The 57021-nt window shown below is 70.2% G+C and carries 51 protein-coding genes and 1 pseudogene (1 of these 52 only partly in view); 30 read left to right on the top strand and 22 right to left on the bottom strand.

Going from position 1 to position 57021, the window contains the following annotated elements; translation table 11 throughout:
• On the top strand, nucleotides 1-1745 hold the 3' portion of the coding sequence (locus ABT130_RS17190) for a hypothetical protein (RefSeq protein ID WP_350956432.1). 97 nt of this gene lie to the left of the window's left edge; 1745 of the gene's 1842 nt are visible here — the last part of the coding sequence; the start codon falls outside the window, past its left edge; its stop codon occupies nucleotides 1743-1745.
• Here the strand turns inward: ABT130_RS17190 and ABT130_RS17185 are convergent.
• A complete protein-coding gene (locus ABT130_RS17185) occupies nucleotides 1726-2514 on the bottom strand; it encodes a class I SAM-dependent methyltransferase (RefSeq protein WP_451935324.1) in 789 nt (262 codons plus the stop codon). The two genes, ABT130_RS17190 and ABT130_RS17185, sit on opposite strands and share 20 nt — an antisense overlap.
• Before the next feature lie 76 nt (nucleotides 2515-2590).
• Between ABT130_RS17185 and ABT130_RS17180 the strand changes: the two genes are divergently transcribed.
• On the top strand, nucleotides 2591-4474 hold the full coding sequence (locus ABT130_RS17180) for a hypothetical protein (protein WP_350956430.1): 1884 nt from the start codon (nucleotides 2591-2593) through the stop codon (nucleotides 4472-4474).
• Here ABT130_RS17180 and ABT130_RS17175 read toward each other — a convergent pair.
• Nucleotides 4471-5634, bottom strand: coding sequence for an acyltransferase family protein (locus ABT130_RS17175; RefSeq protein WP_350956428.1), 1164 nt, complete (start codon nucleotides 5632-5634; stop codon nucleotides 4471-4473). The genes ABT130_RS17180 and ABT130_RS17175 overlap by 4 nt on opposite strands.
• 202 nt (nucleotides 5635-5836) lie before the next feature.
• On the opposite strand from ABT130_RS17175, the gene pgfA reads away from it, so the two are divergent.
• The 5 genes from pgfA to ABT130_RS17150 all read left to right on the top strand — a co-directional run bounded on the left by pgfA (nucleotide 5837) and on the right by ABT130_RS17150 (nucleotide 11218).
• On the top strand, nucleotides 5837-6754 hold the full coding sequence (pgfA, locus tag ABT130_RS17170; protein ID WP_350920986.1) for a cell envelope lipid trafficking protein PgfA: 918 nt from the start codon (nucleotides 5837-5839) through the stop codon (nucleotides 6752-6754).
• A 52-nt stretch (nucleotides 6755-6806) separates the two neighbouring features.
• The gene (locus ABT130_RS17165) at nucleotides 6807-7727 is read left to right on the top strand and encodes a decaprenyl-phosphate phosphoribosyltransferase (protein ID WP_451935325.1); all 921 of its coding nucleotides are present in this window, start codon (nucleotides 6807-6809) and stop codon (nucleotides 7725-7727) included.
• Between the two features lie 49 nt (nucleotides 7728-7776).
• Nucleotides 7777-9102 carry an FAD-binding oxidoreductase gene (dprE1, locus tag ABT130_RS17160; protein ID WP_350956426.1) on the top strand — a complete coding sequence of 442 codons (1326 nt, stop codon included), beginning with the start codon at nucleotides 7777-7779 and terminating at the stop codon, nucleotides 9100-9102.
• Between the two features lie 142 nt (nucleotides 9103-9244).
• Nucleotides 9245-9991: a decaprenylphospho-beta-D-erythro-pentofuranosid-2-ulose 2-reductase gene (gene dprE2, locus ABT130_RS17155; protein WP_350920991.1), complete on the top strand. Its 747-nt coding sequence runs from the start codon at nucleotides 9245-9247 to the stop codon at nucleotides 9989-9991.
• A 114-nt stretch (nucleotides 9992-10105) separates the two neighbouring features.
• Nucleotides 10106-11218, top strand: a complete 1113-nt coding sequence (locus ABT130_RS17150; protein ID WP_350956425.1) for an NAD(P)H-dependent flavin oxidoreductase — start codon at nucleotides 10106-10108, stop codon at nucleotides 11216-11218.
• A gap of 45 nt (nucleotides 11219-11263) precedes the next feature.
• Here ABT130_RS17150 and ABT130_RS17145 read toward each other — a convergent pair whose 3' ends face one another.
• The 3 genes from ABT130_RS17145 to ABT130_RS17135 form a co-directional block, all read right to left on the bottom strand.
• On the bottom strand, nucleotides 11264-12403 hold the full coding sequence (locus ABT130_RS17145; protein ID WP_350956423.1) for a PP2C family protein-serine/threonine phosphatase: 1140 nt from the start codon (nucleotides 12401-12403) through the stop codon (nucleotides 11264-11266).
• Between the two features lie 235 nt (nucleotides 12404-12638).
• Nucleotides 12639-13811, bottom strand: coding sequence for a sensor histidine kinase (locus tag ABT130_RS17140; RefSeq protein ID WP_350956421.1), 1173 nt, complete (start codon nucleotides 13809-13811; stop codon nucleotides 12639-12641).
• A complete protein-coding gene (locus tag ABT130_RS17135; RefSeq protein WP_350956419.1) occupies nucleotides 13808-14452 on the bottom strand; it encodes a response regulator transcription factor in 645 nt (214 codons plus the stop codon). Before ABT130_RS17135 ends, ABT130_RS17140 begins: the two co-directional genes overlap by 4 nt.
• A 104-nt stretch (nucleotides 14453-14556) precedes the next feature.
• Here ABT130_RS17135 and ABT130_RS17130 point away from each other — a divergent pair, with 104 nt between their 5' ends.
• The 4 genes from ABT130_RS17130 to ABT130_RS17115 all read left to right on the top strand — a co-directional run bounded on the left by ABT130_RS17130 (nucleotide 14557) and on the right by ABT130_RS17115 (nucleotide 18056).
• Nucleotides 14557-15066, top strand: a complete 510-nt coding sequence (locus tag ABT130_RS17130) for a hypothetical protein (protein WP_350956418.1) — start codon at nucleotides 14557-14559, stop codon at nucleotides 15064-15066.
• Between the two features lie 23 nt (nucleotides 15067-15089).
• Nucleotides 15090-16109 (top strand): peptidoglycan-binding protein, encoded by a 1020-nt coding sequence (locus tag ABT130_RS17125; RefSeq protein WP_350956416.1) that lies wholly within the window; start codon nucleotides 15090-15092, stop codon nucleotides 16107-16109.
• A gap of 2 nt (nucleotides 16110-16111) precedes the next feature.
• Nucleotides 16112-16765 (top strand): ABC transporter ATP-binding protein, encoded by a 654-nt coding sequence (locus tag ABT130_RS17120; RefSeq protein ID WP_451934977.1) that lies wholly within the window; start codon nucleotides 16112-16114, stop codon nucleotides 16763-16765.
• A 109-nt stretch (nucleotides 16766-16874) separates the two neighbouring features.
• On the top strand, nucleotides 16875-18056 hold the full coding sequence (locus ABT130_RS17115) for an ABC transporter permease (RefSeq protein WP_350956412.1): 1182 nt from the start codon (nucleotides 16875-16877) through the stop codon (nucleotides 18054-18056).
• Between the two features lie 492 nt (nucleotides 18057-18548).
• Here the strand turns inward: ABT130_RS17115 and ABT130_RS17110 are convergent, their stop codons facing one another.
• The 4 genes and pseudogenes from ABT130_RS17110 to ABT130_RS17095 all read right to left on the bottom strand — a co-directional run bounded on the left by ABT130_RS17110 (nucleotide 18549) and on the right by ABT130_RS17095 (nucleotide 21753).
• On the bottom strand, nucleotides 18549-18935 hold the full coding sequence (locus ABT130_RS17110; RefSeq protein ID WP_350956410.1) for a VOC family protein: 387 nt from the start codon (nucleotides 18933-18935) through the stop codon (nucleotides 18549-18551).
• Between the two features lie 430 nt (nucleotides 18936-19365).
• Nucleotides 19366-19932 carry a DUF1062 domain-containing protein gene (locus ABT130_RS17105; RefSeq protein WP_350956408.1) on the bottom strand — a complete coding sequence of 189 codons (567 nt, stop codon included), beginning with the start codon at nucleotides 19930-19932 and terminating at the stop codon, nucleotides 19366-19368.
• Between the two features lie 406 nt (nucleotides 19933-20338).
• Nucleotides 20339-20509: pseudogene (locus ABT130_RS17100) on the bottom strand (transposase); the annotation flags it as partial.
• Nucleotides 20510-20544: 35 nt separating this feature from the next.
• Nucleotides 20545-21753 carry a cysteine desulfurase-like protein gene (locus ABT130_RS17095; protein WP_350956407.1) on the bottom strand — a complete coding sequence of 403 codons (1209 nt, stop codon included), beginning with the start codon at nucleotides 21751-21753 and terminating at the stop codon, nucleotides 20545-20547.
• Nucleotides 21754-22095: 342 nt separating this feature from the next.
• Here ABT130_RS17095 and ABT130_RS17090 point away from each other — a divergent pair, with 342 nt between their 5' ends.
• From ABT130_RS17090 to ABT130_RS17080, 3 genes are all read left to right on the top strand, one after another.
• Complete coding sequence (locus ABT130_RS17090; protein ID WP_350956406.1) at nucleotides 22096-22899, top strand: class I SAM-dependent methyltransferase; 804 nt, start codon at nucleotides 22096-22098, stop codon at nucleotides 22897-22899.
• 317 nt (nucleotides 22900-23216) lie between these two features.
• Nucleotides 23217-24011 (top strand): thioesterase family protein, encoded by a 795-nt coding sequence (locus ABT130_RS17085; RefSeq protein WP_350956405.1) that lies wholly within the window; start codon nucleotides 23217-23219, stop codon nucleotides 24009-24011.
• A 102-nt stretch (nucleotides 24012-24113) separates the two neighbouring features.
• A complete protein-coding gene (locus ABT130_RS17080) occupies nucleotides 24114-24587 on the top strand; it encodes a winged helix-turn-helix transcriptional regulator (RefSeq protein WP_350956404.1) in 474 nt (157 codons plus the stop codon).
• A gap of 64 nt (nucleotides 24588-24651) precedes the next feature.
• Here ABT130_RS17080 and ABT130_RS17075 read toward each other — a convergent pair whose 3' ends face one another.
• The gene (locus tag ABT130_RS17075; RefSeq protein ID WP_350956402.1) at nucleotides 24652-25287 is read right to left on the bottom strand and encodes a DUF305 domain-containing protein; all 636 of its coding nucleotides are present in this window, start codon (nucleotides 25285-25287) and stop codon (nucleotides 24652-24654) included.
• A gap of 299 nt (nucleotides 25288-25586) precedes the next feature.
• Here ABT130_RS17075 and ABT130_RS17070 point away from each other — a divergent pair, with 299 nt between their 5' ends.
• Nucleotides 25587-27326 carry an LVIVD repeat-containing protein gene (locus tag ABT130_RS17070; RefSeq protein WP_350956400.1) on the top strand — a complete coding sequence of 580 codons (1740 nt, stop codon included), beginning with the start codon at nucleotides 25587-25589 and terminating at the stop codon, nucleotides 27324-27326.
• Nucleotides 27327-27455: 129 nt separating this feature from the next.
• Here ABT130_RS17070 and ABT130_RS17065 read toward each other — a convergent pair whose 3' ends face one another.
• Nucleotides 27456-28271 carry a crotonase/enoyl-CoA hydratase family protein gene (locus ABT130_RS17065; RefSeq protein WP_350956398.1) on the bottom strand — a complete coding sequence of 272 codons (816 nt, stop codon included), beginning with the start codon at nucleotides 28269-28271 and terminating at the stop codon, nucleotides 27456-27458.
• Between the two features lie 319 nt (nucleotides 28272-28590).
• Here ABT130_RS17065 and ABT130_RS17060 point away from each other — a divergent pair, with 319 nt between their 5' ends.
• From ABT130_RS17060 to ABT130_RS17015, 10 genes are all read left to right on the top strand, one after another.
• Nucleotides 28591-30141, top strand: a complete 1551-nt coding sequence (locus tag ABT130_RS17060) for an acyl-CoA synthetase (protein WP_350956396.1) — start codon at nucleotides 28591-28593, stop codon at nucleotides 30139-30141.
• Nucleotides 30131-31036, top strand: a complete 906-nt coding sequence (locus ABT130_RS17055; RefSeq protein ID WP_350956394.1) for a Zn-ribbon domain-containing OB-fold protein — start codon at nucleotides 30131-30133, stop codon at nucleotides 31034-31036. Before ABT130_RS17060 ends, ABT130_RS17055 begins: the two co-directional genes overlap by 11 nt.
• Nucleotides 31037-32056: a thiolase family protein gene (locus ABT130_RS17050; RefSeq protein ID WP_350921023.1), complete on the top strand. Its 1020-nt coding sequence runs from the start codon at nucleotides 31037-31039 to the stop codon at nucleotides 32054-32056.
• An 87-nt stretch (nucleotides 32057-32143) separates the two neighbouring features.
• Nucleotides 32144-33295 carry a thiolase family protein gene (locus ABT130_RS17045; RefSeq protein WP_350956392.1) on the top strand — a complete coding sequence of 384 codons (1152 nt, stop codon included), beginning with the start codon at nucleotides 32144-32146 and terminating at the stop codon, nucleotides 33293-33295.
• A gap of 16 nt (nucleotides 33296-33311) precedes the next feature.
• Nucleotides 33312-34898: an acyl-CoA synthetase gene (locus ABT130_RS17040; protein WP_350956390.1), complete on the top strand. Its 1587-nt coding sequence runs from the start codon at nucleotides 33312-33314 to the stop codon at nucleotides 34896-34898.
• 59 nt (nucleotides 34899-34957) lie between these two features.
• Nucleotides 34958-35710, top strand: coding sequence for a hypothetical protein (locus ABT130_RS17035; protein ID WP_350956388.1), 753 nt, complete (start codon nucleotides 34958-34960; stop codon nucleotides 35708-35710).
• A gap of 211 nt (nucleotides 35711-35921) precedes the next feature.
• A complete protein-coding gene (locus tag ABT130_RS17030) occupies nucleotides 35922-37379 on the top strand; it encodes an aldehyde dehydrogenase (NADP(+)) (RefSeq protein ID WP_451934975.1) in 1458 nt (485 codons plus the stop codon).
• 234 nt (nucleotides 37380-37613) lie between these two features.
• Entirely contained in the window at nucleotides 37614-37811 is a 198-nt protein-coding gene (locus tag ABT130_RS17025; protein WP_350956386.1) for a hypothetical protein, read from the top strand.
• Between the two features lie 24 nt (nucleotides 37812-37835).
• The gene (locus tag ABT130_RS17020) at nucleotides 37836-38948 is read left to right on the top strand and encodes an RNA-guided endonuclease InsQ/TnpB family protein (RefSeq protein ID WP_350956384.1); all 1113 of its coding nucleotides are present in this window, start codon (nucleotides 37836-37838) and stop codon (nucleotides 38946-38948) included.
• A 102-nt stretch (nucleotides 38949-39050) separates the two neighbouring features.
• On the top strand, nucleotides 39051-39359 hold the full coding sequence (locus tag ABT130_RS17015; RefSeq protein WP_350921042.1) for a 4a-hydroxytetrahydrobiopterin dehydratase: 309 nt from the start codon (nucleotides 39051-39053) through the stop codon (nucleotides 39357-39359).
• Nucleotides 39360-39466: 107 nt separating this feature from the next.
• Here ABT130_RS17015 and ABT130_RS17010 read toward each other — a convergent pair whose 3' ends face one another.
• Nucleotides 39467-39682: an RNA polymerase sigma factor gene (locus ABT130_RS17010; RefSeq protein ID WP_350956382.1), complete on the bottom strand. Its 216-nt coding sequence runs from the start codon at nucleotides 39680-39682 to the stop codon at nucleotides 39467-39469.
• Between the two features lie 339 nt (nucleotides 39683-40021).
• On the opposite strand from ABT130_RS17010, the gene ABT130_RS17005 reads away from it, so the two are divergent.
• Nucleotides 40022-40255: a substrate-binding domain-containing protein gene (locus ABT130_RS17005; protein WP_350956380.1), complete on the top strand. Its 234-nt coding sequence runs from the start codon at nucleotides 40022-40024 to the stop codon at nucleotides 40253-40255.
• Nucleotides 40256-40285: 30 nt separating this feature from the next.
• A complete protein-coding gene (locus tag ABT130_RS17000) occupies nucleotides 40286-41239 on the top strand; it encodes an aldose epimerase family protein (RefSeq protein ID WP_350956378.1) in 954 nt (317 codons plus the stop codon).
• Between the two features lie 32 nt (nucleotides 41240-41271).
• Here ABT130_RS17000 and ABT130_RS16995 read toward each other — a convergent pair whose 3' ends face one another.
• Both ABT130_RS16995 and ABT130_RS16990 read right to left on the bottom strand, forming a co-directional pair.
• Nucleotides 41272-41916 carry a LysE family translocator gene (locus ABT130_RS16995; protein ID WP_350921071.1) on the bottom strand — a complete coding sequence of 215 codons (645 nt, stop codon included), beginning with the start codon at nucleotides 41914-41916 and terminating at the stop codon, nucleotides 41272-41274.
• 93 nt (nucleotides 41917-42009) lie between these two features.
• Nucleotides 42010-42885, bottom strand: coding sequence for a LysR family transcriptional regulator (locus ABT130_RS16990; RefSeq protein ID WP_350921080.1), 876 nt, complete (start codon nucleotides 42883-42885; stop codon nucleotides 42010-42012).
• 75 nt (nucleotides 42886-42960) lie between these two features.
• On the opposite strand from ABT130_RS16990, the gene ABT130_RS16985 reads away from it, so the two are divergent.
• Entirely contained in the window at nucleotides 42961-43485 is a 525-nt protein-coding gene (locus ABT130_RS16985; protein ID WP_350921082.1) for a cysteine dioxygenase family protein, read from the top strand.
• A 112-nt stretch (nucleotides 43486-43597) separates the two neighbouring features.
• Here the strand turns inward: ABT130_RS16985 and ABT130_RS16980 are convergent, their stop codons facing one another.
• The 8 genes from ABT130_RS16980 to ABT130_RS16945 form a co-directional block, all read right to left on the bottom strand.
• Nucleotides 43598-44344, bottom strand: coding sequence for a PspA/IM30 family protein (locus ABT130_RS16980; RefSeq protein WP_350921084.1), 747 nt, complete (start codon nucleotides 44342-44344; stop codon nucleotides 43598-43600).
• A gap of 10 nt (nucleotides 44345-44354) precedes the next feature.
• Nucleotides 44355-45086: a hypothetical protein gene (locus ABT130_RS16975; protein WP_350956376.1), complete on the bottom strand. Its 732-nt coding sequence runs from the start codon at nucleotides 45084-45086 to the stop codon at nucleotides 44355-44357.
• Nucleotides 45086-46909 (bottom strand): substrate-binding and VWA domain-containing protein, encoded by a 1824-nt coding sequence (locus tag ABT130_RS16970; protein WP_350956374.1) that lies wholly within the window; start codon nucleotides 46907-46909, stop codon nucleotides 45086-45088. The genes ABT130_RS16975 and ABT130_RS16970 overlap by 1 nt, the downstream gene beginning before the upstream one ends.
• A 130-nt stretch (nucleotides 46910-47039) precedes the next feature.
• Nucleotides 47040-48833, bottom strand: a complete 1794-nt coding sequence (locus ABT130_RS16965) for a substrate-binding and VWA domain-containing protein (protein ID WP_350956372.1) — start codon at nucleotides 48831-48833, stop codon at nucleotides 47040-47042.
• Nucleotides 48834-48905: 72 nt separating this feature from the next.
• Complete coding sequence (locus ABT130_RS16960) at nucleotides 48906-49535, bottom strand: TetR/AcrR family transcriptional regulator (protein ID WP_350921094.1); 630 nt, start codon at nucleotides 49533-49535, stop codon at nucleotides 48906-48908.
• Between the two features lie 13 nt (nucleotides 49536-49548).
• On the bottom strand, nucleotides 49549-51825 hold the full coding sequence (locus tag ABT130_RS16955) for a YhgE/Pip family protein (RefSeq protein WP_350956370.1): 2277 nt from the start codon (nucleotides 51823-51825) through the stop codon (nucleotides 49549-49551).
• Complete coding sequence (locus ABT130_RS16950; protein ID WP_350956368.1) at nucleotides 51822-52598, bottom strand: ATP-binding cassette domain-containing protein; 777 nt, start codon at nucleotides 52596-52598, stop codon at nucleotides 51822-51824. The genes ABT130_RS16955 and ABT130_RS16950 overlap by 4 nt, the downstream gene beginning before the upstream one ends.
• A 134-nt stretch (nucleotides 52599-52732) precedes the next feature.
• Nucleotides 52733-54079, bottom strand: a complete 1347-nt coding sequence (locus ABT130_RS16945; RefSeq protein ID WP_350921101.1) for a M20/M25/M40 family metallo-hydrolase — start codon at nucleotides 54077-54079, stop codon at nucleotides 52733-52735.
• Nucleotides 54080-54375: 296 nt separating this feature from the next.
• Here ABT130_RS16945 and ABT130_RS16940 point away from each other — a divergent pair, with 296 nt between their 5' ends.
• Together ABT130_RS16940 and ald are read left to right on the top strand one after the other, a co-directional pair.
• Entirely contained in the window at nucleotides 54376-55770 is a 1395-nt protein-coding gene (locus ABT130_RS16940) for an aspartate aminotransferase family protein (RefSeq protein WP_350956366.1), read from the top strand.
• A 70-nt stretch (nucleotides 55771-55840) separates the two neighbouring features.
• Nucleotides 55841-56956: an alanine dehydrogenase gene (gene ald, locus ABT130_RS16935; RefSeq protein WP_350956364.1), complete on the top strand. Its 1116-nt coding sequence runs from the start codon at nucleotides 55841-55843 to the stop codon at nucleotides 56954-56956.
• Nucleotides 56957-57021: the final 65 nt, after the last annotated feature.

The raw sequence follows: 57021 nt of genomic DNA, 5'->3' as shown, positions 1-57021 counted from the left end.
TGCTGCTCGCGGGGCTCGCGGTCAAGGGGTGGCTGCTCAGCCGTTCCTATTTCGCCGAGGACGACATCGTCTTCGTCGGCAGGGCGCTGGCCGAGCCCCTCGGCTGGGACCACCTGTTCCGGGTGCACATCGGCCATCTGATGCCGGGCGCGCTCGCCCTGGTCCGGGCCCTGACGGCGATCTCCGCCTACGACTGGGGCCTGGTCTCGATCGTGATCATGGCGCTGTACGCGGGCGCGGCCCTGGCGCTCTACCGGTTGCTGCGCCTGATCTGCGGTGCCAGGCCGCTCATCCTCGTCCCGTTCACCCTCTTTCTGTTCACACCCGCCAACTTCCAGGCCGGCACCTGGTTCGCGGCGGCGCTCAACATCCTGCCGCTGCAGATCGCCATGATCATGGCGATCCGCTCCCAGCTGCTGCTGATCCGTACCGGCCGCGCCGGACACGCGCTCGCCGGGATCGCCTGGACGTGCGCCGGGCTGCTCTTCTTCGAGAAGGCGGTGCTCATCCCGCCGGTGCTGCTGCTGTTCACGGTGCTGCTGCTGGCAGGCGAGCACGGCGTGGTCGGGGCGGTGCGCAGGCACTGGGCACTCTGGTCGGTCTACCTGGTGGTGGGCGGCGCCTATCTGACCGGGTACCTGCTGGCCTCGGGACGGAGCGGTGGTCAGGGGTTCGCGCTCCCCGAGTTCTACACGGCCATGGAGTACATCGGGAACTTCCTCGGCGGCACGGTGCCGACACTGCTCGTGGGCGGCCCGCTGAGCTGGGGGGCGGAGACCACGGCGGGCCCGCTGGTCGCCCACCGGGCCGTCGAGGTCATCGTGGCCTGGCTGGTCCTGGCGGCCGTCGTCGCGGGCACCTGCCGCAGGCGCCCCGAGGCGGCCGGTGCCTGGGCACTGGCCGTGGGCTACCTGCTGGTCGCGGACGCACTGCTGATCATGTTCAGCCGGTCGGGGTCGGTGCAGCACGCCTTCGAGAGCCGCTACATCGCCGACGCGACGCCGGTGCTCGCCGTCTGCCTGGCCCTGGCCCTGATGCCGTGGCGGAAGATCGGGCCCCCCGGGCAGGACTCACCCGGGAACGGTGCGGTCTCGCCGTTCGTCCTCCCCGCCGCGTGCGCCTACGTGGCGCTCACCCTGGTGTCGGCCGCGGGGTTCGCCCAGGGGCTGCCTGGCGAGCGCAACCGCGCCTACTTCGACGCGGCCCGCGCGGACCTGGCCAGGCTCGGCCCCCAGACGGGCGTCTACCCCTCGCTGATACCCGACCGGATGCTCTTTCCCTGGCAGGCCGTCGAGGACCGGCTGACCTCCCGGGCGCTCAGCCCGCTCGCCGAGGGCGCCCTCGGCGAGCGGATCAGGTACCCGGGGGCGGCTCATCACGCGGTGACCTTCGACGATCGCGGCCATCTGGTGCCCGCCGCCGTGTTCGGCGCCCAGGTGGCGGCCTGGGACGGCGGCTGCCTCCCGCTGAGCGACCACATCGCCGTCGCCGACCTGCCCGCCGGGTACGAGGGGAACATCTTCCGCATCGACTACCGGGTGCCGAGGGACACGCGCGCTACGGTGCTCAGGGACGGGCGGCGGACCGAGGTCCCGCTCAGGGCCGGCCAGGACCGGGTCTACCTGCCGGCCGGGGCCGCCTCGGGGCCGGTACGGATCTCGGTCCAGGACGACGGGGTCTGCCTGCGCGCGGTGGTGCTCGGCATGGCGGTACCGGAGGAGGTGGTCAGTGGCGGCGCAGGATGAGCAGCAGGTTCCAGCTCACGATCTCGCGCAGCCCGGGAACGTGGATCACCGGGGTCGCCCAGCGCGGATGGTAGCGGGGCAGGGCGTCCAGGACCGTGGCGTCCGGCTGCCGCTTCGCCCAGCGCAGCGCCGCACCGATCGAGACCGGGTAGAGGCCGGCGCCGTAGCGGTTCTTGGGCGGCTTGCCGTACTTGCGGGTGTAGCGTTCGGCGGCGCGGTGGCCGCCGAGGTAGTGCCAGGGCGAGGTCTCGTGGCCGCCCCAGGGCGAGAGCCAGTTGGTGAAGGACAGGTAGATCACACCGCCGGGACGGGTCACCCTGACCATCTCGTCGGCCATCCGCCACGGTTGCGGCACGTGCTCCAGCACGTTGGAGGAGAAGCAGACGTCCACCGAGCCGGTCGCCAGCGGCAGGTCGAGCGCGCTGCCCAGCACGGCGCCCTCCGGGGCGGCGCCCTGGCGGGCCATCATCTCGCCCGCGTCGCAGTCCACGCAGACCGGCCGGGCGCCCACGGACCGCAGCACGTCCGTGAAGTAGCCGGGGCCGCCACCGACGTCGGCGACGAGCGCGCCGTCCAGCTCGGTGTAGGAGGCGAGCTGGGCCACCGTGTCCCTGGCCAGCATGCCGTAGAAGAAGTCCGGGTCGCTCTGCTCCTTGCGGAAGCCGCCGAGCAGGGCGACGGACCGGCCCAGGGTGGCACGGAACGATGCCGGGTGGGTCTCCAACGCTGCTCCTCTACGGAGTAGAACAAACCAGGTGGGGCGGAGCATAACACCGCATCGCCAGCGAACTTTTCACACTCGTAGGGTGTTCCGCCGGAACACGGGGATCAGCAGGGGAGGGCCAGTGGAGGCCACGGAGACAGAACGGCCGGAGCGGCCGGAGCCACCGGCGCTGCGGATCGTGCTGCCCGGCTGGCTGGCGGCCCTCCGCAGTCCGGTGCTGCTCGGCGCCGCCCTGCTCATCGTGGTGTCGCTGGTGCTGCGGCTGCTGATCCTGCGCGACTCCTACTTCGTCGAGGACGACCTGCTCTTCGTCGGCGACGCCTACCGGAGCGACCTCACCCTCGACTTCGTGACCCGGGTGCACAAGGGCCACTTCATGCCCGGCGCCCTCGCGCTGACCTGGGTGCTCTCGCGCATCGCGCCCTACGACTGGCTGCTGGTGGCCGGTGTCACGTTCGTCGCGCAGGCGCTGCTCAGCGTGCTGGCGCTCCGGCTGCTGCGGATGCTGTTCGGCACCCGGCCGGCGATCCTGCCGCTGCTGACCCTGTTCCTGTTCTCCCCGCTGACGATTCCGGCGTTCGGCTGGTGGGCGGCCGCCATCAACGCGGTGCCGCTCCAGCTCGTCCTGGTACTCGCGCTGACCGACCAGGTCCGCTTCGCCCGCGGCGAGGGCACCCGGTACGGCCGGCACGCGCTGGCGTGGTGCGTGGTCGGCATGGCCTTCAGCACCAAGGGGGTCTTCGTCACCTTCCTGCTCTTCGCCCTGACCACCGCCTTCCTGCGGGAGCGGGAGAAGGGCTGGATCACCTCGGCGCTCGGCGAGGTGCGGCGGCACTGGCGGCTCTGGTCGGCGCACGTGATGGTGCTCGCCACCTACACGATCCTCTATCTCGCCAGGATGAGCACGGCGCCGGGGGAGGGCGCCTCGGTACCCGATCCCGGCGTGACCGCCGACCTGCTCTCGCTTCTGCTGGGCCGGACGTTCCCCAGCGGGGCGATCGGGGGCCCGGTCGACTGGGCGCCGACCCCGACCGGCGGCCTGACCGCCCCCTCCGACGTCCTCGTCGCCGTCTCCTGGGCGGTCCTGGCGGTCCTGCTTGTGATCACCGTTTGCTACCGGCGCCGCGCGCTGCGGGCGTGGCTCGTCCTGGGCGGCTACCTGCTGCTCGCCGACGCGATCCCCACGGTGATCGCCCGGGGCAACTACACGTCGCTGGTGGGCCTGGAGAGCCGTTACGTCGCGGACGCGGTGGTCGTCCTGATGATCTGCCTGGGGCTCGCCCTGCTGCCGGTCAGCGGGGAGAGCGGTGCCTACCGCCGCGCGCTGCCCGCGCCGTCCTCGCTCGTCCTCGCCGCGGGGTTGACCTCGGGTGCCTACCTCATACTGTCGATGATCTCGATCGGGGCCTATCGGGACACCCTCACCGGCGGCCACGTCCGGACATATCTTGAAACGGTCGCCGGGCAGCTCGCCGCGGCGCCGGACAATGTGGTGATCTATCCGACCCCGGTCCCCGACGACATCGTGCTCCCGGTCAACGGCGAGCGGCGGCTCAGCAGCCATCTGCTCGCCCCGCTGGCCCGCCCGACCGTACGGGTCAGGATGGCGCACCCGGAACCCTCGGAGGACGCCAAGGTCTTCAACCGTGAAGGCAGGCTGGTGCGGATGAGCATCTTCGGCTTCCTGGCCACCCGGGGCGAGGGCGAGCAGTGCATACGGACCCTGGACGGCACCGCGTTCTTCCCCGACGCGGTCTCCTTCGGCGGGAAGGCCACGGCGGGCGCGCTGGTCTACATCTCCGACCGGCCGGTCTCGGTGACCGTGCAGGTCGGTGAGGAACGGATCGTGCTCAGCCTGCAGCAGACCTCCGGCGGCCTCGTCCACTTCCCGGTGACGGGGGTGGGCAAGGGGATGAAGATCGTGATGGACGACCCGACGGCCCCGCTCTGCATGACCGGCGTCGCCCTCGGGGCGCCGGTCGCCGAAGGCGAGCAGCCCTCCTAGCCCTCCGCCGGCGCGGGGCGGAGGGGCGGGCGCACGAGGCGGTTGAGGCGCTGGGCGGGCCGTTCCACGAACCGGTAGGTCAGGGTGGCCATCACGAGCGTCATGACGGTGATGGGTACCAGGTTGCCCAGGAAGTTGCCGGAGAACTGCTGCTGCTCGGTGAAGTCGTACCACAGGTAGATGGCCACGAACTGCCAGAGGAAGACGCCGTAGGAGATGCGGCCGAGGAAGCCCATCACCGGGTTGGCGAGCAGGACCTTCACCGGTGAGTCGCCCGGCGGTGGCAGCGTGGCCGGGACGAGCAGGCACAGGGCCACGATCGCGTAGAGGGCCAGCTCGAACAGGCCCGACCAGACGCCGTCGATGCCGAGGAAGCGGGTTCCGGTCACGGGGGAGGCGGCGACGGCGTACGCCAGGGCGGCGACCAGCCACCACGAGCCGGGGGAGGCCCACACCGCCCGTTCGAAACGCCGGGCGGGGGAGTCGGTGTCCGGGGTGGCGCGTATCCAGGCCAGCACCACGGCCAGCGCCATCCCCACGGCGAAGAAGATCATCGACCGGGGTGGCCAGCTGTTCAGGAAGGGCCGGTACTCCGGGTAGTAGGTCAGCAGTGTCCAGGCGAAGGAGAGCGCGATCAGCACGCCCAGGCCCATCAGCAGCCGCCGGGCCCGCCGGTGCGCGTCCGCCCCGCCGCGCCGGGCGAAGGCGGCCAGGCCCGCCGCGAGCAGGGGAAGCAGCAGGTAGAAGGCCACCTCGACGGAGAGGCTCCACATCTGGGCCAGGCCCTGGGGCCCCAGGCCGAACCACCAGGTCTCGGTGACGTAGTTCTGGTTGAGGGTCAGCAGCGTCAGCCAGCTCCAGGCGTCGGAGGTGTGGTCGCGTGACCAGATGAACATGGCCACCACGACCACCAGCCAGTAGGCGGGCAGGATGCGCACCGCCCGCTTCCACAGGTAGACGCGGGTGCGGACGGCGGGGGTCCGGCACAGCAGCGCGGCCGCGTAGGGGCGGTAGAGCAGCAGCCCGGAGAGCGCGAAGAAGATCGGCACCGCCACGTCGCCGCGGGAGAGCAGCGCGCCGGTGAAGCCTTCGCGGAGCGCGGCACCGGACTCGCTCGCGACGTGAAAGACGAGCACCGCGAGCGAGGCGACGGCGCGCACGCCGTCCAGAGTGTCCAGATGACCGACTATTTTGGATGGAACCTGCGGAGAGAGCTGTTCCGATCTAGAACTTGTTTCGGTCACTTTTCCGCATCCCCCGGTGACGTCGATCACTCTCTGCACCTAACATACTGGTCAGTAGCCTTGTCAATCCACATATTTCCCCCCAAACCCCCCATGCTGTAATCCCCCAGGAGGGTAGATGCGTCGGGTCGTCGGAGTAATCCTGTTAGCCGTCGGGGCGTTCCTCATTGTGCTCGCGCCGCTGGTGCGTTTCCAGATCGGCGGCAGCCTGATCGCGGCTCCGGCCGCCCAATACGGGATCAGCAAGCTGGAGGCCACCGGAGCGCAGTACTTCAGCGCCAAGGACCTCAAGGTGATGACCGGCGACCTCGCCATCACCGTCACCACCCGCGGGGACGTGTCCCAGTCCCAGGGCGACCGGGTCGTCTGGGACGAGTTCACCGCGGTCAACGACCCGACGAACGGTAACCCGGGCATCGCGCTCAACGAACGGCGCAGCGCCTTCAACAAGTACACCGGCGAGGGCATCAACTGCTGCGCGGTGAACATCGACAAGAAGCCCAGCAAGCTTGAAGGCCAGATCTACAAGTTCCCCTTCGACGTCGAGAAGAAGACCTACAAGGTCTTCAACTCCACCGCGGGCATGGCCTTCGACGCCACGTTCGTCGGTGAGGAGGACGTCAACGGCCTGCCGGCGTACAAGTTCGAGCAGGTGGCTCCGGAGACGAAGACCGAGACCCGCACCGTCCCCGCCTCGATCATGGGCGTGACGGACGTGACGGGCGACGTCCAGGTGGACCGGTTCTACGAGGGCAAGAACACCTACTGGATCGAGCCGGTGACCGGCTCGCCGGTCAAGCAGGAGCAGCAGCGTAACGACGTCCTGAGGACCCAGGACGGCGCCCACAGCATCATCGCCTTCGCGGCGACGGCCAAGATGACCCCGCAGACCGTCGACGAGCTGGTGCGCAACGCCACCGAGGGCAAGAGTCAGATCACCCTGCTCAAGGTGACGATCCCGGTGATCCTGCTGCTGGTGGGCCTCGCCCTGCTGGTCACCGGATTCCTCCTGGTCCGCAGGACCGGCCGGGGCTGACGATCGGAATGCGGTGAGCTCCGGTGACCGGATCCTGGCGAGCCAGGATCCGGTGAACGAGAAAGCGGTGGCCGCCCCGGCCGCGCCGGAGCTCCCCCTCCCGGGCGCCCGGCGCCTCTCGCCCGGCGCCCTTGTCCGGGCCTGCCGCCCGCGCCAGTGGCTGAAGAACGCCCTGGTGTTCGCGGCCCCGGCGGCGGCCGGCGTGCTGGGGACCGCCCAGGGCCTGCTGGGCGCGCTGATCGCCTTCGTGGCGTTCTGCCTGGCCGCCGGCGGCACCTACCTGCTCAACGACGCCGCCGACGTCGAGGCCGACCGCCGCCACCCGCGCAAGCGCCACCGCCCCATCGCGGCGGGTCTGGTCTCGGTACGGCTCGCCTGGATCGTCGGAGCCCTGCTCGTCGTGCTCGCCCCGGTGTTCGCCGCGCTGTCGGGTGACTGGCGGCTGCCGGCCGTCGTCGTCGGATACCTGGCGCTGACCTTCGCCTACACCTACTGGCTCAAGCACGAGGTGGTGGTGGACCTGGTCGCGGTCGCGGGCTGCCACGTGATCCGCGCCTTCGCCGGGGCGGTCGCCGTGGACGTGCCGGTGACGAGCTGGTTCCTTGTGGTGATCTCGCTCGGCTCGCTCCAGCTCGTGGCGGGCAAGCGGGAGGCCGAGCTGCGCGCCGCCGCCGGCGGCAACTCCACCCGGGCCATCCTGGCCGCCTACACTCCCGGCTACCTGGCCGGTGTCCGGATGATGTCGTCAGGCGCCATGATCGTGACCTACTGCCTGTGGGCGCTCAACGACCACCCCGGCCCGTTCTACGGGATCAGCATCGTGCCCTTCCTGCTCATCGTGCTGCGGCACAATCTGCTGGTGGACAGGGGCGTGGGGGAGGAGCCCGAGGAACTCGCCCTGCGCGACCGGCCCACGCAGGTGTTCGTCGCGCTCCTGCTCGTCTCGCTCGCCTTCGGGATCTACCTGCCGTGACCTCCTCTCCAGGGCCGAGGCCCGAGTTCTCCACGCTCAAGGAGGTTCGATGACCTTCCTGACCGGCTGGGGCCGTACCGCGCCGACCCCCGCGCGTCTGGCCAGGCCCCGCTCCGCCGAGGAGGTCGCCGAGCTGGTACGGCGGGCACCGGGCCGGGGCGTCGCGGTCCGGGGACTCGGCCGCTCCTACGGCGACGCCGCGCAGAACTCCGGCGGCCTGGTCCTCGACTGCACCGCGCTGACCTCGTGGTCCCTGGACGGGACAACCGGCCTGGTCACCGCCGCCGGTGGGCTGAGCCTGCACGATCTGATGGCCGCTCTGGTGCCCCTGGGCTGGTTCGTCCCGGTCACCCCGGGCACCAGGTACGTGACGGTCGGCGGGGCCGTGGCGGCCGACGTGCACGGCAAGAACCACCACGCCGACTCCTCCTTCGGCGCTCACCTGCGCTCCCTCACCCTCGTCACGGCCGACGGCGCCGGCCGTACGCTGGCGCCGGGCGACGAGCTGTTCTGGGCCACGGTCGGTGGGATGGGGCTCACCGGTGTGATCACCGAGGCGGTGTTCCAGTGCCTGCCGATCGAGACCTCCCGGGTACGGGTGGACGTCGAGCGCACCCGGGACCTGGACCACACGCTGGAGACGATGGCGGCCACCGATCACCGTTACCGCTACACGGTCGCCTGGATCGACCTGCTCGCCGCGGGCGCCCGGATGGGCCGCAGCGTGCTCACCAGGGGAGACCACGCGACCCGCGACGAGCTGCCGCGCGGCGCCGACCCGCTGGCGTTCGCTCCCGGTTTCGCGGTGAAGGCCCCCGCCTGGGCGCCGAACGGGCTGCTCAACCAGGTGACCGTACGGGCCTTCAACGAGGCCTGGTACCGGAAGTCACGCCCCGGCACCGGTCTCATCCAGGGACTCGCGCCGTTCTTCCACCCGCTGGACTCGGTGGACGGCTGGAACCGGGTCTACGGCTCGCACGGCTTCGTCCAGTACCAGTTCCTGGTGCCGTTCGGCGAGGAGGCGACGCTGCGGCGGATCGTCTCGCGGCTGTCGGCCGACGGGGTGGTCTCCTTCCTCACGGTGCTCAAGCGGTTCGGCCCCGGCACGCCGGGGATGCTGTCGTTCCCGGCCCCCGGCTGGACGCTCGCCCTGGACATCCCCGCCGGCCGGCGAGGGCTGGCCGGGCTGCTGCGCGAGTTCGACGGCTGGGTGGCGGGGGCGGGCGGGCGGATCTACCTGGCCAAGGACTCGCGGATGTCGGCCGAGACGATGGCCGCGATGTACCCCAGGCTGGCAGAGTGGCGAGGGATCCGTGACGAGGTGGATCCGGCCGGGGTGTTCCGCTCGGACCTGTCGAGAAGACTCTCCCTGTGAGCCGCGGCCGCGTGGCGTGCCGTGCGGCTCGGCCCCTGTGGCGGGCGAGCGGACAGGTCCCAGTCCCGGGACGCCGAGGAGGACCGCCCGTCGACTTCCTCCCCAAGGCTGCGGCCCGGGGGCTCCACGCTGGAGGTATTCGATGAGGAACGCCCTGGGCGCGGTGGACACCGTGCTGCTGCTGGGTGGGCGCAGCGAGATCGGGCTGGCGATCGTCGAGCGGCTGGTCCGCGACGGTGCCCGCCGGGTCGTGCTCGCCGCCCGTGACGCCACCGCCGGGCCGCCCCCGGTGATCGGGGCCGCCGAGGTGCACCTGCTGGACTTCGACGCCTCCCGGCCCGAGACGCACGGCGAGGTGATCGAGGCCGCCGCGAAGCTGGTCGGTGACCTGGACGTGGTCATCCCCGCCTTCGGCGTGCTGGGCAGCCAGCAGACCTACGACGCCGATCCGGTGGCCGCCGCCGAGGCGGTCGCGGTCAACTACGGCGGGCACGTGTCCGCCGGGCTCTTCGCCGCGCGGCGGCTGCGCGAGCAGGGCCACGGCACGCTGGTGGTGCTCTCCTCGGTGGCCGGGGTGCGGGTGCGCCGGGCCAACTTCGTGTACGGCTCGGCCAAGGCGGGCCTGGACGGGTTCGCGCAGGGGCTGGGTGACGCCCTGCACGGATCGGGTGCCCGGGTGATGGTGGTCCGGCCTGGTTTCGTGATCGGCAGGATGACCGAGGGGATGTCTCCCGCGCCGATGTCGTCCACTCCTGGCCAGGTCGCCGACGCGGTGATCGCCGGGTTGCGCTCGGACGCCGAGGTCGTCTGGGTTCCCGGCGGGCTGCGGGTGTTCTTCGCGGTGATGCGCGTGCTGCCGCGCGCGATCTGGCGCCGAATGCCTCGGTGAAACAGGTTCTTGTTGTAGTTTCCCGGCAATGTTTTGATTTCCCGACAATACCGACGAAATATTCTAGACTAGAACACGTTGCAGTTCGCCGGAGGCGGGTCGTACCGTGGGCGCATGCGGACACGTGTCACGGACATGCTCGGGATCGAACTTCCGATATTCGCTTTCAGCCACTGCCGGGACGTCGTCGTCGAGGTCAGTCGCGCCGGCGGGATGGGCGTGCTCGGCGCGCTCTACTTCACCCCGGAAGAGCTCGAGATGGAGCTCAAGTGGATCGACGACCACGTCGACGGTAAGCCGTACGGCGTCGACGTGGTCATGCCCGCCTCCTACGCGGGAGCCGACCTGGGCGTCGACTCGCCCGAGGATCTGCTGGGACGGCTCCAGGGGATGATCCCCGAGGGGCACCGCGCGTTCGTCGACGACCTGCTGACCTCGCACGGCGTCGGTCCGCTGTCCGGCGAGGAGGCCGGCCGGGCCCTGCTCGGCTGGACCGACGCCACCGCCCGGCCGCAGGTCGAGGTGGCGCTGCGGCACCCGATCGCGCTGCTGGCCAACGCCCTCGGCCCGCCGCCCGCCGACGTGGTCGAGCTGGCGCATGCCAAGGGCGTGAAGGTGGCGGCGCTGGCGTCCACCCCCCGGCACGCCGTCAAGCAGGTCGAGGTCGGCGTGGACATCGTCGTCGCGCAGGGCACCGAGGCGGGCGGGCACACCGGGGAGATCTCCACGATGGTGCTCATCCCACAGGTGGTGGACGCGGTGGACGTGCCCGTACTGGCCGCGGGAGGCATCGGCAACGGCCGCCAGATGGCGGCGGGCATGGCGCTCGGAGCCGAGGGGGTGTGGACCGGTTCCATCTGGCTCGCCGTCGAGGAGGCCGACACCCCCGCGATGGCCAAGCAGCGCATCCTGGAGGCCACCTCACGCGACACCGTGCGCTCCCGCTCGTGGACGGGCAAGCCCGCCCGGCTGCTCAGGAACGAGTGGACCGACGCCTGGGAGGCGCCCGACTCGCCCGGCACCCTGCCGATGCCGCTGCAGTTCATGCTGATCTCCGACGCGCTCCGCCGCATCGCCCGCTCCGACGCCGCCGAGCTGGCCACCTTCCCGGCGGGTCAGATCATCGGGACCATGAACCAGGTACGGTCGACCAAGGACGTGGTGTTCGGGCTGGTGGAGGAGTACATCGAGGCCACCGAGCGGCTGGGACGGCTGACCGGGGAGTAGCGCGGGTTCGTGGCCCGCCGCGCTCTCCGTTCCGGGTGCACATGATCAATGGGTGGTCATGGGCGTGCCGGGGGAGTTCCGGCGGATGGCCAGTACGGCGACGTCGTCGCGGAGGTTGCCCCGGGTGTGTCGGAGCAGTTCGGTCTGGAGGGTGCCGACCACCTGATCGGGGGAGGCGTCATGCCAGTGGGCCAGGCGGTCCTCCAGGGGGTAGAAGACGCCGGACGGGTCACGGGCCTCGGTGACGCCGTCCGTGCAGAGCAGCAGGGTCGCACCGGGAGGGAAGTCGAACCATTCGACGGCACGTGGTTGCGAGGTGAGGGAGCCCAGCCCCAGGGGGACGCCCGGATCACGGAAGAGAACCGGGCCGACCCGCTCGCCGTACAGGATGTACAGCGGAACATGGCCGCAGTTGACGGCCTGGGCCTTGTATCCGCTGTCTACGCTCAGTACGAGGGCGGTGACGAAGCGTTCGGGTTCGCCGGCCTGCTTCGCGAAGGCGTTGTGCCGCAGCACGGCATTTTCCAGTGCGTCCACCACCGCGGGGAGAGCCGGTTCCCGGAAGGCCGCCTCCCGGAAGGCGCCCAGCACCGCGAAGGCGGTGCCGATGGCGGGCAGGCCCTTGCCCTGGACATCGGCGATGAGCACCCGGCTGCCGTACGACGAGGCCACGATCTCGTAGACGTCGCCCCCGACCATGCTGTCCTCCTCCGCGGGCTCGTACAGCCCGTCGACCAGGAGCTGGTCGGTGAGCAACGGCAGCGGGCGCAGGATCTGCCGTTGCAGGGCCGCCGACGCCGAGCGCAGCCGGGCGATCTCCTCGTTCTTGCGGATCCGCCACCGGCCTCCCGCGACGCTCAACCCCCCGAGTACGACGGAGAAGACGATCAATGACAGATTGGCGGCCGGCTCCAACGGGTGGTAGAGCACCGAGCCGGTAACGACGAGGACGACCCATCCGGCGGTGAGGAAGGTCTGCCGCACCGTCCCCACCCCGGCGACGAAGGCGGGCAGGATGATGAGGAAGGGGGCCAGCCGGCTCTCTCTGTCGCTCAGGTAGCCGGACACCAGGACAAGCACGGTGAGGCCAAGGAGCCAGTACAGCAGAACGGTGGAACTGAGCGCGGAGGAGGTGATCCCGCTCCGTTTCCCGCCGCTCTCCGGCGGGCCGTCAGAAGTGCGCACCGTTGCTCCTGCTCTCCGTTGTCGAGGTTCGGCCGGAGGGACCTCGACACTTGCCCGGCCTTGGCGGAACGGCACGCGCCATCTCGTGGTGCGCGGGGGGGCGGCGTTCCACCTCTCTTCTCGCATCGTAGAACGGACTCCGGTGACTCTCGCGTTCACGTGCGCTCCTCGGCGCGGTTCCGCCGTACCCGGCTCGCCGGGGTTTCTCCCGGAACCGGGGCGCGCGGAGTGTCTGTCAGCCGGTTCGGGCGGGGATCCGGGTGTTGCCGGAACCGGCTACCGGGGCCGGGGGAGAGGGCAGAGTGATCGCGACGCGCAGGCCGCCCTCGGGGCGTGAGGTGGCGGTGACCGTACCGCCGTGGGCGTCCACGATGGCGCGGACTATCGACAACCCGAGCCCCGCGCCGCGCGCCGAGCGGACACGGTCGCCCTGCAGCCGCCTGAAGGGCTCGAAGAGATCCTCCACCTCGTACGGCGGGACCGGCTGCCCGGTGTTCTCCACGACCAGGCCGCCCTGGTCACAGGAGATCCAGACCTGCCCGTCCCGCACGTTGTACTTGATCGCGTTCTCCACCAGGTTGCAGACGGCGCGTTCGAGGAAGAGCGGATCGCCCTCGACGGTCACCGGGCTCAGGTCCCGGTGGATGGTGACGGGCCGGTTGCGGGGCAGCGGGTCGAGCTGGTCCAGGGCGGCGCGTACCACCTGGTCGAGTTCGAGGGGCCTGCGCGAGGTGAGTTCCTGCTCGGACTGGGCCAGCAGGAGCAGTCCCTCGATCAGCCGTTCGTGGCGGGCGTTGGTACCGAGCAGCGCGCGGGCCAGCGTCTTGAGATCCGGCGAGGCCCCGGGCTCCTCCAGCGACACCTCCAGGACCGTGCGGTTGATCGCCAGCGGGGTACGCAGCTCGTGCGAGGCGTTGGCGATGAATCGGCGCTGGGCGTCGAACACCCGGTGCAGCCGGTCGAGCATCGCGTCGAAGGTGTCGGCCAGCCGTTTGATCTCGTCCTGGGGCCGCCCGCGTAGGGCGATCCGCTCGTGCAGGTTGCCCTCCGACAGCCGCTGCGCGGTCTCGGTGACCCGGTCGAGGGGACGGAGCGCGCGGTCGGCGATCAGGTAGCCGACCACTGTCGCGGCGATCCCGACGAGGACCATGATCAGGAGCGAGGAGCGCAGCATCTCGTCGAGGACGCTGGTCGCCCGCTGCCCCACGTCCCCTATCAGCACCTCCCCGATGGGCTTCTCGGAGGGCAGATCTGCTCCCGCCTCGCTTATCTTCGAGTAGGCCACGGTGAACTGCTGGTTCAGCGCCTTGGCGGTCAGCAGGTAGGTGGACCAGACCAGCGTCGACCCGGCCGCGAAGAACAGCGCGCCGTACAACAGGGTGAGTCGCGTGCGCAGGCCGAGCCTCACAGCCGGTACCCCTTTCCCGGCACGTTCTGCAGCACCGAGGGAGTGCCGAGCTTCTTGCGCAGCGAGGTGATCGCGACGCGCAGCACGCCCGTACCCCCCTCCGCGTGCTCGTCCCACACCTTTCTGCGCAGCTCGGCGGAGGTGACGAGGTCACCGTCCGCGGCCAGGAGCTCCCGCAGCAGGTCGAACTCCTTGCGGTTCAGCCCGATCCGCCGTCCGTCCCTGGTGACCGTACGGCGGGCGGGGTCGAGCCTGATCCCCGCCCGTTCCAGGGCCGGCGGGGCGGTACGGAAGGAGCGGCGGGCCAGCGTCCTGATCCTGGCGACCAGCTCGGCGAATGCGAACGGCTTGACCAGGTAGTCGTCCGCGCCCAGGGTCAGCCCGTCGATCCTGTCGTGGACCTGCCCCGCCGCGGTCAGCATGAGGATGCGGCTTCGCTGCCTGAGCTCGCCGCACACGTCGTCGCCGTGCACCTCGGGCAGGTCACGGTCCAGTACGACGACGTCGTATTCGACGTATCCGGCCCGCTCCAGCGCCTCCCGGCCGTCGTAGACCACGTCCACGGCCATCGCGTGCAGCCGCAGGCCCCGTGCGACGGCGTCGGCCAGCTGTTCTTCGTCCTCCACGATCAGCACTCGCATGATGACGAGGGTGACGCACCGGGTGTTAGCGCCGGGTAAGCGCTTATCCGGGTCTAACACCTTCTCCGGTGAAGTTGGCCCTCAACCAACCCAGGGAGATCGTTGTGAAAGCTCGACTGTTGCTGCTCGCCGTACCGCTGCTGCTGGCGGGGTGTGGCGCGGCTCCGACCACCTCAGGCGTCGCCAGCGCGGGAGACGGCACCGCCAAGCCCACCGCCTCGGCCTCGGCCTCGGCCGATCGGCGGCAGGCGATGCTGAAGTTCGCCCAGTGCATGCGTGAGAACGGCGTCGACATGGCCGATCCGGACCCCAACGGGTCGATCAACTACCAGACCAAGAAGGACGAGCAGGCCAAGACGGATAAGGCGGCGAAGGTGTGCCAGCCCTTGTTGGACGCCGCGCTCGGCGACAAGAGCACGGCCGGCGACTCGAAGCGGCGCGACGAGATGGTCAAGTACGTGCAGTGCATGCGCGAGCAGGGCATCGACATGGAGGATCCGGACCCCAACGGCGGGGTCAAGTTCCAGTTCCCCGCGGGAGCGGAGGCGAAGGTGAAGGCGGCCGAGGAGGCCTGCAAGGAGTTCTCGCCCGGCATGGAAGCGAGCGGGCAGTGAGGAGGGGGCTCGTCCTGTCGGGGGTGACCCTCCTGGCAGTCGTGGCCGCGGGGGCGGTGATCGCCGTGCTGGCCGATGGCGGCGCCGGGGTGGCCACGCCCGTCAGGGCCCAGGTCGCCGACACGGCGGTGATCACCAGGCAGGACCTGCTGGACACCAAGACCGTGACCGGCGCGCTGACCTACTCGGGGCAGCGCCGGCTCACCACCGGCGCGGCCGGAACGGTGACGTCGGTGCCCGCCGAGGGCTCGGTGGTACGGCGGGGCCGCTCCCTGCTCAAGGTCGATCGCAGGCCGGTCACCCTGATGTACGGCACGTTGCCCCTTTACCGGCCGCTACGCCGGGGCGTCTCCGACGGGCCCGACGTCAGGCAGCTCGAACGCAACCTCAGGGCGCTGGGCTACGGCAAGGACCTCACCGTGGACGACCACTTCAGCTACGCCACCTACCTCGCGGTACGCGAGTGGCAGCAGGACCGGGGGCTGCCCAAGACCGGTCAGGTGGACGACACGCAGGTGCTGTTCCTGCCCTCGGCGGTCAGGGTGACCGAGGTGAAGACCGTGGTCGGCGGCAGGATCGCGCCGGGACAGCAGGTCCTCACGGTCAGTGACCTGAACCGGCTGGTCCACGTCGAACTCGACAGCGGTGACCAGACGCTCGCCAAGAAGGGGGTGAAGGTCACCGTGGAGCTGCCGGGCGGCGAGAAGGCGGCAGGGAAGATCACCGAAGTGGGCACGGTGGCCAGGCGGAGCAGGGACAGGACGGTCATCGACGTCGAGATCACGCTCACCAGGAAACCGAAGACCAAGCTCGACCGGGCCCCCGTCGAGGTGGAGATGGTGAGCGGGCGGCGGAAGAACGTGCTCGCCGTACCGGTGGAGGCGCTGCTCGCGCTGCGCGAGGGCGGGTTCGGTATCGAGATCGTCGAGGGTTCCCTCATCCGGCTGGTGCCGGTGAAGGTCGGCGCGTTCGGCAGCGGCATGGCCGAGATCACCGGGGACGGGCTCAGCGAAGGTATGAAGGTCGGGGTGCCGTCGGAGTGAGCATCATCGAGCTACACGGGGTGACCAAGACCTACAACGGTGATGTCCAGGTGCTACGCGGGGTGGACCTGCTGGTCGAGAAGGGCGAACTGCTGGCCATCGTCGGTCCGTCGGGCTCGGGCAAGTCCACCATGCTCCACCTGATCGGGACCCTGGACCGGCCCACCTCGGGGACCGTCCGCATCGCGGGTCACGACATCGCGACCCTGTCGGACCGCGAGCTGTCGGCGCTGCGCGCCCGCCACCTGGGGTTCGTCTTCCAGCAGTTCCACCTGGCGCCGGGGGTGAGCGCCCTGGACAACGTGGCCGACGGACTGCTCTACACCGGAACGCCGCTGCGGGTTAGACGCACACGGGCCGCGGCGGCCCTGGAGCGGGTGGGCCTCGGGCATCGGCTCGACCATCGGCCCAACCAGCTCTCCGGTGGTGAGCAGCAGCGGGTGGCCGTGGCCAGGGCCGTCGTCGGCGACCCGCCACTGCTGCTGGCCGACGAGCCGACCGGCAACCTCGACTCCGCCTCGGGGGCCGAGGTGCTCAAGATCCTGCGCGAGCTCCACGAGGGCGGGACCACGATCGCGATCATCACGCACGACAACGAGATCGCCGCCTGGTGCCCCCGGCAGGTACGGGTCCGCGACGGGGAGGTGCTGACGTGAAGCCCATCAGGTTCACTCCCTCCGAGGTGCCCGGGGGTTGTGACGGGGGGAGATCCGCCAGGATCGACCTCTCCGAGGTGCCGGGGGCTCGTGGCGGGGAGGCGCTGAGATGAAGCCCGCCAGGCTCGGCCTCTCCGACGTGCTCCGGGTCGGCGCGGCGGGGCTCAGGAGCCGCCCGACGAGGGTGATCCTCTCCGCGCTCGGCATCGCCATCGGTATCGCCACCATGATCGCGGTGATCGGGATCTCCTCCTCCTCCCGGGAGGAGCTGCTGCGCCGGCTCGACCGGTTGGGCACCAACCTGCTGACCGTGGCCCCGGGTCAGACGATCTTCGGGGAGCCGGCCAAGCTGCCGAAGGAGTCGGTCGCCATGGTCAGGCGCATCGGCCCGGTGAGCACGGCCTCGGCCACCGGAATCGTCGAGGCGTCGGTGCGGAGGACCGGCTACATCCCCGAGACGGTCACCGGGGGCATCGCCGTACAGGCCGCCACCGTCGAACTGCTCCGCACGCTGGAGGGCACGGTCCAGCACGGCACCTGGCTGAACGCCGCCACCGAACGGCAACCGGTGGTGGTCCTGGGTTCCAAATCCGCGGAGCGACTGGGTATCACCAGGACCGGTGTGCGGGTGTGGGTGGGCAACCGGTGGTTCACGGTCATCGGCATCCTGGAATCGATGCCGCTCGCGCCCGAGATCGAACGGTCGGCGCTCATCGGGTTTCCAGCGGCTGAGGAACTGCTGGGTTTCGACGGGCACCCCACCACCATCTACGAGCGGTCCGCCGAGGAGGCGGTGACGGACGTACGCTCCGTGCTGCCTCGTACGGTGAATCCGGAGAAGCCGGGGGAGGTGAACGTCAGCAGGCCCTCCGACGCGCTGGCCGCCAGGGCCGCCGCGGCCGGGGCCTTCACCAACCTGCTGCTCGGCCTCGGCACGGTCGCCCTGCTGGTCGGCGGGGTCGGCGTGGCGAACACCATGGTGATCTCGGTGCTGGAACGCCGCCGGGAGATCGGCCTGCGCCGCTCCCTGGGGGCCACCCGTGGCCAGGTCCGCGTTCAGTTCCTGGCGGAGTCCCTGTTGCTGTCCGCTCTGGGCGGCGTCGTCGGGACCGCCTTGGGCACCCTGGCCACCGTCGGCTATGCCCTGTCCCGTGACTGGCCTCCCGTCTTGCCGCCCTGGGCGGTCGGCGGCGCGGTCGGCGCCACCCTGGTCATCGGCACTCTCGCCGGCATCTACCCCGCGATGCGGGCCGCTCGCCTGTCCCCGACGGTCGCACTGTCCACGACCTGACAGCGATCGGACCGCTGCGGTGTTTCATGGCTGGTCGGGGGTGTGCTGCGGCACCTCACGGCTGGTCGGGTGCGCGCTCCGGTGGGTGGGTGTTCTCAGGCCTCCGGCCTGGCGGGCGCGGTGGTTTCGGGACTTTATACGCCGCCCGGAACACCCACCCACCTCCGCGCCATATCGTCTCGCCGTACGGGGAGCGGACCGTAGCCGCTTTCTTCCGGGCCGCCCGGTGCTCTCCACACGGCTGAAGCAATCCGCTGGAGGCCGGTGCGGGGGCGGCCGCCGTAGCTGAAGCCTCTCTTTCGAAAGGAGCGCAGGGGCACCCGCCATAGAGAGGTGAGGGAGGGGCCGCTCCCCTCTATCGGAGGGGTTCAGGTCAGGGTCTGGAAGGGGGCAGGTCAGGATCACTCGCCGTGGAGGGGGGTGGGGACAGCCCGATGGATGGATGATCCTGTCAGGGGTCAGGGGTCAGGGGTCAGGGGTCAGGGGGCCGCGTCATCCGCCGCTGCCGTAGGGGCGGGTGATGATCTCCAGGTTGTGGTGGTTCGGGTCCTCGAAGTAGAGGCCACGGCCGCCGTCGTGGTGGTTGATCTGCCCGACCTGCCGGTGGAAGGGGTCGGCGTAGTAGGTGATGCCGGCCTGCTGGATCCGTCCGAAGATGGCGTCGAACTCCTTCTCGGAAACCAGGAAGGCGTAGTGCTGGGTGGTGATCTGTTCCTCGTGGCTGTCGGCGAAGTCCAGGGTGACGCCGTTACCGGTCGCCACCGGGATGAAGGGCCCGTAGGGGGCCCCGACCTCAAGGCCCAGGACGCCTGCCAGGAACTCGGCGGACGCCTTCTTGTCGTGGGCCGCCACGATGGTGTGGTTCAACTCAACTGGCATGGTGAAATCCTTCCCCGAAACGGACGAGATGGTCGGCCTCTGAGGCTCCTACCCGGCAGATGGTGTGGCGAGTCACCTTCATGGCCCGTCCCTCACCGCCGGGCCGAACCCGCCTGCCGCTTGGGGCGTGACCAGGTCATTTGCGGTGCGGGTCGTTGCTTGTGGACATCGGACCCGGACCTGCGGGTGAAGCGACTTCGCGGCAGTCTCCATCGCAGCGGCGGGAGCCTCTCACCGGATGCGCCACAAGCATGTGTTCGGGAGATCAGCCGTTTCCGCTGTCAGCGGAGAAAGGCTGTTTCCCGAACACGAGGCAGAGGAGGTCATCGCCCGCGATCTGCTTCGCCGACTTGTGGGAAACAGATCGCGGGCGATGACGGACGGGTCGGCCACGACCGGCGGACAGGGATTCGGTACGAGATCCGGGCGGCTACACCGTCCTGCTCCCGCCCTGAGCGGCGGGAAGGACGACAAAAGTGAAGTTCGTGGTCGTGGTGCGGTTGAGGCGGACATCGGACTTGATCCGGCGTTCGGTTTCGCTCCGGCTGATGCCGAGGCCGTGGGCGATCAGCCGCTCCGGGCGGATGGGCACGGGGTCAAGGAAGTCGACCTTCACCCGGATCGGCCAGCTCGGGTCCGCCGGCGGATGCGGTGGTGACGTATGCAGACGCCATGCGTCCTTCCAGTCGAGGCTGAACCGGTTGCGCCGGGCGATCAACGGGTCCAGGAGCGTCTGGATGACGAGCGCCGGATCGTTGGTTTCGAACGCGTGGAGCTGGACGGGATCAATGGAGCGAACCGGGACTCGCTCGCGTACGGTGATCTTCGAGGTCTGATCGCAGGAGACGCAGCGGACGAGAAGCCACACGTCGAGAAGCTTGCCGTTGGCGTTCACCCGGAACTTGCCCTCCGCGACGGTGGCCACCGCCGAGCGGCACTCCAGGCAGTGGAAGTGCAGTAGGGGCAGGCGAGTCCGCCGTACGGTCCAGGACAGCACGGAATGATCTCTATGGGGTTGTGAGGACATGATCTCTCTCGGACCTGACGAAGGCCGTGGTCACACGGCCTGAAACGCTGAAGAGCCGGGGGTCCCGGCAGAGCCGTCAGTTGCGGCACGCAGGAACGGGACAGCCCGGTAGTACCGACGGAGTCGGTGACGAAGCGCTTTGGAAAGGTGTCAGGCGGAGAGAGCAGGCGGGGTCACGCGGGTGTCCTCACGACGGATTCGACGATGCCGATCGCAAGCTATGTGATCACTTGTCGAGCCGCAACCGCTTTATTCACCCGATGGCAGGCCGGTGACTGTCAACAGCCGGGCAGCGGGAACCGCGGAGCGGCCAGGCGGAGACCGCCGCCGTGCTCTCGGGCGAAAGGCTGTGCCCTTGTCATCACGTGCGGCCCGGCGCGGCGTGGGCATAGGCCGGAAACACGCCGATCCGGCCCGCGGTGCCGTTGTATTGCCGTTGAACCCCCGCCGACCGGGCGCCTTTCTTGACGAAGCCGGCCTCATCCACGATCAGCACGCCCTCGGGACCCAGCCGATCGACGACGAAGGATCGCACGTCATCACGTACCGTATGTGAGCCCGACCCCTCAAGATCGCGAAGTGTCAGACCTGCCGGGCCAGCTCGTGGATGCCCTTCAGTAGCCGGTTCACGTCGGACTCGTCGGTGTACGGTGCGATTCCGGCGCGGAGCGCGCCGGTGTCGCCGAGGCCCAGGCGGCGGGAGCACTCCAGCGCGTAGAAGTTGCCGGCGGGCGCGTTGACGCCGCGTTCGGCCAGGGACCGGTAGGCGTCGGCCGGCCTGACGCGGTCGATGGTGAACAGCGTCGTGGGGGTGCGCCTGCGTGCGGCCGCGCCGTACGAGGTCACTCCGCCGATCTCGGCCAGACCCGCGTCGAGCCGCCCGAGCATGGCCTCCTCGTGCCGCTCCAGCGCGGCCATCGAGGCGGTCAGGCGTTCGCGCCGGGTGCCCGCACCCGGTACGAGGTCGGCGAGGAAGTCGACCGCCGCCGTCGTGCCGGCGAGCAGCTCGTAGGGGAGGGTGCCCAGCTCGAAGCGTTCCGGCACCACGTCGCTGGAGGGGAGCAGCTTGTCCGGGCGGAGGGTCTCCAGCAGCGCGGGGGCGGCGGCGAGCACGCCCAGGTGCGGGCCGAGGAACTTGTACGGCGAGCAGGCGTAGAAGTCGGCGCCGAGCCCTTGAAGGTCGACCGGGCTGTGCGGCGTCAGGTGCACGCCGTCGACGTAGAGCAGCGCTCCGGCCGCGTGTACCCGCTCGGCGATCGCCGGGATGTCCGGCCGGCTGCCCAGCAGGTTCGACGCGGCGGTGACGGCCACCAGCCGGGTGCGCTCGGTGAGCAGGCCGGCGATCGCGGCGACGTCCAGCTCGCCGCGCTCCGGATCGAAGTCGGCCCAGCGGACGGTGACCCCGTGTGCCTCGGCGGTCTGCGTCCAGGGCCGGATGTTCGCGTCGTGGTCCAGCCTGGTGACCACGACCTCGTCACCGGGACGCCACCCCTTGGCGAGCGTGCGGGCCATGTCGTAGGTGAGCTGCGTCATGCTCCGGCCGAACACGATGCCGGTCGGTGTACCGCCGAGCAGGTCGGCCATCGCCTGGCGTGCCTCGACCACGATGCGGTCGGCCCGGCGCTCGGCGGCGGTTCCGGCGCCGCGGTTGGCGACGGCGGCCCGCAGGGTGCCGGCCACGGCGTCCGCCACCTGCTCGGGAACCTGCGAGCCTCCCGGCCCGTCGAAGTGCGCCGCGCCCTCGTCGAGGGCGGGGAAATGCGCCCGTACGGCTGCCACGTCGTATGCCATGAGACCTCCCGGATCGCTGTCGACCCGACCGCGGCCGATCCGCTCGCGAACGGCTTGGCCGAAGCCTATCCAGCCGGGTCCCGGAGGAGCCCGCGCGGGGACCTTCGTCCAGCGGGGAATCCATCCGCCGGGCAGGTTCCGCAAGGGCGGCCGGCTCACCCGCGCGACAGCGCGAGGCGGGCCGATCCGGCTGCGGGAGCAGGCCGGGGTGGCCTTGCTCCGTGCCGGCGCCCTGTCGGCCTCCTTGCCCGCGGCCCGCGAACGCGGCGCCGGTTCCCGCCGGACTGACGCCGCGAGCTGAATCGCTGTCGTGGCAGGGACCTCGGCGGGCAGGCTGTGGCCATGGATCTGGGATTTCGCGGTGAAGTGGTTGACTTCTACCACCGGTATCGGCGCGGTTACCCCCGGGCCGTCATCGACGCGCTGGTGGAGGCGTTCGAGCTGACCGGGGATGACCTCGTGATCGACCTTGGCTGCGGAACCGGCCAGCTGACCCTGCCGATCGCCGAGCGGGTGCGTGCGGTCCTCGGCGTGGATCCGGAGCCCGACATGCTGCTCCGGGCCCGGCAGGCCGCAGGTGAGCGGGGCATGACGAACCTGAGCTGGATGCTGGGGGCGGACACCGACATACCGGCGCTGGGCGCCCTGTGCGGCGACCGGACCGTGGGCGCGGTGACCATCGGCCAGGCCCTGCACTGGATGAACCATGACGAGCTGTTCCGCGCGCTGGCTCCGCTGGCGCGCTCCGGCGGCGGTGTGGCCGTGGTGGCCAACGGGACTCCGCTGTGGCTGCAGGACACCGCCTGGTCGCGGGCGCTGCGCGGCTGTCTGGAACAGTGGTTCGGGTTCGAAGTCAGCCATGCCTGCGGCACCGACGAGGCGAGCCGGCGGCGATACCGCGACAGTCTGACCGGCGCGGGATTCGCCGTGAGCGAGATCGGCGTCGACTACGGCGACGAACTCGACCTCGACCAGATCGTCGGCGGTGTCTACTCGGCGCTTCCCGTCGACCGACTGCCGGCTCCGGACCGGCGACCACTCTTCGCCGAGCGGATCCGCCACGCCCTGGAGCGGCACCGGCCGTTCACCGAACACGTCCGCGTGGCAATGCTGATCGGCCAGGTCACGGACGAATCCGCACGGTGAGGCATCGGCTTCCGATCGGGTCACTCGCCCGGACGGCGCCTCCATCTGCGTGATCAAGTACAACCTGCCGGCTGACGGACCCCGTGATCCGCGTCGGCGGCCGATGTGTGAGCTCACGGCCTGTTTTCATGACCTGAGGGTTGTTTTTTCAAACTGACTGCTGTTACGGTCCTCGCGTTGGGTTAGTTGGAAAATCCAACCCTTGCTGTGCGTGGTGGCGCAGGTGGCCGGGTGCCTGCTCTTCGCCGGCGGTATCGCCTGGTGGGCCTGGCCGCCGTCGCCTCGCTGCGGGTACGTCGTCCGGGAGGGGAGAACTCGTGATCGCGGAAGTCGGCGCCCTGCTCGGGAAACCGGTGGGCGACCTCGTCGATCCGGGAAAGCACCTGTGGGGCTTCGGCGGTGTTCACGGTGGCCTGACCCTCGCGCTGCTGACGGCGGCGATGGGGGAGCAGGCGCCGGGCGCGCTGCTGCAGAGTAGTACGGCGCGCTATCACCGCCCCCTTCACGGAGGGTTCCGCGTCGAGGTCTCGCCGGTGCGTTCCGGCCGTACGCTCTCCTCGCTCGCGGGCCGGGCGACGACGGAGCAGGGCGTCCATGTCGACGCCTCGGCGACGTTCGGGTCTCCCGGTCGCGACTGCTGGCCGGTCGTCTCACCCACCGCGCCGGTCGTGCCGCGACCGGAGGACTGCGAGGTCTTCACGATCCCGCCCGAGTTCGTGGCCATCTCCACGTCCATGGAGATCCGTGCCGTGGGGCCGGATCGTCCCTACGCGGGCGGGACCGAGGCCGAGCTGACCGCCTGGATCCGCCTGGTGGAGGACTCCGAGCCGCCGGACGCGCATCGCCTGATCCTGCTGATGGACGGGCTGGCGCCGTCCTACTCCGCGGTCTTGCGGGAGATGCTGCCCATTCCCACCGTCGAGTTCACCGTACGGCCGGGTGCCGGGCTCGCGCGGGCGGAGTCACCGTGGGTACTCCTGCACGCCCGTACGCATCAGGCGGGCGCCGACGGCTGGATCGACGAGCGGATCGACGCCTGGGGTCCCGACGGGGATCACCTTGGCTCCGCCCGGCAGCTCCGCCTGGTGACGGGCCGGCCGCGGGATGTGTGACCTCGCCCCGCCGGCCGGCGGCACCGGACCCGAAAAAGGTGCCGAGCGATGAGCCGACCGGGGCCGGTGGGAACGGCGGCCGAGGCGGCTAAACTGCACGGCATGCCAAAGGAGGCTCAGCCGCGCGAGTGCTCCATCGCCGACACCCTGGACCTGGTCGGCGAGCGGTGGAGCCTGCTGGTGATCCGCGAGCTCAGCCACGGCGTGCGGCGGTTCGACGGCATCGTGCTCAACACCGGCGTCTCCCGCGACATCCTCACCGCCCGGCTGCGCAAGCTGGAGGCGGCCGGCATCATCCGGCGGGAGCGCTACAGCGACCACCCCGTACGCTTCGAGTACCACCTCACGCTCGCGGGCGTCGAACTGTGCGACGTCCTGATCACGCTCATGAGGTGGGGCGACCGCCACCTGCATCCCGACGACCCCCCGGTCCGCTGGCAGCACTCCTGCGGCGAGACCCTCGACGCGATGGTCATCTGCCGCCACTGCGGCGGCGAGGCTCGCGTCGGTGCTCACTCACCCACCGGCCGTGGCGTGAAATCCGGAAATACCACGCATACAGCAACCGCTCAGTAGCCGTTATTTCCGCTGTGCAGTGAGCCACCCGCATTCGGCGATCCTCGGGACGGTCGGTGAACGGTTACTCGAGCGGGGTGCCGCCCATTTGGGCGAGGAGTTGTTGCATGCGGTCGATCTCGATGCGCTGGTCCGCGTCGACGTCGGTGGCGAAGCGGTAGGTCTCGGGTTCCTGGCCGCCGCCGTCGGCGAAGAGTTTCTCCACCATGCTCAGCGCGCCCGTGTGGTGGCGGATCATGAACTGGACGAAGAGCTTGTCGAACTCGGCGCCGCTCGCCTTCTCCAGTTCGGTGAGCTGCGCCTCGGTGAGCATCCCGGGCATGATCCCGCCGTGCGCGTGGCCGGAGGATCCGTTCGGCACCTGCTTGAGGCGTGCCCGGAGCCAGTTCTGCATCAGCCGGATCTCGTCCTGCTGTGACGCCTTGATCCGTTCGGCGAGCAGCGACAGGTCCCTGCGCGTGCTGCGGGTGGAGACGAGTTCGGCCATCACCAGGGCCTGCGCGTGGTGCGGGATCATCCCCTGCATGAAGCGTACGTCGGCCTCGGTGTACTGCTGCTCCTCGGGTTGGGGCAGCTTGTCGCCGGTGAGCACCTGGCCTGACTGTCCGGGGGCGCCCGGCTGTACGACCGCGGGGGCGCGTTCGGCGACCTGCTCGGAGCCCTCGGACGTGCACGCCGCGAGAATTGTAACGATAAGCATAAGAGGGAAGACGCGCCGTAGCGGGGATGGCGAGAGCATGATATATATCCGCTTTCGACTCATTGGGCTGAAAGTCCGTAATCAATAGATATCGCAGGGTATAGCACATCCCCTGATGTTCCCCTACAGTTTTTGTGCCGATGCATAGATCTTGGGTGCTTGTGCGGTATGGGTCTTTTGTGTCCCGTATCGCACTGCATTGGGTCATGTCAATGGAGACATTAGAGAAGGAGCTACGACCCATGGGTAAGGGCCGTGCGGCACGTTGGGGACGTGCCGGGTTGAGCAAGCTAGGGGTGATGATCGCTACGGGGGCGGTCGTGGTCGGGATGTTGCCCGCCACGGCCGTAGCGGCCGACGCCGATCCGCGGATCGGTCTCGGTGCTGGATGGCTGGACGCGCAGGAGGCCAGTGCCGGCCTGCAGCTCCTGGCACACCGGGACAAGCCGGAGGGGTTCTTCCAGCCGACGAACGTCGGCAATCTTTCGTACGCCAACTCAGACATGGCGTTCAGTGGCAACCATGCCTTCGTGGGTAACTTCCACGGTTTCAACATCTATGACATCTCCACCCCCGCGAATCCGACCCTGACCACCTCGGTGGTCTGCCCGGGTGGACAGGGTGACCTGTCGATCCACGGCAACCTGCTCTTCATGGCGGTCGAGGAGACGCGCGGACGGCTCGACTGCGGCACCCAGGGTGCCAGCGGCACCGTCAACCCCGACAGGTTCCGGGGCGTCCGGATCTTCGACGTCAGCGACGTCCAGCACCCGGTGCAGGTGGCGGCGGTCCAGACCTGCCGTGGATCGCACACCCAGTCGCTGGTGACCAGCAAGGACGACCCGGACAACGTCTACGTCTACGTCTCGGGCACGTCCAGCATCCGATCCGGCAGCGAGCTGGCCGGCTGCGTCAACGGGGCCGCGACGGACCCGAACACGGCGCAGTGGCGGATCGACATCATCAAGGTGCCGCTGGCCGCGCCGCAGAACGCGGCGATCGTGAGCCAGCCCCGCCTGTTCGCCAACCGGGAGACCGGTGCGATCAACGGCCTGCAGAACACCCCGCCCGCGCCCCGGCACCCGTCCGGCTCGACCTGGTCGCCGCAGCCGGTCACGACCCACTGCCACGACATCACCGCCTACCCGGCGATCGGCCTGGCCGCGGCGGCCTGCGCCGGTAACGGTCTCCTGCTCGACATCTCCGACCCGGCCAACCCGGTCAGGCTGGACGAGGTCACCGACCCGAACTTCGCCTACTGGCACTCGGCGACCCTGAACAACGACGGGACGAAGATCGTCTTCACCGACGAGTGGGGTGGCGGCACCGGTGCGCGCTGCCGGACGACCGACGAGCCCTCGTGGGGCGCGAACGCCATCTTCGACATCGTCGACGGCAAGATGCAGTTCCGTAGCTACTACAAGCTCCCGGTGCCTCAGGTCAACCAGGAGAACTGTGTGGCCCACAACGGGTCGCTCGTCCCCGTGCCCGGACGCGACATCATGGTCCAGGCCTGGTACCAGGGCGGCATCTCGGCCTTCGACTTCACCGACTCGGCCAACCCGAAGGAGATCGCCTTCTTCGACCGCGGTCCGGTCAGCGCGACCTCGCTGCTCACCGGCGGGTTCTGGTCCGCGTACTACTACAACGGTCACGTCTACGGCAGCGAGATCGCCCGTGGCTTCGACACGCTCGCGCTGACGCCGAGCGAGCACCTGGACAAGGCCGAGGTCGACGCCGCGGCCCTGGTGCGCTACGACAGGTTCAACCCGCAGACCCAGCCGCAGACGGCGTGGGCGCCGAGCTTCGAGGTCGTCCGGGCGTACTACGCGCAGGCGCTGCGTACCGGCACCATGCAGCAGGACACCGCCGACAACGTGCGGAAGTTCGTCGACCGGGCTGAGAAGTTCAAGGACGGTCCGCAGAAGAACGCCGCCGTGGCGCAGCTGAGGGCTGTCTCCAACCAGCTCAACGCCGCCGACAGCGCGCAGGCCGCGCTGATCAAGGCTCTTCGCGACCTGGCCGACGCGCTCAGCTGAACCGAGCCGCGGCGATCCGCGATGAACCGATGAGAGGGGGCGCCCGCCGGGCGTCCCCTCTTCCGTATGGGGGCTTTCGGCGCCTCGGTGATCTCACCGTTCAGGCGGACCGCGAGCACCGTGGGTGGTTCATTCTCCCTGGTAGACGGCCGGGCGCTTCTCGCGGAAGGCGAGGGAGCCCTCCTTGGCGTCCGCCGAGCCGATGACCGGCCAGCCGATGCCGTCGGAGACCTTGAGTGCCTCGGCCTCGGGCATGCCCAGGGTCTCGCGGTAGGTGCGCAGGATGGCCTGGACGGCGAGCGGGCCGCACTCGGCGACCTGGGCGGCGATCTCCAGTGCGACGGCCAGCGCCTGCCCGTCGGGGACGACGCGGTTGACCAGGCCCATGCTCAGTGCCTCCTGCGCGGTGACGGCACGACCGGTCAGCAGGATGTCCATGGCGAAGGCGTACGGGATCTGGCGCGGGAGCCGGATCGCCGAGCCGCCCATCGGGAACAGCGCGCGGCGGGCCTCGAAAAGGCCGAGGGTGGCGGACTCGGCGATCACCCGCAGGTCGGTGCCGACCAGCAGTTCGGTGCCGCCGGCCACCGCGTACCCCTCGACCGCGCAGACGATCGGCTTGGTCGGCAGCGCGTCCGAATCGCGGAGCAGGCCCTTCCAGTGGAAGTCGGGGATGGCCGCGGCCCGCTCCCTGACCCGGGGGTCCTGCGAAGGAGCGCCCATGGCCTTGAGGTCGGCGCCCGCGCAGAACGTCCCGTCCGCGCCGGTCAGGACGGCGACGCGGACCTCGGGCTCGTCGGAGACGTATGCCCAGGCGTCGGCCAGGCCGACCAGCATGTCCGACGAGAGCGCGTTCTTCGCCTCGGGCCGGTCCAGGGTGACGACGACGACATGACCGTCGCGCTCGATCCGGCAGTGTGGCGTGCTGATCGGCAGAAGTTCCACGGGAAGACCTCCGTTACTTTACCAAGCGCTTGGTAGGCAATCCTAGATCCGGCGCGGTCCGCGCCGCCAGGCCGCCCGGCCGTGAGAAGTCTTCCCCGGACGCCTTCCAGGGGGCCGGGTCATCGTGAAATGGTCAAGGTCCATCCAGGAGTCAGAGTGCGTATCAAGCGCTTGCTAGGTGTGCCTCCTGGGGTTAGTCTGCCCATGCGTACAAGAACAGATTCCTGTTCTATTTACCCCGTTCTGCCAGGTCTTGTCGCCATAAAGAGAACATGATTCACTCCGGCGAGCCGGGGCCTTTCGACAGAGAGGATTTCCGATGGGTACGCTCGGTTTCTGGAGACTGGCGCAGGCGGACCCCGAGTGGGTGGCCGCCGTTGATCCCGACGGCACGGAACATCGCGCCGGTGACCTCCTCGCCCGTGCCAACCGCCTCGTCCACGGACTGAGAGAGCTCGGGCTGAAGACGGGCGACGGCATCTGCGGGCTCGTGCCCAATGGCTCCGACGGGCTGGTCCTCTACCTAGCCGCCCTGCAGGCCGGGTGGTACTACACCCCGATCAACTGGCACCTCACCGGTCCCGAGATCGGCTACATCGTGGCGGACAGCGAGGCGCAGGCCTTCTTCATAGACGAGCGCCACGCCACCGAGGGCCTGCGCGGCGTGACCTCCTCGGGCATCACCGGGGACCGCGTCTTCTCGTTCGGCCAGGTGGACGGGGTGCGGTCCGCCTCGGAGCTGACAGACGGGCAGCCGGACACCGCACCCGCCGACCGTACGGCGGGTGCCACCATGCACTACACCTCCGGCACCACGGGCAAGCCCAAGGGTGTGCGCCGCCCGCTCAACGGCATGGACCCCGACGACGCCGCCGAGCTGATGACCTTCCTGCTCGCCCTGTTCGGCATCACACCGGGCAAGGAGAACGTCCACCTGGTCACCTCGCCGAACTACCACACGGCCGTCACCCAGTTCGGCGGGACGGCCCTGCAGATGGGGCACACGCTCGTCTACATGGACAAGTGGGATGCCGAGCAGACGCTCCGGCTCTGCGAGAGGTACCGCGTCACCAACTCGCACATGGTCCCCACCCACTTCAAGCGCCTGCTCGCGCTCCCCGACGAGGTGAAGTCCCGATACGACCTCTCCTCCCTCAAATGGATGATCCACGCCGCGGCCCCCTGCCCGGTCCCGGTCAAGTGGGCCATGTTCGAGTGGTGGGGCGACTGCATCTACGAGTACTACGCGGCGACCGAGGGCGGCGGCACCATCGCCACCCCGGAGGGCTGGAAGAAACATCCCGGCACCGTCGGCACCGCCTGGCCGATCAGCGAGCTGCTCATCGTGGACGAGGACATGGAGCCCGTCCCGACCGGGACCCCCGGCACCATCTACATGAAGATGATGGGCGTCAGGTTCGAGTACAAGGGCGACCAGGAGAAGACCGAGGCCGGTCGGCTGCAGGACCACTTCACCGTCGGTGACATCGGTTACCTGAACGAGGAGGGCTTCCTCTTCCTCTGTGACCGCAAGGCCGACATGATCATCTCCGGTGGGGCCAACATCTACCCGGCCGAGATCGAGAACGAGCTGATGGTCCACCCCAAGGTCGGCGACGTGGCCGTGTTCGGCATCCCCGACGAGGAGTGGGGCGAGCAGATCAAGGCGGTGGTCGAGCCGGCCCCGGGAGTGGTGCCCTCGCCCGAGCTGGCCGCCGAGCTCATCGAGTCGCTGAGAGGCCGCCTGTCGAAGATGAAGTGGCCCAAGTCCGTCGACTTCATCGGCGAGATGCCCCGCGAGCCCAACGGCAAGCTCCTCAAACGCAAGCTACGTGACCCGTACTGGGAGGGACACGAACGTGCCATCTAGCGATCCAACGACCCTGCGGGCTCGGCACACGCTGGAGTTCCCCGGCGGATACACGCGTACGACGGGACCGGTGATCGGACGCTTCCTCACCGAGTTGCGGGACGGACGCGTCGTCGGGGTCCGTACGGCGGCCGGGCGGACACTGGTGCCGCCGCTGGAGTACGACCCCGACACCGGCGATGCCGTCACCGAGGAGTTCGTCGAGGTCGGGCCGGCCGGGACCGTCGAGAGCTGGGCGTGGGTGAACACCCCGAGGAAGGGCCACCCGCTGGACCGGCCGTTCGCCTGGGCGCTGATCCGGCTGGACGGAGCCGACACCGCGCTGGTGCACGCGGTGGACGCGGGAGACGTCAAGGCCATGCGCCCCGGGCTGCGGGTACGCCCCCGCTGGCGGGCCGAGCGCACCGGGCACATCACCGACATCGAGAGCTTCGTTCCCGAGGTCACCAGGATCGTCTCCGAGGTCCGCGTCGAGTACTCGCTCCGGCCAGGCCTGGCGCTGGCCCGATTCCTGCAGGGCGTCGCCGAGGGCGTCTTCATCGGCTGCCGGTGCGGCACCTGTCACAAGGTCTACGTGCCCTACCGGCTGTCCTGCCCCGAGTGCGGAGTCTCGATCACCGAGGAGGTGGTCGTCCCCGACACCGGCACGGTCACCACCTTCGCCATCAACAACCTGCCCGACCCGCGCGCCCCCGAGGTGCCGTTCGTCTCGGCCTACATCCAGCTCGACGGCGCCGACATCCCGATGATCGCCCTGGTCGGCGGGATCGCGGCCCACGAGGTGCGCCAGGGCATGCGGGTGCGGGCCGTGTGGGTGCCCGAGGAGGAGCGGACGATGTCCATGTCGAACATCAAGTGGTTCGCCCCCACCGGCGAGCCGGACGTGGAGCTGTAGATGCGTGAGATAGCGATCGTCGCGTTCGCGCAGACCAGGCACAGCGCCGTCGACGAGGGACAGAGCGAGTCCGAGCTCATCCTGCCCCCGCTGGAGACGGTCAGGGCCGCCACGGGGCTGCGGAAGTTCGGTTTCACCTGCTCGGGGTCGTGTGACTATCTGGCGGGCGCCCCGTTCTCCTTCGTCTCCGCGCTCGACGCGCTCGGTGCCTGGCCGCCGATCTCGGAGAGCCACGTCGAGATGGACGCGGCCTGGGCGCTGTACGAGGCCTGGGTCAGGCTGCAGCACGGCGACGTCGACTCGGCCCTGGTCTACGGCTTCGGCAAGTCCTCCCAGGGGGACCTGCGGGAGATCATGACGCTCCAGCTGGACCCGTACTACCTGGCCCCCCTCGGCCTGGACCAGGTCTCCTTCGCCGCGCTCCAGGCGTCGGCCACCGGGGCGGAGCGGGCCGAGCTGGACGAGATCGTGCGGCGCAGCCGCGCCGACGGGAGAGCCAACCCCTACGCCCTCGACCTGCCGGAACCGGCGGGGGAGGGGGCCGAGGTCGAGCCGCTGCGGCCGTACGACATCGCCCCGATCACCGACGGCGCCGCCGCGGTGGTGCTGGCGGCGGGGGACCTGGCCAGGGAGCTGTGCGAGCGCCCCGCGTGGATCACCGGGATCGCGCACCGGATCGAACCCCACTACCTGGGCATGCGGGATCTCGCCCGGTCGGCCTCCGCCGCGGACGCCGCACGAGCGGCGGGGGTCGGCAAGGGTGACGTCGAGGTGGCCGAGCTGCACGCCCAGTTCAGCCACGAGGAGATCATCCTGCGCCGGGCGCTGGAGCTTCCCGAGGGCACCCGGGTCAACCCGAGCGGCGGCCCCCTCGCGGCCAACCCGGTCATGGCCACCGGCCTCATCAGGATCGGCGAGGCGGCCCGGCACATCCTGGACGGCACCGCGAGCCGTACCCTCGGACACGCCACCAGCGGCCCCTGCCTCCAGCACAACCTCGTCACCGTGATGGAGGCTTGAGAATGGAGCGAACCCGACGCAGTGAGCGGAGTGGGCCGCGCCGCGAAGCAAGTGGTCCGCGAAGTGAGCGAGGAGTGGTGAGCGACCATGAGTAACCCCTGCGCGGTCATCGGTGTCGGTCAGACTCGCTACACGACCAAGCGGCACGACGTCTCCATCGCCGGCCTGGTCCGCGAGGCGGCCCTGCGCGCTCTCCAGGACGCGGGCCTGACCTGGAAGGACATCGACGCGGTGGTCATCGGTAAGGCGCCCGACCTGTTCGAGGGCGTGATGATGCCCGAGGCGTACCTGGCCGACGCGCTGGGCGCCGCGGGCAAGCCGATGATGCGGGTCCACACCGCGGGCTCGGTCGGCGGCTCCACCGCGCTGGTCGGTGCCTCGCTGATCCAGGGCGGCGTGCACGACCGGGTGCTGGTGGTGGCCTTCGAGAAGCAGTCGGAGTCCAACGCGACCTGGGCGCTCTCCACCCACCAGCCGTTCAGCGCCTCGCTGGTCGTCGGTGCGGGCGGCTACTTCGCCCCGCACATCCGCGAGTACATCCGCCGCTCCGGCGCCCCCGAGCACATCGGCCACCTGGTGGCAGTCAAGGACCGGCAGAACGCCCTGAAGAACCCGTACGCCCATCTGAGGATCCCCGGGATCAACCTGAAGATGGTCGAGTCGACCCCGATGCTCTGGGAGCCGATCCGCTATCTCGACACCTGCCCGTCCTCCGACGGTGCCTGCGCGATGGTGCTGTCCGCCGCCGACAAGCTCACCGACAGCACACCGGCCTGGGTCCTCGGCACCGCGATGCGCTCCGAGCCGATCTTTCGCGCGGGCCGCGACACGGTGAACCCGCAGGGTGGCAAGGACTGCGCGGCGGACGTCTACCGGCAGGCCGGGATCACCGACCCGCGCAGGGAGATCGACGTGGCGGAGGTGTACGTGCCCTTCTCCTGGTACGAGCCGATGTGGCTGGAGAACCTCGGTTTCGCCGCCGAGGGGGAGGGCTGGAAGCTCACCGAGTCCGGGGCGACCGCGCTGGACGGCGACATTCCGTGGAACGCCTCGGGCGGCGTGCTGTCGAGCAACCCGATCGGCGCCTCCGGGCTGATCCGGTTCGCCGAGGCGGCGCTCCAGGTCAGGGGGATGGCGGGGGAGCACCAGGTGGACGGCGCCAGGCGGGCCCTCGGGCACGCGTACGGGGGAGGCGCCCAGTTCTTCGCGATGTGGATGGTCGGCAGCGACAGACCCTGATCCCCCAGGAGGGCCCATGGAGTTCAACCACGCAGATCTGTTCGAGGGGATCGTGGACGCGGTTGGGGACCGCACCGCCGCCATCTGCGGCGATGATCGCCGGACCTACGCGGAACTGGACGCGGAGGCCGACCGGCTCGCGCACTATCTGCTCGACCGGGGCGTCTCGGCCGGGCAGCACGTGGGCATCCATCTCTACAACGGCATCGAGTACCTGGTGGGGATGCTGGCCGCGCTCAAGATCCGGGCCGTGCCGATCAACGTGAACTACCGTTACGTCGAGGCCGAACTGCTCTACCTCTACCAGGACTCCGACATCGTGGCGCTCCTGTTCGACGTGGAGTTCGACGGCCGGGTGGCGGCCACCGCCCCACAGGTCCCGCGGCTCCGGCACCTGATCGCGGTGGGCGGGCCGTCCGAGGTCGAGACGGCGGTGCCGTACCAGGAGGCGCTGGCGGCCGGGTCACCGGAGCGGGGGTTCCCCGCGCGGTCCGGCGACGACGTCTACATCATCTACACCGGTGGCACGACCGGCATGCCCAAGGGCGTGATGTGGCGGGTCGAGGACCTGTTCTTCGCCTTCGGCGGCGGCAATCCGGGCGGGGAGCCGCGGGCCACGCCGGAGGAGGTGATCGAGGCGGCCGTGGCCTCCGGACCTGTCACCATGCTGGCGGCGGCCCCGCTGATGCACGGCGCGGCCCAGATGGCCACCTTCATCACCTGGTGGATGGGCGGAACCATGGTCTACGTCCGCAAGTTCGACGCGGCCGAGGTACTGCGCGCGATCGAGCGGGAGGGGGTCCTGACGATCAACATCACCGGCGACGCGATGGCCCGTCCGCTGATCGACGAGCTCGAGGGCGGCGGCTACGACCTGTCGTCGCTGTTCGTGCTCAGCTCCACCGGCGCCATCCTGACCGGCTCCCTCCGCGACCGCCTGGCGGAACTGCTGCCCGGCAGGATGATCCTGGACAACTTCGGGTCCAGCGAGTCCGGATACACCGCCTCGGCGATCCCCGGCTCCTCGCCCGAGTCGGGCCAGCGCTTCCAGGCCAACGTCGCGGTCGACCTGGCCGTGCTCAACGAGAGGCTGGAGCCGGTCAAGCCCGGCGGGGGTGAGCTGGGCATGGTCGCCAGGAGCGGCCGGATCGCCTCCGGCTACTACAAGGACGACGACAAGACCGGCAAGACCTTCGTGACCGACTCAGGCGGCGTGCGCTGGCTGCTCACCGGCGACATGGGCCAGGTCGAGGAGGACGGTACCATCGCGATCTTCGGGCGAGGTTCGGTCTGCATCAACACCGGCGGTGAGAAGGTGTTCCCCGAGGAGGTCGAGGCGGTGCTCAAGGGGCACCCGGCGGTCTTCGACGCGGTCGTCACCGGCATCCCCGACGAGCGCTGGGGCAGCCGGGTCGCCGCGGTGGTCGAACTCCGTCCCGGCGCGACCCCTGCGGTGGAGGACCTCGACGCGCACTGCCGGGCGAAGCTCTCCGGTTACAAGGTGCCCAGGACCTTCGCCTTCGTCGACGAGATGGTCCGCTCCCCGGCGGGCAAGGCCGACTACCGCTGGGCCAGGGAGACCGCCCAGGCCGCCCGGTCCTGATCCGCTTTTCGCGGGGAAGGGCGGGTGAACCAAGTCGGTTTTCGGTCCGTCACAGTGGTGTGATCCGTTCTCTGCTGGCCGTCGTGCTTCTGCTGACCGGCTGTTCCGCGACCGCCGAAAGCACCGCGACCGTAAAGACCAGCGCGACCGCCGAAACCAGCGCGCCCATCGCGCGGACCGGAGCTCGGACCGACGACGTCGTGATCCGGTTCCTCAGGTGCGGCCCGATGACCTGCGTCGGCGGTGACAGCCTGAGCGTCACCGGTGACGGGCGGGCCGTCTCGCTGCGGGACGGGGAGCTGGTCGCCGTCCCGCTCTCCGCGGCCGAGCTGGGGGACCTGCGGGCCGGGCTGGTCGCGGCCCTGGCGGGACGGGAGGGCACCCTCGACCGTACCGGGGGAGCCACCGACCAGCCCTTCACCGTCATCACCGTGACCGGCCAGGACGGGAAGGTCCACGAGAACCGGCTGGAGGGGGCGCCGCTGGTGGAGGACGAGCGGATCGTCGCCGCCGGTGAGCGGCTCACGGCGCTGACCGGCCGGATCCGGGCCACCGGCACGCCGGACCGCACCGCGCCGATCACCGTGACGCTGTACGAGGGCCGTGGTGTCCGGCCCATCCGGCAGGCGAGCTGGCCCGAGGGCGTCCTCGCGCCGGCGCTGGATCCGGCTTCCGGGAACCTCTCCTCCCAGACGTACCGGGGAGAGGAGGCGAAGGCGCTGCGCACCGCCCTGGGCACGGCCGAGGAAAACGTGGCGGTGGTGGTCGGGGGCCAGACGTTGATCGCCCGCTGGGAGGCGGTGCTTCCCTAGTGCGACGTTCCTTACCGGAAGTACAGATCCCCCCGGCCCTGGCGTCAGGAAGGCAGGCCCGACGGTCTCGGTTTCCCTGCAGCGCGTTCGCAACCTCCGTTGAGGAACGGAACATTAGTGCCGGTCCGTGGGGTGGCCGCTGTTGTGGAAAGCGCTTACCGTAGGAGGGTGGTCCAGCGAGCCACGACAGGCTCCACTGAGGAAAGGCTCCGTGTTGATCCACTCAATTGATCCCAGGACCGGCGAGCCCGTCGGGGACCCCTACCCGCTGACCTCGGACGGCGAGGTGGACGCGGTCGTCGGAGCCGCCCGCGCGGCGGGGCCCGCCTGGCGTTCCGCCGACCGGGCGCCGGTGCTTGAGGCGGTCGCGGCGGCGCTGGAGGCGAACGTCGAGGAGCTCTGGCGGGCCGCCGACGCGGAGACCGCGCTCGGGGAGACCCGGCTCCGCGGCGAGGTGGGGCGGGCCGCGGGCCAGTTCCGGCTCTTCGCCCAGGTGCTGCGGGACGGCGGGCACGTGGAGGCGGTGATCGACCACGCGACGGCCCAGCCGCCGGTCCCCGACCTGCGGCGGATGAACCACCCGCTGCCCGGCGTGGCCGGTGTCTTCGCGGCGAGCAACTTCCCGTTCGCCTTCTCGGTCGCGGGCGGTGACACCGCCTCGGCGCTGGCCGCCGGATGCCCGGTGGTGGTCAAGGCGCACGACGGGCACCCGCGCACCTCGGAGCTGTCGCAGAAGATCATTCAGAGCGCGCTGCCCGATCCGGCACTCCTGGGCCTGGTCCGCGGGCTCGACGCGGGAAAGCGGCTGGCCACGCACCCTTCCGTGGTGGCCGTGGGGTTCACCGGCTCCGTCCCCGGGGGCAAGGCCGTCCAGGCTCTCATCGCCGAGCGCCCGGAACCCATCCCGTTCTACGGCGAGCTGGGCAGCGTCAACCCCGTCGTCGTGCTGCCCTCGGCCGACCGCGAAGGGCTCGCCCAGGGGTTCGCCGCCTCGCTGACCCTCGGCACCGGTCAGTTCTGCACCAACCCCGGACTGGTCTTCGTCCCTGACGACACCGAGCTCCTGACCTCCATCTCCGAGGCGGTCTCCGCGACCGCGGGCGGGCCGATGCTCACCGAGCGGATCCGGGGCGGCTTCCTGCACGGGCTGGCCAGGCTCGGCAAGCTCACCACGCTGGCCGAGGGGCAGCCGGGCGAGGGGGCCTTCGCGGTGGCGCCGCAGGTGTTCGTCACCGATCTGGCGTCGTTCGCCGACGCCCTGCCCGACATCGCCGAGGAGTGCTTCGGTCCGGTCTCCGTCGTCGTGGTCTACGGCGACGCGGCGGAGCTGCCCGCCGTACTGGAGAGGCTGGACGGCTCGCTGACCGCCACGATCCACGCCACCGACCCCGGCGAGGCGCGGGAGAGCGCCGAGGTGCTGCTCAGGAAGGCGGGCCGGCTGATCTGGAACGGCTGGCCGACCGGTGTCGCGGTCCGCTGGGCCATGCACCACGGCGGCCCCTGGCCCGCGAGTACGGCCGCCGCGCACACCTCGGTCGGCGCCGCCGCGATCCGCAGGTGGCTGGCCCCCACCGCCTACCAGGACTGGCCCGCCGAGCTGCTCCCAGCCGAGCTGCGCGACGACAACCCCCTCGGCATCCCCCGCCGGGTCGACGGGGTGGTCTCCTAGGCGCGGGTCGTCTGTCGGCCGCTGCTCCTCCGGCCCGTCCGACCTGCCCGGTGGCCTGCGCCCCCTGCCTGGGCGGGCCACCGGCGAACGGCAGGACCCACCTCGCCCGACACGGCTCCGCGACCTGCTGGACGAGCAGGCCGCGGAGCCGCATGCGAGGTCCGTGGCTTAGAGAGCAAGTTGTGTCCGAAGGTGCGGATACTTGCTTTGGTCCACCAAGCGCATGGCCAGTCGATGCTGCCGGCCAAGGACAAAGAACTGGTCGACCGGCTGCTTGATCGAGCGGCCGAGCTTGTGGATCAGGTCGACGACGAGCATCCCTGGGGCAACGCCTGCCGTCGTACCCGCGGATACAGCGAGGTTCAGCAGTGCTTGCGAGGAACCTCGGGCCTTCAGGTTCGAGAGGAATCGCATACGGTGCCGCGCGTTTGACGAATCAACGCTACAGTTCACAGTGTGAAATTCGTGGTGCAGGTCCGGCTGTTCCCCACGCCCGCCCAGGAGGCGGCGCTGGCGGACACGCTGCGCCTGTGCAACGAAGCCGCCAACCTCGTCTCTCGCGTCGCGTGGGAGACGAAGACGTTTCGCAACTACGACCTGCGGGCGCACTCCTACGGCGAACTGAAGGCCATGGGCCTGTCGGCCCAGCCCGCCCAGCACGTCATCAAGAAGGTCTCCGACGCCTACACGACGGTGAAAACCCAGGTGAGCGCGGAGCTTCGCAAGCCTTTGACCAAGCCGATCGCCTTCCGCCCGGACGCCGCCCAGCCGTTCGACGATCGGTGCCTGTCCTGGCAGGTCGAGGCCCGCACCGTGTCGATCTGGACCACCGGCGGCCGGATGAAAGGCCTCCGGTTCGCCTGCTCCGACGACCAAACCCGCGCGCTGGCCGCCTACCGCAAGGGCGAATCCGACCTGATCCACCGAGACGGCATGTGGCTGCTCATCGCCGCCTGCGACGTCCCCGATGCCGACGTCACCGAACCCGACGCCTTCCTCGGCGTCGACCTCGGCATCGCCAACATCGCCACCACCAGCGACAACAAGCGGCACTCCGGCAGGCACCTGAACGCGGTCCGGCACCGCAACCGGGAACTGCGCCGCCGCCTCCAGGCCAAACAGACCAAGTCCGCCAAGCGCCTGCTGAAGGCCCGCAGGCGCAAGGAGTCCCGGTTCGCCCGGGACGTCAACCACCGCATCTCCAAAAGCATCGTGACCGAGGCGCAACGCACCGGACGCGGCATCGCCCTGGAAGACCTCCAGGGCATCCGCGAGCGGGTACGGCTCCGCAAGCCCCAGCGGGTCACGCTGCACTCGTGGTCGTTTCACCAACTCGGCCGGTTCGTCGCCTACAAGGCCCGCCGCGCGGGGGTCGCCGTGGTCCACGTCGACCCCGCGTACACCTCCCAGGGGTGTTCGGTATGCGGGCACATCGACAAACGCAACCGGCCAGACCAGGAAACCTTCTCCTGCACGTCGTGCGGCTTCGCTGAGCACGCCGACGTCAACGCGGCCCGCAACATCGCCTCACGCGGTGTCACAAGCTGGGCAGTGAGTCACGCTGCCTGACGCGGACCAGACCGTCGAAGCCACCGACGGCGAGGAACTGCAAGCTCAGCCCTTCAGGGCTGAGAAGCTGACTTCAACTGACTGCCTGACGCGGAGATACCGATGACCCCTCAGCCGTTGTCCGAAGAGCAGATCGTCGCCCATCTGGCCGAGTTGCCAGGGTGGGAGCGTGAGGGGCAGGCCATAGCCCGGACGTTCAAGCATGCCTATCACGAGTGCGTACATCTGGCCATGTACGTCGCGGCCAAGGCTCGCGAAGTTGGCCACCACCCTGATGTTCACATCACCTGGCAGCGGATCCGATTCGTGATCACTACTCACGACGCCGGAAACCGCCTCACAGCCAAGGACTTCGAACTCGCCCGCCACATTGACGTGATCGCCGCTGGCCACGGCGCCGAAACGGTCTGAACTCACGATCGGAGCGAGGGCCTCGCATCCCCTCCCGCGCTGTCCTGTGCACGCTTCGTGCAGAGGGGGAGCCGCTCAGCGAGTACGGACCGGCGTGAGGTGCCGCGCTACTGGTTGGCCAGCACGCGGCGGGCCATGCCGTAGAGCCACAACAGTGCCCGCTCGCCCTCGGGTACGTCGCCGATGCGCCGCCAGGCAGTGAGAAACGTCTCGGAGATGACGTCGGCGGCGTCGTCGGGGGAGCCGGTACGGCGGGCGGCGTACTGATGTATCGCCGGGTAGTACGCGTCATAGGCCGCCTCGAAGCGATCTCGCTGTGTCACGGAGTCTCCCAGTCGAAAGGTGCCGGACACCTTGGTAGGTGTCCGGCGCCTTTCGATATGTTGCGGGGCGGCTGTGACCGGCTCGTAGCTCGCCGGCCCGGTCGGTCCGGTGGACGGCTTCTGAGGGGGCCACCTCACCGGTCCACCGCGCTCAGGTTTTCGACCGCGCGTTCTCGATCTCCGCTCAGGTACGGAGCCCTAGCCGATCTTGCCCGAGCCCACGTGCCGGGAGACGGACCTGTGCACCGCCGGGGCCGGTTCGATCGCGGTGTGCAGGGTGGGGGTCCAGCCCGCGTCCGTGCCGAAGTCGGGCTCATCGAGGGGCTGTACGAACGGGGCGTGCGCGTCCCCGATGACATCAGCGTGGTCGGCGTCGACGACATAGTGGCCGGGCGGCTGAACCGGCCCAAGCTGACCAGCGTGGCCATGCCCACGGCCGCCGCCGGGCGGATGGCGGTGGACCTGCTGCTGCAGTCCTTCGACGAGGGCGCCACCCCCACCCTGGCGACTCTCGACACCCACCTGGTCGTCCGCGAATCCACCGACCGTGCCGCGCTTTTCCCCCGGGGCTGAGGCCCCGGGTCTCCACGCTGGAGGTTTTTGATGAACTTCGGAATCACCCCGACGGGGGAGCACGTCGAGCGGCACGTGCTGTCGAACGGGCCGATGCGCGCCTCGATCCTCAGCTACGGGGCGATCCTGCAGTCGCTGGAGGTCCACGGCGTCGACGTGGTCCTCGGCTACACCGGTCTCGACGACTACCTGACGCGCAGCCGCTACTTCGGCGCCGTGGTCGGCCGGTACGGAAACCGCATCGCGAACGGGCGCTTCACCCTCGACGGCCGTGACCACGAACTGCCGGTCAACAACGACCCCAACAGTCTGCACGGCGGCCCCGGCGGCTTCGCCAACCGGGTGTGGCGGGTGACCGAGGTCTCCACCTCGGCCATCACGCTGGAATATGTCAGCCTCAACGGCGAGGAGGGCTATCCGGGCATGCTGACCGTCTCGCTCACCTACACGCTGACCGAGGACGCGCTAAGGCTGGACTACCGCGCGTTCACCGACGCGCCGACGGTGCTGAACCTGACCAACCACTCCTACTTCAACCTCGTCGGGGGCGGCGACATCCTCAAGCACGTGATCCGGATCGACGCCGACCGCTATCTCCCCGTCGACTCCACCAAGATTCCGACCGGTGAGCTGGCCCCGGTGGCGGGCACCCCGTTCGACTTCACGACCCCGCGGGAGATCGGCGACAGGATCGACGATCCGCTGCTGGGGGGCGGCTACGACCACTGCTACGTGCTGCGCGGCGGCATCGAGGTCGGCGAACCGGTCAGCGGGCGCGTCATGGAGGTCTCCACCACCGAGCCCGGCGTGCAGTTCTACTCCGGCAACATGCTGGACGGCATCGCCACCGCGTACGGCAGGCACGCCGGCCTCTGCCTGGAGACCCAGCACTTCCCCGACTCTCCCAACCAGGACCACTTCCCCTCCACGGTCCTGCGCCCCGGCGAGGAGTTCACCTCCACCACGACCTACCGCTTCCGCTGAGTCTCCCACCCCCTGGAGGGCGGGACGAGGGCTCAGGCCTTTGCCGCGGCGCTCTCGCCGGTGAACGCGGCCACGGCGCCCAGGCCGAGGTAGACCAGGCCGCTGGTGACGTCGAGGCGGCGGCGGGCGCGGGCCGAGCGGCGCAGGCGACCGGCCATGGCCGAGGAGAGCAGGGCGTAGGCGCCGTCACTGGCCATGCCGAGGGCGATCCAGATCAGGCCGAGAAGCACGATCTGCGGGGCGATCGGGCCGGCGGCCGGATCGGTGAACTGGGGGAGGAAGGCGAGGAAGAAGATCGCGGTCTTCGGGTTGAGCACGTTGATCACGAAGCCCTCCCAGAAGATCCTGCTTCTCGTCGCGACCGGCGGCTCGGCCACCCCGTCCGGGTCGGGACGGGTCATCAGCTTGCGGACGCCCAGCCAGACCAGGTAGGCCGCGCCCAGATACTTGACCACCGCGAACGCGGTCGCCGAGGCGGCCAGCAGGGCGCTGATGCCCAGGGCCGCGGCGGCCACATGGACCAGGGAACCGAGGTGGATCCCCAGCACCGACACCAGCCCGGCGCTCCGGCCCTGGGCGACGCTGCGGGTCACGATATAGAGCACCGCGGGCCCCGGCACGAGCAGCAGGGCGAGGGTGGCCGCCACAAAGAGGGAAACCATTGTCAGATCGGGCATGTCGAGATCCTAGGCTCGCCCGATGCCCGGTGACCAACGGGTTTCCGCCGGGTGCCGATGCCGCGGAGCCGGGCCCCCATCAGGTCGGTTTCCCTACGGGCGGGTCACCGAGGTCAGGGTGGCCAGCAGGGCGGCGGTGGCCGGCGGGTCGGGGGGCTCGCCGTAGGTGGCGGCGTAGACGCGGCGGGTCGAGCCGGGCAGTTCGATCACGGTGACCCCCGGGTGCCGATGGGCCTGCAGGGCGAGCCTCGGCAGGGCGGTCACCCCGATCCCGGCGGCGACCAGGGCCTGGACCGCGACGGCGTCGTCGGTCGTGAAGGCGATCTCCGGCTCGAAGCCCGCCCTGGCGCACAGTTCCAGCAGGTGGCTGCGGCACCGGTCGCAGCCGCCGATCCACCGGGAGTCGCGGTGCGAGGCCAGATCGCCACTGCCGTCGCTCTGGCCGGAGGTGACCAGGTAGCTGGTGTCGTCCAGCAGGTGCAGCAGGCGGATCCCGTCCTCCTCGGGGTCGGTGCCTTCGAAGCGGAAGATGACCGCCACGTCCACGTAGCCCGCCCGGAGCATGCGCAGCGCGTCAGGAGGTTCGGTCTCGGTCAGTCGCAGTTCCAGACCGGGGTGCTCCCTGGCGAGGGCGGCGGCGGCCTGCGGCACGAATGTGCCCAGGGCGGAGGGGAAGGCGGCCAGCCTGACCCGCCCGGCGCGCAGGCCCACGTGCGCCGACAACTCGGCGGCCGCGGAGTCGAGGCGGCCGATGATCTCGGTGGCCCGTTCGGCCAGCAGACGGCCCGCCTCGGTCAGCCGGATGCCCCGGCCGACCCGCTGGATCAGCTTGGCCCCGGTCTCGGCTTCGAGCTTCGCGAGGTGGTGGCTGACCGAGGGCTGGGAGTAGTGCAGTTCCCTGGCCGCCGCGGTCACCGAGCCGTGCCGGGCCACCGCGGCGAGGACACGAAGCCGCACGATATCGAGCATGTATTAACTTTATCGATGAATGAACGGGAAAATGGGCATTAGACGTTATGTATCCCCCAAGCGCATCCTGGGGCCATGAAGACGTTGACGCGCACCCGTCCGGGCCTGGCCGAGATCGTCGAGGGGGTCAGGGCACTCGTCGATCCGTCCGCCGACCCCCGGGCGACCGCCTTCGCGGTGGCCGACCTGCTGCGTGAACGGCTGCCGTCGCCCGAGATCCTCACCGAGGAGGAGCGTCTCGGCGACCCCGACGGCTACGTCGGCCACACCCTCCACGCCGAGGAGAGCTTCTCGATCGTGGCCGTGGTCTGGCGGCCCGGTCAGCAGACCGCGATCCACGACCACATCGCCTGGTGCGTGTTCGGCGTGCTGCGGGGTGTCGAGTACGAGACCCTCTACCGCGACCACGGCGACCACCTGACCGAGATCGGCAGGACCGCCAACCGGACCGGAGAGGTCAGCGGTTTCGCCCCGCCCGGCGACATCCACCGCGTGCACAACACGGGGGACGAGACGGCCATCTCGCTGCACATCTACGGGGCCGACCTCAGCGCCGCCCCCACCAGCGTGCGGCGCGTCTACGACCTGCCCGTTCGCTGAATCAGGCCGGGAGCAGGTCCGCGATCGTGACTCCGTCGAGCGGGCACCCCCGCCCTGATCGTACGTTCGTCGCGAGGCCGGTCCGGCGAGGGCTGTCACCTGGGAGTGTCGCCTACTTCCCGATCTCGGGCTTCCTGTCGGTGTTCAAGCTCTCCCTGATGGCCTCCAGGCGGGCCGCGCCCTCGACGTCGATGGCGGCGCGCTCGACCTCGATCATGCGGGCCTCGACGGAGCCTGAGGTCAGCTCGGCCTCGCCGAGTGCGCGGGCGTAGCGCTTCTCGATCTTGTCGCGGACCTGGTCCAGGGTGGGCGTCTCACCGGCGGGGGTGAGCCCGGACAGATCACCCATGGCCTTGTTGAGCTCCTCCTGGACCTTGGCCTGGTCGAGCTGGGAGAGCAGCCGCATCCGCTCGGCGATCTTCTTCTGCAGGGCCATCGCGTTGTTCTCGACCGCGGCGCGCGCCTGGGCGGAGAACTGCCTGGCCCGCTCGTAGGTCAGCTGCGACTCCTGCTGCGCGGCCTCGGCCGCCACCAGGCGGGAGGCGAAGGCGCGGGCCGAGTCCTCGTACGACAGGGCCTTGCGCTCGTCGCCCGCGGCCCGCGCCTGTTCGGCGAGCAGGAGGGCCTGGCGGGCGTTGGCCTGGAGCTTCCCGGTCTCCTCCATCGAGCGGGCGAGCTTCATCTCCATCTCGCGCTCGTTGCCGATGACCGCGGCGGCCTGCTGGCTCAGCCGCTGGTGCTGCTCCTTGGCCTCTGCGATGGCCTGCTCGATCTGGACGCGGGGGTCGGACAGCTCGTCCAGCCGTCCGGAGAGGGCGAAGACCAGGTAACGCCAGGCCCTACGGATGACCTTGAACATGGGGGGCTCCTTATCGATCCAGCGCGTCGCGCGTGATCTGCTCGGTTTCGTGGAGGCCCTGGCGGACTCCTTCGAGGGCGTCGGCGAGCTCGTCCAGCACCCGGGTCGGCTCCAGCCGGCCGTTCGCCGACACCGCCGACAGCTCCACCACGCGGGCGAGGAGCTCCTCGATGCTGATGGCGCTCGACTCCATCCGGGCGAGTACCTGCTCGCGGGCCGAGGCGAGCCGGTCGACCACGGCCCGCTGGGAGGCCAGCGAGGCGAGGGCGCGGTCGAGGTCCGCGACCAGATCCTTCCTGGCCTCCGCGCGGGCTCGGGTCAGCCGGGCCTGCTCGTGGCCGAGCTTGTCGAGGTCGAACCTGGCCAGCGCGGTGCCGGTGAGCGAGGCCTGCTCGGCCAGCCGCTCCAGGGTGGCCGTCGAGTCGTCCACCTGGGGGCGCATCAGCGCGATCCGCTCGGCCAGCGGGCCCTGCCCCATCGAGGCGCTCAGCTCGGCGAAGCCGTAGGCGGCGGATCCCGCCCGTCTCAGCCAGTACTCCTCCTGGCTGCCGGGGGTGACGGCGGGCCGGTCGCGGCGCCCGCGCTCCGGTAACGCCGAGATCCCGGCCTTGGCCAGCCAGACGACGACGCCGACGAACCCGGCGGCGACCGGGTGCACGCTGACGGCCCACGCGGCGCCGCCGGCGGTCGCGGCCAGCAGCAGGCCCCATGGGTCCTTGAGTTCGTCGACGAAGCGTGCCATCAGAAGTTGGATACCACTGCGGTGAACACCTGGTCGATACTTCCAGGTTTGCGAGAGTCGTACGCGGCGGCGCTGGTCGCCTCGGAGATCTTGCGCAGCACGTCGAGGTCGGCGTCCTGGCCGTAGGCGATGGTGAACATCCGTACCGTCTCCTGGCCGGGTTCGGTGCGCAGTTCAGGCAGCAGGTTCTCCAGGGAGAGGCTGTCGGGGTCCTCGTTCTTGCCGTCGGTCAGGAAGACCACCGCGTTGATCGCGTCACCGCTCCGCAGCTTCCGTACCTGCTCGTGGGCGGCGAGGGCGGTGTCGTACAGGCCGGTGCCGCCGTCGGGGGTCAGGCCCTCAAGCCTGGCGCGCAGCTTCTTGCGCTGGGCGTCGTCGACGGCGGAGAGCGAGGCCAGCTCCAGGTGGTCCTTGTCGCCGTCACGCTTGGTGGAGAACATCCACAGCCCGACCTTGTCGTGCGAGGCGAACTGGGGCAGCGCGTTGATCGCGGCCTGCTTGGCCAGGTCGAGCTTGCTCTTGCCGGTGCCGGGCACGGTGGCGCCCATCGAGCCGGAGACGTCGATGACCATGAGGACGTTCGCGGGCTTGCGCAGGTCGGCCCAGCTGGCGAGCACCTTGTCGAGCACGTTCGGCGCGGGCGGGCTGAGGGTCGTCTTCGGCTCGGCGGGCAGCAGCCCGTTCGCCTGGGTGATCAGCTTGCCCGCCTTGCCGTCGTAGGAGCGGAAGGCGAACTCGGCGAACCGCGCCTGCTGCTCGGGGGCCTGCAGGTGCGCCAGGAAGTCGGCCGCCACCGCCCGCTTGGCGTCGTCGACCCACGAGGCGGTCAGCACCGCGTACGGGTTGTCGGAGTAGAGCGTGCCCTCCTTGGGATAGATCGCCACCAGCGGCACCTTGGGCTTGGCGTGCTTGCCCAGCGTCGCGGGGTCACCGGTCGGGTTGCCCTGGTTGTAGTCCCAGACCGACTTCTCCTCCACCGCCACCGCGGAGATGTAGCTCAGGCCCGCACCCGCGTCGTCGGCCCGCTGGAGGTTGGACAGGAACGTCAGCGTCGTGTCGCCGTAGTGCACGATCGAACGCTCCACGTCCCGTACGAAGTCCCTGGTCTTGGCGTCGGCCACGTTCTTCTCCGACAGGTCGCCGGACAGGCCGGTCGCCGCGAAGTAGGCACCGACCGTGGCGTTCAGGCCGCTGGTGGAGAAGTTGGGGTTGGTCTTGCCCAGCTTGAACCGGCCCCACTCGGGGTGGCCGTACTTCGCCCACGACCCGGCCGACACGGCGAGCAGGTCCGACCAGCCGAGCTTCTTGTCCGGCCAGCCCAGCGCCTGGGCCATCGGCATGGGCATCGCCACGACCAGGGGCGTCTTGGCGATCGACGGGTTCTCGGCGGCGACCAGGGAGCCGGCGTCCTTTCCCGCGACGCGCTGCTGGAGCAGGGTGACCCAGCCGCTGCTGGCGGGTGACCACACGTCGGGGCGGGGGCCGTCGGTCCGCTCGTCCCAGCCTCTGGCCAGGGCCTGCAGCGCGCCGCCGCTCGCCTTGGTCTCGATGACGACGTCGGCGCAGCGCCCTTCCACGGTCCTGCCGCTGTAGCCGGAGGCGATCTTCCTGAGCAGCTCGGCCTTCTCCGACGAGGCGGCGACGGTCAGGGTGACGCCGTCGTCGCACGCCTTGGGCTGCTCGCCGGCCTCCGACGCGCCCGACCCTCCGGGTTCGTCAGCGCCGACGAAGATCCGCAGGGCGACGATCAGAGCCCCGGCGAGAATGATCGCGACGATGAACGGGGCGAAGTTCCTACGCCGTCGCTGCGGCTGCTGGTACAACCCTGCCTCCCGGGGGATGTCGGTACTTGTCCGACGAATGAACCGCCTTCGGAGTTCTCCACGGTCAAAAGTCTTTGTTCTGCACGCCCAGAGGTCTCCACGCTCAGAGGTCTTCGAGAAGTCGTAGCGGTCAGAAGTTGGAGATCACGCTGGTGAAGACCTGGTCGATGGTGTCCGCCCGGGACGAGTCGTAGGCGGCCCCGTCGGTGGCCTCGGCGATCCGCTTGAGCACCCCTTGGTCCGCGCCCTCGCCGTATCCGATGGTGAACAGCCGCACCTCCGGGTTGAGCCTGCCGAGCAGGTTGTCCAGATCACTGCCGCCGTTCTTCTCGTTCTTGCCGTCGGTGAGGAAGACCACCGCGTTGATCGCCCCCTCGTCCTTGGCACCGCGCATCCGTTCGACGGCCGCCAGCGTGGTGTCGTACAGCCCGGTTCCACCCCCGGCGGTCAGCCCGTTCAACTGGTCGCGGAGAGCGCCACCGATCCTCGACACCCTGTCGATCGGAACCAGTTCCAGATAGTCCTTCTCGCCGTCCTGCGCGGTGGAGAAGGCCCACAGGCCGACCTTGTCATCCCCCCGGAACTGGGGCAGCGCGTTGATCGCCGCCTTCTTGGCCAGTTCCAGGCGGGTCTCGCCGGTGCCGGACGCCTCCTCCTCCATCGAGCCGGACTTGTCCACCACGATCAGCACGTTGGCCCTCTTGCGCAGCTCCGACCAGCTCTGCAGGACCTTGTCCAGGACGACAGGGGTGGGTGGGCTCAGCGTGGTGATCTTGGCGTCGTGGATGACGCCGTTCTGCTCGGTGGCCTGCGGGCCGGGCTTGCCCTCGAAGGAGCGGTAGCCGTACGCCTGGAATCTCGCCTGTGCCTCGGGGCTGTGCAGGTAGGTCAAAAAGTCGTCGGCGACCGCCTTCTTGGCCGCGTCCATCCAGGTCAGCGGCACGTAGGGGTGGTCGGAGTAGAGCGTGCCCTCCTTGGGGTTGACCGCTACCAGCGGGGTGCGCGGCGGGGCGTGCCGGCCCAGGGTGGCCGGGTTGCCCGAGGGGTTGCCCCGGTTGTAGTCGGTGACCGAGTTCTCCTCGACGGTGATCGCGGAGATGTAGGCCATCGACTCGCCCCGGTCGTCCGCGCGCAGCAGGTTGCCCAGGAACGTCATGGAGATGTCGCCGTAGTGCACGATCGACTGCTCCACCCCCTGGACGAAGCGCCGGGTCTTCGGGTCGGCCACGTCACGGGCCGTCAGGTCCGAGGTGGTGCCGGTGGCGGCGAAGTAGGCGCCGATGGTGGCGTTCAGGCCGCTGGTGGAGAAGTTGGGGTTGGTCTTGCCCAGCTTGAACCGGCCCCACTCGGGGTGGCCGTACTTCGCCCACCCCTGCGGGGCGGCCGCCAGCTCGGCCAGCTCCGACCAGCCGATCGCCTTGCCGGGCCAGCCCAGTGCCTGGGCCATCGGCTTGGGCATCGCGAAGACCAGGGGCGCGGTGACGATCGGGCTCGGTTTGCCGTCGGCGACGGGTACGGTGCCGTCGGTGTTGGAGGCCTGCTGGCGCAGCAGCGTCACCCACGCCGACGCGGCGGGGGACCAGACGTCCGGCCGGCTGCCGTCGGTCTTCTCGTCCCACCCCTTGGCCAGCGCCCGCATCGCGGTGCCGGAGTTGGCCTCGTCGATGACCACGTCGGCGCAGCGCCCGGCCACGGTACGGCCGCTGTAGTCCTTCGCGACCTCGCGCAGGATCCAGATCTTGTCCTGTGAGGACGCCACCCTGATCTGCGTCGACTCACCGGAACAGGCGCTGGGCCCGTTCGGCTCGTCCCCCGGGCCACCGCTGAAGTACCAGCGCAGCCCGGCGATCAGAGCGATGGCGAGCACCACGGCGAGCAGGTACGGCAGGACACGCCGGCGGGGTCTTGCGGGGGAGTAGACCACGAGGTGATCGTACGACCAATGGCGATTTTTCGCCGGACGGTAGCGCCCTCGGAAAGCCGGAGAAGACGGGATTCAGCCGGACAGCCGGCCGTGCAGGAGGTCGACGAGGGTGGCGTGGACCTGCTCGACCGGCCGGTCCGGATGCAGCGCCCGGCGCTCGATCGAGACGGTCAGCACCATGCCGAACACGGCGGTCGCCGCGGTGTCCACGTCCAGATCCTCGCGGAGCACCCCCTCGCTCACCGCCCGGCGCAGCACGTCCACGTAGACGCCCAGCACCCGCCCGCGCAGCACCGCCACCGCCTCCTGCCAGGCGGTACGCCAGATCTCGGCGAGCAGCACCCTGGCGAACGCGCCGTACTCCTCCAGGAACCGCAGTTGCGCCATGACCACCGCGTCCAGCGCTTCCAGCGGGGTCCGGGCCACTCCGGCGGCTCCGGCCAGCGCGTCCGCCAGCTGCTGGATCCCGTGTTCGAGCAGCGCGCCGAAGAGCGCCTCCTTGCTGCCGAAGTTGTAGAAGACGGTGCCCTTGGCCACCCCGGCGCGTTCGGCGATCGCGTCGACCGTGGCCGCCGTGTATCCCTGCTCGGCGATCACCTCCACCGCGGCGGCGAAGAGCTTGAGCCGTGTCTCGGCCCGTCGCCCGTCTCCTCCGCGCGGACTCGCGCTTCTCGCCGCCGGCCGGCTCCGCTGCTCCGTCATGGGCCAACCGTAGTCACAGCGCGAGCTCCGGGTGGAGGCGGCGTATCGACCAGGTGCGGCCCCGGTGCGCCGCGTGGACGCTCAGGGCCAGGCCCAGCGCGGTGAACGCGGTCAGCACGCCGCAGCCCTGCCAGACCACGGTGAGGTCGCCGCCGCTGATCAGCCGCCGCAGCGCGCCGACCACCCAGCTCATCGGGAGCCACGGGGAGATCGTCTGGAAGAAGCCGGGCGAGGTCTCGATCGGGTAGGTTCCCGCGGCCGAGGTGAGCTGCAGCATCAGCAGCGCCAGCACCGCGATCCGCCCGGGCGTGCCCAGCAGGGCGTTGACCGCCTGCACGATCGCGGTGAACGCCGCCACGGTGAGCAGCAGGAATCCCGCGACCCCCGCCCAGTGCGCGGCCTCCATGCCGAGCCCGAACCTGATCACCGCCAGTAGCACGCCCAGCTGCGCCGAGCCCAGGACCAGCGCCGGAACCCATCCGGCCGTTGCGATCCGCCAGGCGGGGGCCGTACCGGCGAGAAGACGCGGGTTGAGCGGGCGCAACACCATGTAGGTCACCATCGCGCCGACCCAGAGCGCGAGCGGGACGAAGAACGGGGCGAATCCGGTGCCGTAGTCGGGCACCTCGTTGACCACCTGGCCGGCCAGCCTGACCGGATCGCTCATCATGTCACCGCGGCCGGCGCGCTCGTCCGCGCCGTAGTCGGGGATCTGCTCGGCGCCGTCCCCGAGCTTCTCGCTCAGCTGCCCCGACCCGTCGGCGAGCTCGCCGATACCGGTGGTCAGCTCTCCGGCGCCGTCACGCAGGCGGCCGATCCCGGTGTCCACCCGGGCCGCGCCGTCGCTCAGCTTGACGATCCCGCCGCCGAGCTCGGACAGCCCGCTGCCGAGGCGGGTGGCGCCGTCGCCGAGCTGCGAGATCCCAGAAGTGATCTTCTTGTTGGCCGCCGACGCCCGACCGAGGCCCGCGCTCACCTTCGCCGAGCCCTCGGCGAGCTTGCCGAGCCCCTCGTCCAGCTGGTTGATCTTGGCTCTGGCCTGGTCGAGCCGTTGCCCGGCGGCCGGTGCGGCCTCCGCCGTGCGGCTCGCGATCTCCGAGATCCTCCGGGCGTCCCGCCGTAGCCCGGCCACCGCGTCGCCACCGCCGGTGGGGCTCCGCAGCGCGGCGGCCACCTCCTCGGTGGACCGGGTGAGCCGGTCGGCGATCGCGCGCAGCCGAGGGTCGGCGTCCGCGCTGCCCGCCAGCGCCTCCCGCAGCTCCCGCGCCTGTCGCAGCGCCCGGTCGGCGCCCTGCGCGGCCCCGCCGGACGGTGCCGCGGCGCCGTCGGCGACCAGGTCGGCCCCCCGCTCGACGGCCTGGGCCAGCGCCCGCAGCCGCTCGCCGTTCTCCTCAAGCATCGGGACGACCTCGTCGGCCACCTTGTTGATCCTCGGTACCTGGGCGTGGATCTGCTGGTACGCCTGCGCGTTGCCCTTCGCGACCTGCGCGGCGCCGCCGGTGAGTTCGCTCAGCCCCCGGCCCAGCTCGCGCGAGCCGCTCTCGGCCTCGCTCAGGCCGCCGGCCAGCCTGTCCGCCCCCGCCGCCAGCCTGCCCGCGGCGGTGTCGGCTCCGCGCAGGCCCACGGCGAGCCGGCGAGTGCCGTCTCTGGTCTGGCCGAGGCCGGTGCGCAGCGCGGACGCGCCCTCGTGCGCCTTCGCCGTACCGTCGTGGAGCTCGTCCGCGCCGTCCGCCGCCTTCCTGGTGGCGTCGTGCAGCTCGCCGAAGGAGACGAAGACGCTGTCCCAGTAGTCCTTCAGCGCCGTACGGGCCGCCGCCGCCCTGACCTCGGTGAACACCGCGTCGGAGATGGTCTTCATGAGGTAGCTGCGGCCGGTGTCCACCCGCACGCCCAGCTCGGCGGGCACGGGGGTGCCCTCCCCGGAGGGCGAGGCGAGGCGGGCGCTGAAGTCGGCCGGGATGGTGAGGGACAGGTAGAAGCTGCCGTCGTTCACGCCGTCGGCCGCCGCGCGCGCGTCGACGGTGCGCCAGCCGAGGACCCTTCGCTCACGCAGTTCCTCCGCCAGCTCCCGGCCCGCGTCGACGGTCCTGCCGTCGACGGTCGCGGGCCGGTCCTCCACGACCAGCGCCACCGGGATGTTCCCGAGATTGCTCTGCGGATCCCAGAAGGACCACAGGTACAGCCCGGCGTAGAGCAGCGGCAGCACCACCACCGCGGCCAGCGCCGCCCGGGTCAGCCGCGATCGGGTGAACCGCCGCAGCTCCAACCGTCCCGCCCGCAACGACCTCATCGCTCCTGCTCCCCGTCATTCCGCTCCCCACCGGGTACGGTCCGCGGCTGTTCCCTCTCGACTCGCAGGTCTCCGCCGGGTAGGGCCCGCGCGTCGGCGATGCCCGTCGCGCCGACGCCGGTCGTCGTGTCGGGGCCGTTCGCCGCACCGGGGCAGGGCAGGCGCACCGTCAGGGGCAGGTCGCTCTCGGTGCACGAGGCGACGACGGTCAGCCCCCGCTCGGCGAGGTCGCGCAGGGTGGCCCAGAGGTCCTCGCGCCCATCGAGGGCGAGGCCGGCGTCGACGTCGTCGAGGACCAGCAGCCCGGGTCTGTCGAGCAGCGCGAGCGCGATCCCGAGCCGGACCCGCCGCTCCCGGCCCAGGTCGCGGATGAGGGTCCGGTCGCGTGGATCCGGCTCCAGCCCGGCCAGGGCCAGCGCGTCGGCGGCCCACTCCCGCCGGCCGCGGCTCCGCGGGAGGCGGGGCACCCGCTCACGCACGTGCTCGCGAACGGACAGCGCCCCGTCCAGGTCGTTCACCCCGTCGAACAGGCCGAGTGCGGCGACGCTCCGGATCGCCCTCGGGGTGGTGTACCGGCCCACGGTGAGCGTCCCCGAACCGGGTCTCATCCGGCCCGCGAGGGTGAGCAGCAGGCTCGTCCGTCCACTGCCGGCCTGCCCGGCGACGGCGGTGAGGCTGCCGGGCTCGGCCTCGATGCCGACATCGCGATAGACCCATCCGCGCTCGCCCCGCAGGGAGAGCCCCGCCGCGCGTACCCCGACACCGTCGAACACCGTTCCGCCGTTCTTTAAACTGACTAGTCAGTACAAAAACTATCACGCGAAACGCCGCCGCCGACCGGCGGGGAAGGGGCCCGGGTGTCACCCCGGCACGCACCCGTGGGCGCCGTGCCGGGGTCTTCGGGCGATCAGGCCGTCGCGGAGCCGTACTCCTGGAGGAAGAGCGCCTCGGCGGTGGCGGTGCGGCGGAGTTCCTCGATGTTCACCCGCTCGTTGGGGGCGTGGATCGCCGCGTCGTCGTCCTCGGCGCCGAAGAGCAGGATCGCGGCGGCGGGGAACTGCCTGGCGAAGGTGGAGACGAGCGGGATCGAGCCACCGGCGCCGACGTCGCGCGGCGGGCGGCCGAAGGCGCGTTCCATGGCCCGGTTCAGTGCGGAGCGGGCCGCGCCACCGGTGTCGGCGAGGTAGCCGGAGCCCATGGTGTAGTCGCCGACGTCCACCTGAACGCCCCAGGGCGCGACCTGCCGCAGGAAGTCGACGACCGCCTCGATCGTCGTCTTCGGGTCGCCGGCCGGGGGCACCCGTACCGTCACCCGGGCCCTGGCGACAGCCTGGACCGCGTTGACGGCGCCGGAGACCGGCGGCACGTCCAGGCCGGTGACCGTGATCGCGTACGAGGCCCACAGGCGGTCGGCCAGCGAGCCCGAGCCGATGGTGGAGACACCGTCGAGCACGCCCGCGGTGGACCGGAAGTCCTCCTCCGACGGGCCGGAGCCGAGGAAGCTGCCGCGTGGCAGGCCAGGGACGCGGATGTCGCCGTGGTCGTCGTGCAGGGCGGCGAGCATCCGGATCAGCGCCGCGAGGGCATCCGGGGCGGCGCCGCCGAACGAGCCGCTGTGCAACGACTCCTTGAGGGTGCGCACCTCGATGGTGAAGGCGCCCATACCGCGCAGCGAGGTCGTCACCGACGGATCGCCCACCCGGGGGTTACCGGTGTCGGCGACCACGATCGCGTCGGCGCGGAACAGTTCGGGGTTGCGCTCGACGAAGGACTCCAGGCGCTCGCCGGCGTACTCCTCCTGGCCCTCGATGATGACCTTGACGCCGACCGGGAAGCGGCCCTGGAAGGTGCGGAGCGCCGCGACATGGGAGATGACCCCCGACTTGTCATCGGCCGCGCCGCGACCGTGGATCGCGCCATCGATCTCCGTCGGCTCGAAGGGCGGGGTGCGCCAGAGCGCGAGGTCACCCGTGGGCTGCACGTCGTAGTGCGCGTACAACAGGACGGTCGGCGCGCCGGGCGGAGCGGGGGCCTCGGCGTAGACGGCGGGGAAGCTCCCCTCGACGGGGATCTGCTGGACGCGGGGCAGGCCGGTGCTCCGCAGTAGTTCCTCGGTCAGCGCGGCGGCCGCGTGCACGGGCTCCTCCGGGTGGCCGGGGAAGGCCACGGAGGGGATGGCGACGAGCCTCTTGAGGTCCGCGATCGCCTGGGGCAGGCCGGCGGTGACGGCGTTCTCGATCTCGTCAGGAGTCACGACTTTCCCTCGCATCTGAATATCTGGTCCGTCCTACCTATTGGATCACAGCCGCCGACGCGGAGGCGCTCGCACGTGGCGTCGGCGCGCCAGGGTTCCGCCAAGTGGAACAGGGGGTTGGGTAAGATTCGGGCGCCGTTGTCAGCCACCATCGCCCGATGACGGATTTCGTCGTTGTTGCATATATGTTTTGCGGATTTCGACGCTCTAAACACTTCAATACCACGTTTTCACTTGGCAAGAGCGGTTCTGGCAGGCAGACTGTTGAGAGCTCAGCTAAACGAGGGAAGATCGTGATGAAGCACCCTGAAAACACCGACGTGACCTCACTGATGAAGGCCGCGCAGGACAACCTGTGGATGCACTTCACCCGGCACAGCTCGTATGAGGGCGCCGAGGTGCCGATGATCGTGAGGGGCGAGGGCTCCTATATCTACGACGTGCACGGCAAGCGCTACCTCGACGGCCTCGCCGGGCTCTTCGTGGTCCAGGCGGGACACGGCCGCAGCGAGCTGGCCGAGGCCGCCGCCAAGCAGGCCCAGGAGCTGGCGTTCTTCCCGCTCTGGTCGTACGCGCACCCCAAGGCGGTCGAGCTGGCCCAGCGCCTCGCCGCCGAGACCCCCGGTGACCTCAACCGGGTCTTCTTCACCACCGGCGGCGGCGAGGCCGTCGAGAGCGCGTGGAAGCTCGCCAAGCAGTACTTCAAGCTGACCGGCAAGCCGCTCAAGCACAAGGTCATCAGCCGCCAGATCGCCTACCACGGCACCCCGCAGGGCGCCCTGTCGATCACCGGCATCCCCGCCTTCAAGCAGATGTTCGAGCCGCTGGTCCCCGGCTCGGTCCGGGTGCCCAACACCAACCACTACCGCGCCGACGAGATCACCGGCGTGCCCGGCATGACACCGGAGCAGTACGGCTACTGGGCCGCCGAGCGCGTCGCCCGCGCCATCGAGATGGAGGGCCCCGACACCGTGGCCGCCGTCTTCGTCGAGCCGGTGCAGAACGCCGGCGGCTGCTTCCCGCCGCCGCCCGGATACTTCCAGCGCCTCCGTGAGATCTGCGACGAGTACGACGTCCTGCTCGTCTCGGACGAGGTCATCTGTGCCTTCGGCCGGCTCGGCACCATGTTCGGCGGGCAGAAGTTCGACTACGTCCCCGACATCATCACCTGTGCCAAGGGCATGACCAGCGGCTACTCGCCGATCGGCGCCATGATCGCCTCCGATCGCCTCTTCGAGCCGTTCAAGAACGGCACCGAGATGTTCGCCCACGGCTACACCTTCGGCGGCCACCCGGTCTCCTCGGCCGTCGCGCTGGCCAACCTCGACCTGTTCGAGCGGGAGGACCTGCTCGGTCATGTCACCCGCAACGAGCCGGTCTTCCGCTCCACCCTGGAGCGCCTCCGCGACCTGCCGATCGTCGGCGACGTGCGCGGCTCCGGCTACTTCTGGGGCGTCGAGCTCGTCAAGGACAAGGCCACCAAGGAGACCTTCAACACCGAGGAGTCGGAACGTCTCATCAGGGGCTTCCTCTCCGGCGCCCTGTACGAGGCGGGCCTTTACTGCCGCGCCGACGACCGGGGCGACCCGGTCATCCAGCTCGCCCCGCCGCTCATCTGCGGCCCCAAGGAGTTCGACGAGATCGAGTCCATCCTCCGCTCGGTGCTGACGGAGGCGTGGAGCCGGCTCTGAGCGCGAGCGGCCGCGCACGGTTCACCGAGGTTCACCGTGACATCCCGTTGAAACCCCGAAAGGAACTCCCATGAGGATCGGCGTACCTGCCGAGGTCAAGAACCATGAGTACCGTGTCGCCGCGACCCCGGCAGGTGTGTACGAGCTTGTCCGGCACGGTCACGACGTCTACGTTCAGCGTGGCGCGGGTGTCGGCTCGCACCTCGGTGACGAGGAGTATCGCTCCGCCGGAGCCAAGATCCTGGACGCCGCCGACGAGGTGTGGGGTCAGGCGGAGATGATCCTCAAGGTGAAGGAGCCCATCGCGGAGGAGTACCACCGCATGCGCCCCGGCCAGGTGCTCTTCACCTACCTGCACCTCGCGGCCGGCCGCGAGTGCGCCGACGCCCTGCTGGAGCGGCAGGTCACCGCCATCGCGTACGAGACGGTCCAGGTCGGCAACACCCTGCCGCTGCTCGCCCCGATGTCCGAGGTCGCGGGCCGCCTGGCCCCGCAGGTCGGCGCCTACAACCTGATGCGGTTCAACGGCGGGCGCGGCGTGCTGCCCGGTGGTGTGCCGGGCGTGGCACCTGCCAAGGTCGTCGTCATCGGCGCCGGCGTGGCAGGGCTCAACGCCGCGCAGATCGCGGTCGGCATGGGGGCGGACGTCACGGTCCTCGACCTCAACATCGACCGCCTGCGCTTCGTCGACGCCATCTACCAGGGCCGCCTCAAGACCCTCGTCTCGACCTCGTACGCGATCGAGAAGGAGGTCCTGGCGGCCGACCTGGTCATCGGGGCCGTGCTGATCCCCGGTGCCAAGGCCCCGACCCTCGTTTCCAACGAGCTGGTCTCCTCCATGAGGCCGGGCTCCGTGCTCGTCGACATCGCCATCGACCAGGGCGGCTGCTTCGAGGACTCCCGGCCGACCACGCACGCCGAGCCGACCTACCGGGTCCACGACTCGGTCTTCTACTGCGTGGCCAACATGCCGGGCTCGGTCGCCAACACCTCCACCTACGCGCTGACCAACGCCACGTTGCCCTACGCGGTCAAGCTGGCCGGCCTCGGCTGGAAGGACGCGCTCAAGCAGGACGCCCCCCTCGCGCTGGGCCTCAACACCCACGCGGGGCGGCTCACCAACGAGCAGGTCGCCATCGCCCTCGACCTGCCCTACGTGCCGGTCTCCGAGGTCATCGCCGCCTGAGCCGGATGGTCTTGCCCGCGCCCGCGTCACCGCTGATGATCGCGACCGTGAAACGGCCGGTCCTG

This window comes from Streptosporangium sp. NPDC001681 (assembly GCF_040298085.1).
Lineage (GTDB): Bacteria > Actinomycetota > Actinomycetes > Streptosporangiales > Streptosporangiaceae > Streptosporangium.
The sequence above is the reverse complement of the archived record's forward strand: the minus strand, read 5'-3'. Positions and strand labels throughout refer to the sequence as shown.

Excerpts from the sequence above, each read along its gene's own strand:
- ABT130_RS17060 (WP_350956396.1), top strand. The coding sequence starts at position 28,591 with ATGGGTACGCTCGGTTTCTGGAGACTGGCGCAGGCGGACCCCGAGTGG.
- ABT130_RS17185 (WP_451935324.1), bottom strand. The coding sequence starts at position 2,514 with ATGCTCCGCCCCACCTGGTTTGTTCTACTCCGTAGAGGAGCAGCGTTG.
- ABT130_RS17040 (WP_350956390.1), top strand. The coding sequence starts at position 33,312 with ATGGAGTTCAACCACGCAGATCTGTTCGAGGGGATCGTGGACGCGGTT.
- ABT130_RS17150 (WP_350956425.1), top strand. The coding sequence starts at position 10,106 with ATGCGGACACGTGTCACGGACATGCTCGGGATCGAACTTCCGATATTC.
- ABT130_RS16940 (WP_350956366.1), top strand. The coding sequence starts at position 54,376 with ATGAAGCACCCTGAAAACACCGACGTGACCTCACTGATGAAGGCCGCG.
- ABT130_RS17025 (WP_350956386.1), top strand. The coding sequence starts at position 37,614 with ATGCTGCCGGCCAAGGACAAAGAACTGGTCGACCGGCTGCTTGATCGA.
- ABT130_RS17015 (WP_350921042.1), top strand. The coding sequence starts at position 39,051 with ATGACCCCTCAGCCGTTGTCCGAAGAGCAGATCGTCGCCCATCTGGCC.
- dprE2 (WP_350920991.1), top strand. The coding sequence starts at position 9,245 with ATGAGGAACGCCCTGGGCGCGGTGGACACCGTGCTGCTGCTGGGTGGG.
- ABT130_RS16975 (WP_350956376.1), bottom strand. The coding sequence starts at position 45,086 with ATGGCACGCTTCGTCGACGAACTCAAGGACCCATGGGGCCTGCTGCTG.
- ABT130_RS16960 (WP_350921094.1), bottom strand. The coding sequence starts at position 49,535 with ATGACGGAGCAGCGGAGCCGGCCGGCGGCGAGAAGCGCGAGTCCGCGC.
- ABT130_RS16980 (WP_350921084.1), bottom strand. The coding sequence starts at position 44,344 with ATGTTCAAGGTCATCCGTAGGGCCTGGCGTTACCTGGTCTTCGCCCTC.
- ABT130_RS16985 (WP_350921082.1), top strand. The coding sequence starts at position 42,961 with ATGAAGACGTTGACGCGCACCCGTCCGGGCCTGGCCGAGATCGTCGAG.
- ABT130_RS16995 (WP_350921071.1), bottom strand. The coding sequence starts at position 41,916 with ATGCCCGATCTGACAATGGTTTCCCTCTTTGTGGCGGCCACCCTCGCC.
- ABT130_RS16955 (WP_350956370.1), bottom strand. The coding sequence starts at position 51,825 with ATGAGGTCGTTGCGGGCGGGACGGTTGGAGCTGCGGCGGTTCACCCGA.
- ABT130_RS17090 (WP_350956406.1), top strand. The coding sequence starts at position 22,096 with ATGGATCTGGGATTTCGCGGTGAAGTGGTTGACTTCTACCACCGGTAT.
- ABT130_RS17070 (WP_350956400.1), top strand. The coding sequence starts at position 25,587 with ATGATCGCTACGGGGGCGGTCGTGGTCGGGATGTTGCCCGCCACGGCC.
- ABT130_RS17075 (WP_350956402.1), bottom strand. The coding sequence starts at position 25,287 with ATGCTTATCGTTACAATTCTCGCGGCGTGCACGTCCGAGGGCTCCGAG.
- ABT130_RS17000 (WP_350956378.1), top strand. The coding sequence starts at position 40,286 with ATGAACTTCGGAATCACCCCGACGGGGGAGCACGTCGAGCGGCACGTG.
- ABT130_RS17080 (WP_350956404.1), top strand. The coding sequence starts at position 24,114 with ATGCCAAAGGAGGCTCAGCCGCGCGAGTGCTCCATCGCCGACACCCTG.
- ABT130_RS17045 (WP_350956392.1), top strand. The coding sequence starts at position 32,144 with ATGAGTAACCCCTGCGCGGTCATCGGTGTCGGTCAGACTCGCTACACG.
- dprE1 (WP_350956426.1), top strand. The coding sequence starts at position 7,777 with ATGACCTTCCTGACCGGCTGGGGCCGTACCGCGCCGACCCCCGCGCGT.
- ABT130_RS17110 (WP_350956410.1), bottom strand. The coding sequence starts at position 18,935 with ATGCCAGTTGAGTTGAACCACACCATCGTGGCGGCCCACGACAAGAAG.
- ABT130_RS17095 (WP_350956407.1), bottom strand. The coding sequence starts at position 21,753 with ATGGCATACGACGTGGCAGCCGTACGGGCGCATTTCCCCGCCCTCGAC.
- ABT130_RS17050 (WP_350921023.1), top strand. The coding sequence starts at position 31,037 with ATGCGTGAGATAGCGATCGTCGCGTTCGCGCAGACCAGGCACAGCGCC.
- ABT130_RS16990 (WP_350921080.1), bottom strand. The coding sequence starts at position 42,885 with ATGCTCGATATCGTGCGGCTTCGTGTCCTCGCCGCGGTGGCCCGGCAC.
- pgfA (WP_350920986.1), top strand. The coding sequence starts at position 5,837 with ATGCGTCGGGTCGTCGGAGTAATCCTGTTAGCCGTCGGGGCGTTCCTC.
- ABT130_RS17135 (WP_350956419.1), bottom strand. The coding sequence starts at position 14,452 with ATGCGAGTGCTGATCGTGGAGGACGAAGAACAGCTGGCCGACGCCGTC.
- ald (WP_350956364.1), top strand. The coding sequence starts at position 55,841 with ATGAGGATCGGCGTACCTGCCGAGGTCAAGAACCATGAGTACCGTGTC.
- ABT130_RS17115 (WP_350956412.1), top strand. The coding sequence starts at position 16,875 with ATGAAGCCCGCCAGGCTCGGCCTCTCCGACGTGCTCCGGGTCGGCGCG.